The 47,257-nt window shown below is 71.2% G+C and carries 45 protein-coding genes, 1 tRNA gene and 1 pseudogene; 25 read left to right on the top strand and 22 right to left on the bottom strand.

Annotation, left to right across the window (positions count from 1 at the left end; translation table 11 throughout):
* Window positions 1-346 precede the first annotated feature (346 nt).
* Window positions 347-1,738, bottom strand: a complete 1,392-nt coding sequence (locus tag VFV89_RS09330) for an FAD-binding oxidoreductase (protein WP_329705655.1) — start codon at window positions 1,736-1,738, stop codon at window positions 347-349.
* 50 nt (window positions 1,739-1,788) lie between these two features.
* Between VFV89_RS09330 and VFV89_RS09335 the strand changes: the two genes are divergently transcribed.
* Both VFV89_RS09335 and VFV89_RS09340 read left to right on the top strand, forming a co-directional pair.
* Window positions 1,789-4,002, top strand: coding sequence for a malate synthase G (locus tag VFV89_RS09335; RefSeq protein ID WP_329705656.1), 2,214 nt, complete (start codon window positions 1,789-1,791; stop codon window positions 4,000-4,002).
* Window positions 3,999-4,424 carry a GlcG/HbpS family heme-binding protein gene (locus VFV89_RS09340; protein ID WP_329705657.1) on the top strand — a complete coding sequence of 142 codons (426 nt, stop codon included), beginning with the start codon at window positions 3,999-4,001 and terminating at the stop codon, window positions 4,422-4,424. Before VFV89_RS09335 ends, VFV89_RS09340 begins: the two co-directional genes overlap by 4 nt.
* A 124-nt stretch (window positions 4,425-4,548) precedes the next feature.
* On the opposite strand, the gene VFV89_RS09345 is transcribed toward VFV89_RS09340, so the two are convergent.
* A complete protein-coding gene (locus VFV89_RS09345; RefSeq protein ID WP_329705658.1) occupies window positions 4,549-5,145 on the bottom strand; it encodes a DNA-3-methyladenine glycosylase I in 597 nt (198 codons plus the stop codon).
* Window positions 5,146-5,205: 60 nt separating this feature from the next.
* Entirely contained in the window at window positions 5,206-6,171 is a 966-nt protein-coding gene (locus tag VFV89_RS09350) for a pirin family protein (protein WP_329705659.1), read from the bottom strand.
* A 173-nt stretch (window positions 6,172-6,344) separates the two neighbouring features.
* Here VFV89_RS09350 and VFV89_RS09355 point away from each other — a divergent pair, with 173 nt between their 5' ends.
* Window positions 6,345-7,025 carry an RDD family protein gene (locus VFV89_RS09355; RefSeq protein WP_329705660.1) on the top strand — a complete coding sequence of 227 codons (681 nt, stop codon included), beginning with the start codon at window positions 6,345-6,347 and terminating at the stop codon, window positions 7,023-7,025.
* 66 nt (window positions 7,026-7,091) lie between these two features.
* Here the strand turns inward: VFV89_RS09355 and VFV89_RS09360 are convergent, their stop codons facing one another.
* Complete coding sequence (locus VFV89_RS09360) at window positions 7,092-8,303, bottom strand: homogentisate 1,2-dioxygenase (protein WP_329705661.1); 1,212 nt, start codon at window positions 8,301-8,303, stop codon at window positions 7,092-7,094.
* 18 nt (window positions 8,304-8,321) lie between these two features.
* Between VFV89_RS09360 and VFV89_RS09365 the strand changes: the two genes are divergently transcribed.
* The 5 genes from VFV89_RS09365 (at window position 8,322) to VFV89_RS09385 (ending at window position 12,364) form a co-directional block, all read left to right on the top strand.
* On the top strand, window positions 8,322-9,143 hold the full coding sequence (locus VFV89_RS09365; protein ID WP_329705662.1) for a hypothetical protein: 822 nt from the start codon (window positions 8,322-8,324) through the stop codon (window positions 9,141-9,143).
* A 112-nt stretch (window positions 9,144-9,255) separates the two neighbouring features.
* Complete coding sequence (gene fahA / locus VFV89_RS09370; RefSeq protein WP_329705663.1) at window positions 9,256-10,401, top strand: fumarylacetoacetase; 1,146 nt, start codon at window positions 9,256-9,258, stop codon at window positions 10,399-10,401.
* 35 nt (window positions 10,402-10,436) lie between these two features.
* The gene (locus VFV89_RS09375; protein ID WP_329705664.1) at window positions 10,437-10,913 is read left to right on the top strand and encodes a nitroreductase family deazaflavin-dependent oxidoreductase; all 477 of its coding nucleotides are present in this window, start codon (window positions 10,437-10,439) and stop codon (window positions 10,911-10,913) included.
* Window positions 10,914-10,922: 9 nt separating this feature from the next.
* Window positions 10,923-11,864, top strand: coding sequence for a phosphodiesterase (locus tag VFV89_RS09380; protein WP_329705665.1), 942 nt, complete (start codon window positions 10,923-10,925; stop codon window positions 11,862-11,864).
* 26 nt (window positions 11,865-11,890) lie between these two features.
* Complete coding sequence (locus VFV89_RS09385; RefSeq protein ID WP_329705666.1) at window positions 11,891-12,364, top strand: GNAT family N-acetyltransferase; 474 nt, start codon at window positions 11,891-11,893, stop codon at window positions 12,362-12,364.
* Between the two features lie 167 nt (window positions 12,365-12,531).
* Here VFV89_RS09385 and VFV89_RS09390 read toward each other — a convergent pair whose 3' ends face one another.
* Window positions 12,532-12,978, bottom strand: coding sequence for a hypothetical protein (locus VFV89_RS09390; protein ID WP_329705667.1), 447 nt, complete (start codon window positions 12,976-12,978; stop codon window positions 12,532-12,534).
* A gap of 88 nt (window positions 12,979-13,066) precedes the next feature.
* Between VFV89_RS09390 and VFV89_RS09395 the strand changes: the two genes are divergently transcribed.
* The 5 genes from VFV89_RS09395 (at window position 13,067) to VFV89_RS09415 (ending at window position 15,433) form a co-directional block, all read left to right on the top strand.
* Entirely contained in the window at window positions 13,067-13,735 is a 669-nt protein-coding gene (locus VFV89_RS09395; protein WP_329705668.1) for a helix-turn-helix transcriptional regulator, read from the top strand.
* 79 nt (window positions 13,736-13,814) lie between these two features.
* Window positions 13,815-14,054 (top strand): hypothetical protein, encoded by a 240-nt coding sequence (locus VFV89_RS09400; protein WP_329705669.1) that lies wholly within the window; start codon window positions 13,815-13,817, stop codon window positions 14,052-14,054.
* Window positions 14,055-14,113: 59 nt separating this feature from the next.
* Window positions 14,114-14,719, top strand: coding sequence for a sigma-70 family RNA polymerase sigma factor (locus VFV89_RS09405; protein ID WP_329705670.1), 606 nt, complete (start codon window positions 14,114-14,116; stop codon window positions 14,717-14,719).
* Window positions 14,716-14,943, top strand: coding sequence for a hypothetical protein (locus VFV89_RS09410; RefSeq protein ID WP_329705671.1), 228 nt, complete (start codon window positions 14,716-14,718; stop codon window positions 14,941-14,943). The genes VFV89_RS09405 and VFV89_RS09410 overlap by 4 nt, the downstream gene beginning before the upstream one ends.
* Before the next feature lie 73 nt (window positions 14,944-15,016).
* Complete coding sequence (locus tag VFV89_RS09415; protein ID WP_329705672.1) at window positions 15,017-15,433, top strand: hypothetical protein; 417 nt, start codon at window positions 15,017-15,019, stop codon at window positions 15,431-15,433.
* On the opposite strand, the gene VFV89_RS09420 is transcribed toward VFV89_RS09415, so the two are convergent.
* A complete protein-coding gene (locus VFV89_RS09420) occupies window positions 15,421-16,587 on the bottom strand; it encodes an NAD(P)/FAD-dependent oxidoreductase (protein ID WP_329705673.1) in 1,167 nt (388 codons plus the stop codon). The two genes, VFV89_RS09415 and VFV89_RS09420, sit on opposite strands and share 13 nt — an antisense overlap.
* A 219-nt stretch (window positions 16,588-16,806) precedes the next feature.
* Here VFV89_RS09420 and VFV89_RS09425 point away from each other — a divergent pair, with 219 nt between their 5' ends.
* From VFV89_RS09425 to VFV89_RS09455, 7 genes are all read left to right on the top strand, one after another.
* Window positions 16,807-18,300, top strand: a complete 1,494-nt coding sequence (locus VFV89_RS09425; protein ID WP_329705674.1) for an MFS transporter — start codon at window positions 16,807-16,809, stop codon at window positions 18,298-18,300.
* 163 nt (window positions 18,301-18,463) lie between these two features.
* Complete coding sequence (locus tag VFV89_RS09430) at window positions 18,464-19,903, top strand: MFS transporter (protein WP_329705675.1); 1,440 nt, start codon at window positions 18,464-18,466, stop codon at window positions 19,901-19,903.
* A 140-nt stretch (window positions 19,904-20,043) separates the two neighbouring features.
* A complete protein-coding gene (locus tag VFV89_RS09435) occupies window positions 20,044-20,202 on the top strand; it encodes a hypothetical protein (protein WP_329705676.1) in 159 nt (52 codons plus the stop codon).
* Window positions 20,203-20,320: 118 nt separating this feature from the next.
* Complete coding sequence (locus VFV89_RS09440; protein ID WP_329705677.1) at window positions 20,321-20,554, top strand: hypothetical protein; 234 nt, start codon at window positions 20,321-20,323, stop codon at window positions 20,552-20,554.
* Window positions 20,555-20,631: 77 nt separating this feature from the next.
* On the top strand, window positions 20,632-23,355 hold the full coding sequence (locus VFV89_RS09445; protein ID WP_329705678.1) for an ATP-binding protein: 2,724 nt from the start codon (window positions 20,632-20,634) through the stop codon (window positions 23,353-23,355).
* 122 nt (window positions 23,356-23,477) lie between these two features.
* Entirely contained in the window at window positions 23,478-23,690 is a 213-nt protein-coding gene (locus VFV89_RS09450; protein ID WP_329705679.1) for a heavy metal-associated domain-containing protein, read from the top strand.
* A gap of 38 nt (window positions 23,691-23,728) precedes the next feature.
* A complete protein-coding gene (locus tag VFV89_RS09455; protein WP_329705680.1) occupies window positions 23,729-27,091 on the top strand; it encodes a heavy metal translocating P-type ATPase in 3,363 nt (1,120 codons plus the stop codon).
* Between the two features lie 47 nt (window positions 27,092-27,138).
* On the opposite strand, the pseudogene VFV89_RS09460 reads toward VFV89_RS09455, so the two are convergent.
* From VFV89_RS09460 to VFV89_RS09470, 3 genes and pseudogenes are all read right to left on the bottom strand, one after another.
* Window positions 27,139-27,337: pseudogene (locus VFV89_RS09460) on the bottom strand (MMPL family transporter); the annotation flags it as partial.
* A gap of 72 nt (window positions 27,338-27,409) precedes the next feature.
* Entirely contained in the window at window positions 27,410-28,285 is an 876-nt protein-coding gene (locus VFV89_RS09465; RefSeq protein ID WP_329705681.1) for an AraC family transcriptional regulator, read from the bottom strand.
* Window positions 28,286-28,425: 140 nt separating this feature from the next.
* Window positions 28,426-31,296, bottom strand: coding sequence for an ATP-binding protein (locus VFV89_RS09470; RefSeq protein ID WP_329705682.1), 2,871 nt, complete (start codon window positions 31,294-31,296; stop codon window positions 28,426-28,428).
* Window positions 31,297-31,734: 438 nt separating this feature from the next.
* Here VFV89_RS09470 and VFV89_RS09475 point away from each other — a divergent pair, with 438 nt between their 5' ends.
* Window positions 31,735-31,878: a hypothetical protein gene (locus VFV89_RS09475; RefSeq protein WP_329705683.1), complete on the top strand. Its 144-nt coding sequence runs from the start codon at window positions 31,735-31,737 to the stop codon at window positions 31,876-31,878.
* Window positions 31,875-32,168, top strand: a complete 294-nt coding sequence (locus VFV89_RS09480; protein ID WP_329705684.1) for a WhiB family transcriptional regulator — start codon at window positions 31,875-31,877, stop codon at window positions 32,166-32,168. Before VFV89_RS09475 ends, VFV89_RS09480 begins: the two co-directional genes overlap by 4 nt.
* 18 nt (window positions 32,169-32,186) lie before the next feature.
* Here the strand turns inward: VFV89_RS09480 and VFV89_RS09485 are convergent.
* Window positions 32,187-32,272 (bottom strand) — tRNA-Tyr (locus VFV89_RS09485).
* Window positions 32,273-32,391: 119 nt separating this feature from the next.
* Between VFV89_RS09485 and VFV89_RS09490 the strand changes: the two genes are divergently transcribed.
* Complete coding sequence (locus tag VFV89_RS09490) at window positions 32,392-32,883, top strand: YajQ family cyclic di-GMP-binding protein (protein ID WP_329705685.1); 492 nt, start codon at window positions 32,392-32,394, stop codon at window positions 32,881-32,883.
* A 69-nt stretch (window positions 32,884-32,952) separates the two neighbouring features.
* On the opposite strand, the gene VFV89_RS09495 is transcribed toward VFV89_RS09490, so the two are convergent.
* The 7 genes from VFV89_RS09495 to VFV89_RS09525 all read right to left on the bottom strand — a co-directional run bounded on the left by VFV89_RS09495 (window position 32,953) and on the right by VFV89_RS09525 (window position 39,294).
* A complete protein-coding gene (locus tag VFV89_RS09495; RefSeq protein WP_329705686.1) occupies window positions 32,953-33,594 on the bottom strand; it encodes a tyrosine-type recombinase/integrase in 642 nt (213 codons plus the stop codon).
* 930 nt (window positions 33,595-34,524) lie between these two features.
* Window positions 34,525-34,986, bottom strand: coding sequence for an SRPBCC family protein (locus VFV89_RS09500; protein ID WP_329705687.1), 462 nt, complete (start codon window positions 34,984-34,986; stop codon window positions 34,525-34,527).
* A 1,462-nt stretch (window positions 34,987-36,448) separates the two neighbouring features.
* Window positions 36,449-36,745: a DUF4193 family protein gene (locus VFV89_RS09505; protein ID WP_329705688.1), complete on the bottom strand. Its 297-nt coding sequence runs from the start codon at window positions 36,743-36,745 to the stop codon at window positions 36,449-36,451.
* 143 nt (window positions 36,746-36,888) lie between these two features.
* On the bottom strand, window positions 36,889-37,326 hold the full coding sequence (locus tag VFV89_RS09510) for a VOC family protein (RefSeq protein WP_329705689.1): 438 nt from the start codon (window positions 37,324-37,326) through the stop codon (window positions 36,889-36,891).
* A 383-nt stretch (window positions 37,327-37,709) separates the two neighbouring features.
* Entirely contained in the window at window positions 37,710-37,997 is a 288-nt protein-coding gene (locus VFV89_RS09515) for a hypothetical protein (protein WP_329705690.1), read from the bottom strand.
* Window positions 37,997-38,341 (bottom strand): winged helix-turn-helix domain-containing protein, encoded by a 345-nt coding sequence (locus VFV89_RS09520; protein WP_329705691.1) that lies wholly within the window; start codon window positions 38,339-38,341, stop codon window positions 37,997-37,999. The genes VFV89_RS09515 and VFV89_RS09520 overlap by 1 nt, the downstream gene beginning before the upstream one ends.
* A 398-nt stretch (window positions 38,342-38,739) precedes the next feature.
* Window positions 38,740-39,294: a TetR/AcrR family transcriptional regulator gene (locus VFV89_RS09525; protein WP_329705692.1), complete on the bottom strand. Its 555-nt coding sequence runs from the start codon at window positions 39,292-39,294 to the stop codon at window positions 38,740-38,742.
* A 62-nt stretch (window positions 39,295-39,356) separates the two neighbouring features.
* On the opposite strand from VFV89_RS09525, the gene VFV89_RS09530 reads away from it, so the two are divergent.
* Entirely contained in the window at window positions 39,357-40,265 is a 909-nt protein-coding gene (locus VFV89_RS09530) for an alpha/beta hydrolase (protein ID WP_329705693.1), read from the top strand.
* Between the two features lie 287 nt (window positions 40,266-40,552).
* Here the strand turns inward: VFV89_RS09530 and VFV89_RS09535 are convergent, their stop codons facing one another.
* The 4 genes from VFV89_RS09535 to VFV89_RS09550 all read right to left on the bottom strand — a co-directional run bounded on the left by VFV89_RS09535 (window position 40,553) and on the right by VFV89_RS09550 (window position 45,233).
* Entirely contained in the window at window positions 40,553-42,316 is a 1,764-nt protein-coding gene (locus VFV89_RS09535) for an amylo-alpha-1,6-glucosidase (protein WP_329705694.1), read from the bottom strand.
* Window positions 42,317-42,484: 168 nt separating this feature from the next.
* Window positions 42,485-43,153, bottom strand: a complete 669-nt coding sequence (locus tag VFV89_RS09540) for a response regulator transcription factor (RefSeq protein ID WP_329705695.1) — start codon at window positions 43,151-43,153, stop codon at window positions 42,485-42,487.
* A complete protein-coding gene (locus VFV89_RS09545; RefSeq protein ID WP_329705696.1) occupies window positions 43,144-44,874 on the bottom strand; it encodes a sensor histidine kinase in 1,731 nt (576 codons plus the stop codon). The genes VFV89_RS09540 and VFV89_RS09545 overlap by 10 nt, the downstream gene beginning before the upstream one ends.
* The gene (locus VFV89_RS09550; protein WP_329705697.1) at window positions 44,871-45,233 is read right to left on the bottom strand and encodes a response regulator; all 363 of its coding nucleotides are present in this window, start codon (window positions 45,231-45,233) and stop codon (window positions 44,871-44,873) included. Before VFV89_RS09550 ends, VFV89_RS09545 begins: the two co-directional genes overlap by 4 nt.
* 125 nt (window positions 45,234-45,358) lie before the next feature.
* Here VFV89_RS09550 and VFV89_RS09555 point away from each other — a divergent pair, with 125 nt between their 5' ends.
* On the top strand, window positions 45,359-46,075 hold the full coding sequence (locus VFV89_RS09555) for a hypothetical protein (RefSeq protein ID WP_329705698.1): 717 nt from the start codon (window positions 45,359-45,361) through the stop codon (window positions 46,073-46,075).
* A 49-nt stretch (window positions 46,076-46,124) separates the two neighbouring features.
* Here VFV89_RS09555 and VFV89_RS09560 read toward each other — a convergent pair whose 3' ends face one another.
* Entirely contained in the window at window positions 46,125-46,736 is a 612-nt protein-coding gene (locus VFV89_RS09560; RefSeq protein ID WP_329705699.1) for a hypothetical protein, read from the bottom strand.
* Window positions 46,737-47,257 lie beyond the last annotated feature (521 nt).

Consider the following 47,257-nt stretch of genomic DNA (forward strand, 5'->3'; position numbering starts at 1 on the left):
AGGTTCGACAGGCTCGATCAGCGGTGCGGGTCATGGTGGCTGAGGTGCAAGGCGCCCCAGCGCCGAGCCTTCACGGTGGCTGAGGTGCGAGGCGCCCCAGCGCCGAGCCTCGAAGCCAGGTGACCCGGGGCTGGGACTCACCGGTGTGTCCGGGGGCTGGGGAGGTCTCGACAGGCTCGACCAGCGGTGCGGTCACGGTGGCTGAGGTGCGAGGCGCCCCAGCGCCGAGCCTCGAAGCCTGGTGAGCCGGCGCTGGGACCTGCGCGGGTGCGTTCCCTGCGGAGGTCTCGACAGGCTCGACCGGCGGCGGGCCAGCAGGTGCCTTCCCTGCGAACGCCTTCGCACCTCAGCCACCGTGGGGCACGAACACCGATCCCGGGTTGAGGATGCCCTGCGGGTCCAGGGCGTCCTTGATCCGCTGGTTGAGGGCGAGGGCGTCGGGGCCGAGGTAGTCGGCGAGCCAAGGCCGCTTGAGCCGGCCCACGCCATGCTCGCCGGTGATCGTGCCCCCCAAGGAGATCGCGAGGTCCATCACCTCGCCGTAGGCGATGCGGGCCCGCTCGGCGAGCTCGGTGTCACTGGGGTCGAAGACGATCAGCGGGTGGGTGTTGCCGTCGCCGGCGTGGGCGATGACGGCGATGGTCACCTTGCGGTCTGCCGAGATCCTGGCAATGCCGTCGACGAGGGCGCCGAGCTGCGGCAGCGGCACGCCGACGTCCTCGAGCAGGAGCGTGCCGGTGCGCTCGACCGCGGGGATCGCGTTGCGGCGCGCGACCACGAACGCCTCCCCCTCCTCGGGGTCGTCGGTCGAGAACACCTCGGTCGCATGGTTCTCCTCGCACAGGGAGGCGATCAGCTCGCACTCGGCGGTGGCGTGGCCGGCGGGCTCGTCGGACTGGATGACCAGCATCGCGGCGGCCGAGCGGTCGAGCCCCATCTTCGTCAGGTCCTCGACCGCGTTGATCGTCGGCTGGTCCATGAACTCCAGCATCGACGGGCGCATCCGGCGGGTGATGGCGAGCACCGTGTTGGTCGCGTCGTCGAGCGTGGGGAAGGTCGCGACCAGCGTGGCCGGCGGGCGCTGCTTCGGGACCAGCCGCAGCACGATCTCGGTGATGATCCCCAGCGTCCCCTCCGAGCCGACGAACAACTTGGTCAGCGACAGCCCGGCGACGTCCTTGATCCTCGGACCGCCCAGCCGGACCGCGGTGCCGTCGGCGAGCACGACGGTCAGCCCGAGGACGTAGTCGGTGGTGACGCCGTACTTCACGCAGCACAGCCCGCCGGCGTTGGTGGCGATGTTGCCGCCGATCGAGCAGATCTCGTACGACGACGGGTCGGGCGGGTACCAGAGGTCGTGCTCGGCCGCCGCCGCCTTGACCTGGGCGTTCATCAGCCCGGGCTGCACCACGGCCGTGCGGGTGACCGGGTCGATGTCGATGGCGGTCATCCGCTCGGTGGACACGACCAGGCAGCCGTCGACCGCGGACGCGCCGCCGGAGAGCCCGCTGCCCGCTCCGCGAGGCACCACCGGGATGCCGTGCGCGGCCGCGAACCGCACCGCCGCCTGGACGTCCTCGGTCGACCCGGCCCGCACCACCGCGAGCGGCGTACCTGCATGCGGGTCGTTGGCCCGGTCCCGGCGGTACTTGTCCATCCGCTCCGCGTCGGTCACGACCACGTCGTCCCCGAGCTCGTCCAGCAGGGCCCCGAGGTCGACCTGTGCGTCCACAGTCATGTAGGCAAGACTGGCTCGCTAACGTCAGGACGCCAAGAAAGGGACACGACGTGGCTGACCGGGTGACCGTCGGAGGGCTCCAGATCGCGGAGGTGCTGCACGCGTTCGTCCGCGACGAGGCGCTGCCGGGCTCAGGGATCGACGAGGACAAGTTCTGGAGCGGCGTCGAGCAGATCTGCGCCGACTTCACGCCACGCAACCGCGAGCTGCTGGCCCGCCGCGAGGAGCTGCAGAAGCAGCTCGACGAGTGGCACACCGCGCACCCGGGGCCGGTCCGCGACCAGGAGGCCTACCTCCAACTGCTCCGCGACCTCGGCTACCTGGTCGAGGAGCCGGCCGACTTCGAGATCGAGACCAGCGACGTGGATGACGAGGTCGCGGTGCAGGCCGGACCGCAGCTCGTCGTACCCGTCCTCAACGCACGGTTCGCGGCCAACGCCGCCAACGCCCGGTGGGGTTCGCTCTACGACGCGCTCTACGGCACCGACGCGCTGCCGGAGGACGACGGCCACGAGCGTGGCTCGTCCTACAACCCCAAGCGCGGCGCAGCGGTCATCGCCACCGCGCGGGCCTTCCTCGACGACCACTTCCCGCTCGAGAGCGGCAGCCACGCCGATGCCACGGGCTACTCCACCGAGGGCGGCGCGCTGACGGTGCGGCTCGGCGAGGGGTCGAGCGGGCTCGCCGACCCGGCCCAGTACGTCGGGCATCGTGTCGGCCCGGGGGGCGACCCGGACGCGCCGGAGGGGGTGCTGCTGGTCCACAACGGGCTGCACGTCGAGATCCAGGTCGACCGGTCCCACCCGATCGGCAAGGACGACCCGGCCGGCGTGAAGGACCTGCTCATCGAGGCCGCGGTCACGACGATCATGGACCTCGAGGACTCCATCGCCGCGGTCGACCCGGAGGACAAGGTGGCGGCCTACCGCAACTGGCTGCTGCTCAACCGGGGCACGCTCTCGGCGGAGGTGACCAAGGGCGGGACCACGTTCACCCGCGAGCTGGAGCCGGACCGGCAGTACGACGGCCCCGCCGGTCAGGTGATCCTGCCCGGCCGCGCCCTGCTCTTCGTGCGCCAGGTCGGCCACCTGATGACCACCGACGCGGTCCTCGACTCCTCCGGGGCGGAGGTGCCCGAGGGGATCCTCGACGCGGTGATGTCCGCCCTGTGCAGCCTGGTCGACATCCAGGGTCGCGGCCAGCTGGCCAACTCCCGGACCGGCTCGATGTACGCCGTGAAGCCGAAGATGCACGGCCCCGACGAGGTGCGGTTCACCGACGACCTGTTCGCGGCCGTCGAGGACCTGTTCGGCCTGCGGCGGGGGACGATCAAGCTCGGCATCATGGACGAGGAGCGGCGTACCTCCGCCAACCTCAAGGCCTGCATCCACGCCGCCCGCGGCCGGGTGGCCTTCATCAACACCGGCTTCCTCGACCGCACCGGCGACGAGCTGCACACCTCGATGCTGGGCGGACCGATGATCCGCAAGGGCGAGATGAAGTCGACGCCGTGGATCAAGGCCTACGAGGACCGATCCGTCGACATCGGGCTGGCGTGCGGCTTCCGGGGCAAGGCCCAGATCGGCAAGGGCATGTGGGCGATGCCCGACGAGATGGCGGCGATGCTGAAGGAGAAGGTCGGCCACCCCCAGGCCGGCGCCTCGTGCGCGTGGGTGCCCTCCCCCACAGCCGCGACCCTGCACGCGCTGCACTACCACCAGGTCGACGTGGCGGCCCGGCAGCAGGAGCTGCTGGCGGCTCAGGAGAAGAGCGGGTGGCGTTCGACGATCGAGCAGCTGCTCACCGTCCCGCTGGCCGACCCGGCCCAACCATCGGGCCGGTGGAGCGAGGAGGACAAGACCGCCGAGATCGAGAACAACCTGCAGGGGATCCTCGGCTACGTGAAGCGCTGGGTCGACGACGGCATCGGCTGCTCCAAGGTGCCCGACATCCACGGCACCGCGCTGATGGAGGACCGCGCCACCTGCCGGATCTCCTCCCAGCACGTCGCCAACTGGCTGCGCCACGGCGTGGTGAGCGCTGACGAGGTCGAGGCGGCGTTCCGGCGGATGGCCGACGTCGTGGACCGGCAGCAGGGCTCCGACCCCGGCTACCGGCCGATGGGTCCGTCGTACGACGGCGAGGCGTTCCGCGCCGCCCACGACCTGGTCTTCGAGGGGCTCGGCCAGCCCTCGGGCTACACCGAGCCGATCCTGCACCGGCACCGGCGAGCGGTGAAGGCGGCACAGAGGGGTGAGGCATGACCCTCTCGCTGTCCCAGGCGCGGGCGATCATCCAGGGCACCCTCGCCGCTGGGAGCAACCTCTCGCTGCAACCGCTCACCGTCGTGGTCCTCGACGCCGGCGGCCACCTCATCGCCGCCGAGCGCGAGGACGGCGCGTCCAACAAGCGCTTCGAGGTCGCCTACGGCAAGGCGCACGGCGCGATGTCGCTCGGGATGGGCTCGCGGAAGCTGTACGAGCGTGCCCAGGAGCAGCCCTTCTTCGCGGCCGCCCTGGGCAGCGTCATCGGACCGCTGGTGCCGGTCCCGGGCGGTGTCCTCGTCAAGGCCGCCGACGGCACCGTGCTCGGCGCGGTCGGCGTGTCCGGCGACACCTCCGAGCACGACGAGGAGGCCGCGCTGGCCGGCATCGACTCGGCCGGGCTGGTGGCCCAGGCGGACTGATGCGCGTGGCGGTGGTCGAGGAGGGCGCTCTGCGCCCGTCTCGAAACCTCGTAACCCGGGGCTGAGGCGCACCAAGTCCCAGCGCGGGCTTCAGCGGTTTCGAGACGCTTGCTGCGCAGGCTCCTCAACCAGCGATGGTGCCACCGCGCCGGAAGCAGCCGACCAGGTGCGGGTCGAAGATCCCGATCGCCTCCATCAGCGCGAACATCGTGGTGGGCCCGACGAAGGCGAAGCCGCGCTTCTTCAGCGCCTTGGACAGCGCCACCGACTCCTTCGACGTCGTCTGCATCTCCTCGGTGGTCCGCGGCGCCGGAGGGTCGCCGGGGGCGAAGGAGAGCACGAGCGCCTCCAGACCCCCGTCGACGTCCGGGGCGTCGCGCAGGGCCACGGTGGCCCGGGCGTTGACGACGGCGGCCGAGATCTTGGCCCGGTTGCGGACGATCCGGGCGTCCTGCATCAGCCGGGCCTCGTCGGCCTCGTCGAAGGCCGCGACCCGGTCGGCGTCGAAGCCGTGGAAGACCTCGCGGAACGCCTCACGCTTGTTGAGGATCGTCGACCACGACAGGCCCGACTGGAACGCCTCGAGCGTCAGCCGTTCGAGGTACGCCGACTCGCCGTGGACCCGGTTGCCCCACTCGGTGTCGTGGTAGTCGCGCATCACCCCCGGCCCGGCGCCCCACGGGCAGCGCGCGACGCCGTCCTCGCCGACCGTCGGTCCCATGGGGCCATCCTTGCGGACCCTTCCGACACCAGGCGGGCCGCATGTGACTGAGGGCCGGGGTCAGTGACGCTCCCGCAGCCGGGCGTTGGGCAGGGCCGGTGCGGGAATGGGCGCCAGCTCGTTGCCGACCGGTACGCCGAACCGCCCGTCGGCGTACCCACCGCCGGCGAGCTGGGCCATCCACTCCTCGCGGAACGCGACCACCTCCTCGTGGCTGCGGCCGACGAAGTTCCACCACATCACGATGGCCTCGCCGAACGGCGGGCCGCCCAGCAGCAGCAGCCGCGCATCGGCAACCGCCTCGAGGGTGAGCCGTTGCGAGCCGGGCGGCAGGTAGGCGAGCTCGTGCTGCTTGGCCTCGACGTCGCCGATGGAGACCACGCCGGTGTCGACCAGGACGCCGTGCTCGAAGCCCGGGTCGACGTCGAGGTGCAGCTCGGTCCCGGCGCCGAGCAGCAGCTCGGCGCCGAGCAGCGGCGTGGCGGTGGACACCGGGGACGCGGTGCCGAGCAGGGAGCCGAGGAAGACCCGCGCCTCCCAGCCGTCACCCGTGACCGGCGACGGGGCGAAGTGCTCGAACCCGGGCGCGGCGTCGCGCGCCGAGGAGGGCAGGGCCACCCAGAGCTGGGCGCCGTGCAGCGTCGTGGTCGACGGCGTGGAGACCTCGGAGTGGCTGATGCCGTGGCCGGCGGTCATCAGGTTCAGCTCGCCCGGCCTGACCATGGCGTGGTGGCCGGCCGAGTCGCGGTGCTCGATCTCGCCGGTGAACAGCCACGACACCGTCTGCAGCCCGGTGTGCGGGTGCGGCGGCACGCTCATCCCGCCGGTGGCCTGCACCTCGTCGGGGCCGTAGTGGTCGAGGAAGCACCACGCGCCGATGAGGGAGCGCGCGCGCTGCGGGAGGGTACGCCGCACGCTCATGGCCCGCGGGCCACCCAGCGGCACCTCCCGGGGCGTCATCACCTCGATCCCCCCGCGGGCTGCTTCGCAGACGACCTCCGGTGGTTTGTCCTCGAGGTTGCTCACGGACCCCAGTCTGACGCGCGTTCCCCCGTCGTACGAGCCCTGCGACGCGCCCGGGCGAATGGCACGGCTGGGTCCTGTCCCCAGCACCTCGAAAGGACTATCTTCGCCCCGATCGCACCCGTCCGGCGCCATGTCGCGGGGCGGCGTCGCACCCAACAGAATGGAGCACCTGCATGAGCAGCACCGAGCCTCCGGCCGGTTCAACTCCCCCTCCCGGAGAGCCGGCGCCTCCGCCGCCCCCCGCACCTGACACGAGTGCGGCCCCGCCACCGCCCACCAACCCGGGCACCTACCCGCCCCCGCCCGCCGCGCCGCCGCCGCCGGCCGGGGCAGCCGCCCCGGCACCCGGCGCTCCGGCGGCCCAGTACGGCCCCGGCTTCCCCGGCAACCTGCTCGACCGGTTCCTCGCCCGGCTGATCGACGGCATCATCCTCGCCGTCGTCTTCGGGATCATCAGCGCGATCTTCAGCTCGATCATCTACTCCGGCACGCACTCGCTCGGCGAGATCTTCCTCTTCTACCTCATCACCGGCGTGATCGAGACCGCCCTCGCCCTGGGCTACTTCGGCTACATGGAGTCCAGCCGCGGGCAGACGATCGGCAAGATGGCGATGAAGCTGCAGACCTTCGGGCCGGACCACCAGAGCCACCCCACGATGGAGCAGGCGATCCGCCGCAACATCTACTACGCGTTCCCGCTGATCGCGATCATCCCCGTGGTCGGCTGGTTCCTCTACCCGCTCGCCGCCCTCGCCGCGCTGATCCTCATCCTGGTCGGCATCAACAGCGACCCGCAGCGCCAGCACTGGTTCGACAAGTTCGCCGGTGGCACCCAGGTCCTGAAGGTCGGCTGACGCTCACCGATCGACCCGGCACGACGCTGACCCGCCCGCACACAACGGGCGGGTCAGCGTCATTTCTCAGCTGTTTGAGAACACCGCCGCGTCGCCACCGGCGTCCGGGCCGCGGCCGGCCCAGGTCCAGGCGTACGCCGGGTCCTCGACCGCCAGCCCACCCTCGCCGAGGTCGAGCGGGGCGAAGGTGTCGACCATGACCGCGGACTCCTCGAAGTAGTCGACACCGAGCGAGGCCTCGATCGCCGACGGCTGGGGGCCGTGCGCATATCCGCCGGGGTGCAGCGAGATCGAGCCGAGGCCGATGCCCGACCCCTTGCGGGCCTCGTAGTCACCGCCGACGTAGAACATCACCTCGTCACTGTCGACGTTGGAGTGGTAGTAGGGAACCGGGATCGCCAGCTCGTGGTAGTCGACCTTGCGCGGCAGGAAGTTGCAGACCACGAAGTTGTGGCCCTCGAAGACCTGGTGCACCGGCGGCGGCTGGTGCACCTTGCCGGTGATCGGCATGTAGTCGTCGATGTTGAAGGTATAGGGATAGAGACACCCGTCCCAGCCGACCACGTCGAAGGGGTGGGTCGCGTAGGTCATCCGGGTGCCGACGATCCCGGCGCTGGTCCGGTGCTTGACCAGGACCTCGACGTCCTCGCCGTCCCGGACGAAGGTCTCGGTCGGGCCGTGCAGGTCGCGCTCGCAGTACGGCGCGTGCTCGAGGAACTGCCCGAAGCGGGACAGGTAGCGCTTGGGTGGCGCGATGTGGCTGTTGGCCTCGATCGCGTAGAGCTGGCTGGGCTCGCTGGGGACCCACCGGTGCGTCGTGGCGCGCGGGATCACGACGTAGTCGCCGGTCCGGTAGCTCAGCACACCGAGCACCGTCTCGACGGTCCCCGACCCGGCCTCGACGTAGACGCACTCGTCGCCGATCGCGTTGCGGTAGTAGGGCGACGGGTCGACGCCGGTGACGACGTAGCCGATGCGGACGTCGTTGTTGCCGAGCACCAGGCGCCGGCCGGTGACCGCGTCCTTGTCCGTGGCCAGGTCGTGGAGCTTGAGGTGGCGGGGCTTGAGCGGGTGGTTGGGCGTCCGGGTCTGGTCGGGCAGCTCCCACACCTCGCTGGCGACGATCGCCGAGGGCACGCCGCGGTGGTAGAGCAGCGAGGAGTCCGAGGAGAACCCCTCCTCGCCCATCAGCTCCTCGCGGTAGAGGTGACCGTCGGGGTCGCGGTGCTGGGTGTGTCGCTTCGACGGGACCTCACCCACTGCTCGGTAGTGCGCCATGGCCCCTAAGTTAGTCGGGTGCCACTCGACGATGCCTGGGCCCGTCTGGTCGACGACGCGGCGATCTTCCCGCCCGGCGACGCGCCGCTGCACGAGGCCACGGCGGCCTACGGCGCCCGCACCGACGAGGAGGGCCGCGAGCTGGTCGGCACCTTCGTCCTGAAGGACCAGGACCTCCCGCTGGTCCGCGGCTTCGGCGGCCCGCTGTCGGTGGTGGTGACCGGCGGAGCGGGGCAGCTGGCCGGCCCGGCGGCGCTCTGCCAGCGGCTCGGGCTCGACCTCGCCGGGCTCGAGATCGCCCTGCGCGACCCCGACGACCTGGCCGGCAACGTCCGGCGCGTGGTGGCGGCGCTCGGTGAGGTCGAGGCGGACGTCCCGGTGTACGTCGAGCTCCCGCACGTGGGCAACACGTCCTCGTGGCTCGCGGCCGCCGACGAGGTGGCCGCGGCCGAGCTGCGGCTGAAGTTCCGGACCGGTGGGCTGGAGGCCGCCGCGTTCCCGGCCGCGCACGCCGTGGCCCGCTGGATCGATGCGGCGCTCGACCGCGAGACGGCGTTCAAGTGCACGGCGGGACTGCACAACGCGGTGCGCCACACCGATCCGGAGACCGGCTTCGAGCACCACGGGTTCGTCAACGTGCTGGTGGCGACGCGGAGGCTGTTCGACGGCGCCCCGGTCGACGAGGCGGTGTCCGTCCTCGAGGAGCGCGACGGAGCCGCTGTGGTCGAGGCGGCCCGGGAGCTCGACCTCGCCGGCGCCCGCCGGTGGTTCACGTCGTTCGGCTCCTGCTCGGTGGCCGAGCCCTGGGCCGACCTGCGCGAGCTGGGGCTGGTCCCGTGAACGCAACCGCCGCCCATCGAGCTTGTCGAGATGACCGCAGGATCGGCTCCCAGCCCACGCTGCGGGGGTCTCGACAGGCTCGACCAGCGGTGGTCGGCCGAGGTGCCCTCGCATGAGTGACGGATTCGGGCTCGACCACCTGCCGTACGGCGTCTTCTCGGTCGCCGGAGGGCCGCGCCGGGTCGGGGTGCGGTACGGCGACGGCATCCTCGATCTGTACGCCGCGACCGGGCGGCCGGAGTTCGACCAACCGTCGCTGAACGCGTTCCTGGCGCTCGGCCCGGAGGTCTGGCGGCAGACCCGCGACCAGGTGCGGGGGCTGGTCGAGGACGCCGGGCTCGTCGCGATCGAGGACGCGGTGCTGCACCTGCCCGTCGAGGTGGCCGACTACGTCGACTTCTACGCCTCGCTCGACCACGCCTCCAACGTGGGCAGGATCTTCCGGCCCGACTCCGAGCCGCTCACCCCCAACTGGCGGCACCTGCCGATCGGCTACCACGGCCGGGCCGGGACCGTCGTGGTGTCGGGTACGCCGGTCACCCGCCCGTCGGGGCAGCGGAAGGCCCCGGGCGACGACGCGCCGACGTACGGCCCGAGCCGGCGACTCGACATCGAGGCCGAGCTCGGCTTCGTCGTGGGCGCCCCTTCCGAGCTGGGCGCGGCGGTGCCGTTCAGCGGGCTGGCCGACCACGTGTTCGGGGTGACCGGGCTCAACGACTGGTCGGCGCGCGACATCCAGGCGTGGGAGTACGTCCCGCTCGGGCCGTTCCTCGGGAAGTCGTTCGCGACGTCGATCTCACCGTGGGTGACCGCGCTGGCCGCCCTCGACGCCGCGTGGGTCGACCTGCCGGAGCAGGACCCGGAGCCGCTCCCCTACCTGGGACCGGGCGCCACCCGCGGCCTCGACATCGACGTCGAGATCGAGCTCAACGGCGAGGTGGTCAGCCGGCCGCCGTACCGCACGATGTATTGGTCGCCCGCCCAGATGCTCGCCCACATGACGGTCAACGGCGCTTCGCTGCGCACCGGGGACCTGTTCGCGTCGGGCACGATCAGCGGCCCGGAGCCGGACCAGCGGGGCTCCTTCCTCGAGCTGTCCTGGAGTGGCAAGGAGCCGTTCACCACCTCCGACGGGACCAGCCACAGCTTCCTGGAGGACGGTGACGAGGTCGTGCTCCGCTACTCCGCCCCCGGCATCGACGGCGGCCGGATCACCCTCGGCGAGGTGGCAGGGCGGATCGAGCCGGCGCGGACCTGACACCGATCCGGCCCGGCGCTCCCTACCCTCTCCGCATGGGCCTGCTGACTCCCGTCGCCGTCCGGATGGGGGCGATCCCGTGGCTGCCGCGGTTCCTGCCGCAGATCGTCCGGCTCGACAAGACGCTCCACCGGGTCAGCCGCGGGCGACTCACCCTGCTCGACCTCGCCGGCCTGCCGAACCTCTACCTGACGGTCCCGGGCCGGAGGTCCGGGATCGAGCGGACCACTCCCCTGCTGTGCGTGCCCGACGGCGACACGATCCTCATCGCCGGCTCCTACTTCGGCGGCCCCAGGATGCCGGAGTGGGTGGGCAACCTCCGCGCCGCCGACGGCGCCGTGACGATCGAGTACGGCCGGGCGAGGATCCCGGTCACGGCGACCGAGCTGACCGGCGAGGAGCGGGCGGACGCCTGGCGGACGATGCTCGCGACCTGGCCCAACTATGCGAAGTACGAGGAGCGCACCGACCGGACCATCCCGGTGTTCCGGCTCCAGCCCGGTGACCACTAGCGTCTCCGCGTGCAGTACGGCCAGTACCCCCCTCCCGGGATCACGATCGCCCACCTGAGCGATGTCCACCTGCTCGCCCGCGGTGTGAAGCAGTACGGCGTGGTCGAGCCGGAGGACGGGCTGCGGATGGCCCTCGAACGGCTGCGTCGGCTGGACCCGGTCCCGCAGGCGCTGGTGTTCACCGGCGACCTCGCGGACCGGTCCGAGCCGGAGGCGTACGCGCGACTGCGCGAGCTCGTGGAGCCGTTCGCCGCCGGCATCGGGGCGCAGGTCGTGTGGGTCATGGGCAACCACGACGCGCGGGCGCCGTACGCGAAGGGGTTGTTCGACTCCGACGACGACGGTCCGCAGGACCGCGTCCACGACGTCTCCGGACTGCGGATCGTGGCCCTGGACACCAGCGTGCCGGACTACCACCACGGCGAGCTGACCGACGATCAGCTCGACTGGCTCCGTGACGTGCTGAGCAGCCCGGCCGAGCACGGCACCGTCCTGGCCATGCACCACCCGCCGATCCCGGTGCCGACGCTCGAGCCGGCGGCGATCATCGAGCTGCTCGACCAGGACCGGCTGGCCGAGGTCGTCCGGGGCACCGACGTGCGGCAGATCCTCGGCGGGCACTTCCACTACTCCTCGCACAGCACCTTCGCCGGCATCCCGGTGAGCGTGGCCTCGGCCAGCTGCTACACGACCGACCCGGCGCCGCTCGACCGGCTGATCTCTGGCGTGGCCGGCCAGCAGGCGTTCAACACCGTGCACGTCTACGACGACCGGATCGTGCACACGGTGATCCCGATCTTCGAGGCCCCCGAGATCACCGGCCAGCCCGAGGAGATGCGGGCGGTGCTCGATGCGCTCTCACCCGAGGAGCGGCGAGAGATCATCAGCCGCAAGGACTCCGACTTCAACAACCGGTTCGAATCCCACGAGAACCCGCTCACCGAGCTCTGACCCGACGGCCGTGGCAGGCTGGCGCCGTGCCCCTCGTCGTACGCCCCGTCGCGGAGCCCGACCGGGACCACTGGGCCGAGCTCTACCGCGGGTACGCCGCGTTCTACGACGTCCCGGCACCCGACCTCGACCACCTCTGGCGACGGATCACCGAGCTCGGTGAGGTCGAGTGCCTCGTGGCCGAGCTGGACGGTGACGTGGTCGGGCTGGCCCACGTCCGCGCCTTCGCCCGGCCGCTCGAGGGCGACTGGGCCGGCTTCCTCGACGACCTGTTCGTCGACCCGGGACGCCGCGGCAGCGGGGCAGGCGAGGCTCTGCTCGAGCACCTGCGCGCGCTCGCCCGCGAGCGCGGCTGGGGCGTGGTCAGCTGGATCACCGGCGCGGACAACGCCGTGGCCCGGCGGCTCTACGACCGGGTGGCCGAGGCGCAGTTGTGGGTCACCTATGACATGGATCCGGGCGACTCGGACAAGCCGGCGACCCGACCAGTCCAGGATTGACCGATTGAAGACTTGTTCAAGTATGGTGTCCCCCGGGAACTTGCGGGGAGCAACGCACATGGACAGGTTCATCACGGTCGCAGGACTGGCCATCAGCGCCGTCTGGCTGGTTGTGCTCGCGGTCCTCACCGCGCTGCAGCGGTTCTGAGCGGTCGCCGGCGCGCGGGTCAGTCGCCCTGGTCGCCGGTCGCGGGAGTCCGGCTCGGGGTCGCGAGCAGGCTCAGGGACACCGCGGCGACCAGGAGGCCGAAGTCGCGCAGCGCGACGTCGTAGTAGTCGCCCAGCGTGAGCAGGTCGACGATGATGCCCGCCAGCCACGCGGCCACGAGCAGGCCACCGAACCTCGGCGTGACGGCGACGACGAGGCCGGCGACGATCTCGATCACGCCGACGATGTACATCGCCTGGTCGGCGTTCCCGGGGACGATGTGGTCGATCCACGGCGCGAGGTACTGCGACCAGTCGGTCATCACGTTGAAGAACTTGTCGAGGCCGAAGGCGATCGGCGCGATCGTGAACACCGTGCGCAGCAGCTTGAACGCTCGCTGCGCGTTGGCCTCGGACCCGAGCTGGTGACCCAGGACGGGTCGCGCATGGGGAGTGGAGATGGCCATGATGGGACTCCTTTCTAAAAAAACAGATACTGTTATTTAGAACTGAACCACCTCTTGTGTCAAGACTCTTCTGTTTTAGACTCTCGCCATGGAGCTGGGTCAGCGCGCCGCCGGGATCGGCGCGCTCGCGGACGACACCCGGCGCGCGCTCTACGGCTACGTCGCGACCCAGCCCGCGCCGGTCGGCCGCGAGCAGGCGGCCACCGCCCTCGAGCTCGCCCTGCACACCGCGAGCTTCCACCTCGACCGGCTGGTCGCCGAGGGCCTGCTCGAGGTGGAGTACCGCCGCCTCACCGGGCGGACCGGCCCGGGCGCCGGCCGGCCGAGCAAGCTCTACCGGCGCGCAGCCCGCGAGTTCACGGTCTCGCTGCCACCCCGGCGCTACGACCTGGTCGGCGACATCCTGGCCACGGCGGTCGACCGGGCCGCCACCGGCATCCCGCTGGAGGAGGCGCTCGCGACGACGGCGCACGACGAGGGCAGCAGCCTCGGTCGCGCGTCCGGCACCACCGGCACGCTGGATGCGCTGGCCGCCGTCCTGGCGGACCAGGGCTACGAGCCGACGCTCTCCGAGGACACCCTCGAGCTGGCCAACTGCCCCTTCGACTCGCTCGCCCGCAAGCACACCGAGCTGGTGTGCAGCCTGAACCGGTCCTACGTGCAAGGGGTCGCTGACGGGCTCGGTTGCACCGGGGTGGCGGCCCGGCTCGAGCCCGAGCCCGGCCACTGCTGCGTCAAGGCCCGGGTCGAGAGCTGACGAGCGAGAGCTGGCTCCGGCAGTCGTGGAAATCGCCCGGCGAGGTATGACGAGCCCAGGTCCGGCACACCAACTGGACATGACCATGCACGAGGTGTCGCGGCTGTCGCGTCACTGCGGCAGCGGGCCGCCGCTGGACGTGGCGGCCTGGCGACGGTGCCGGCTGCTGGAGGCCGGCTTCCCCGCGGGTCTTGCCGACTCGGTCGCGGCCGACCGCGGCTTCGACCTGCACCTCCTGCTCGAGCTCGTCGACCGCGGCTGCCCCCCGGAGCTCGCGGTCCGGATCCTGTCACCGCTGCCACGTGCCGAGGCGCCGTGACCACAGCGCCGAGGACCACCCCCGCGGGCGTCGTGCCACCCGGACCCACCGACTCCTGGGTGACGGACCTCTCTGTCGACAGCCCGGTCCGGCAGGCCGCGCTGCAGCAGCTGCACGTGCTCCTGCTGCGGGCGAGCCGGCACCAGGTGAGGCGGATGCGCCACCTGCTGCCCGGCATCGGTGCCCGCGACCTGGACGACCTGGCCCACCAGGCAGCCGACGAGGCGCTGGTGGCCGTGCTGCGCCGGCTGGGCTCGTTCGAGGGACGCAGCCGGTTCACGACCTGGGCCTACAAGTTCGCCATCCTGCAGGCCAGCGTCGAGGTACGCCGGCAGGCCTGGCGCAACCGCGAGGTGACGCTGCCCGACACCGTCGTCCTCGTCGACCCGGACGCCTCCCCCGCCGAGCTGACCGAGGCCGCCCACCTCGCCGCTGCGGTCCAGGAGGCGATGACGACGGCCCTGACGCCGCACCAGCGCCGGGTCGCCCTCGCCCTGCTCGTCGAGGCGGTCCCGATCGACGTGCTGGCCGACCGGCTCGGCACCAACCGCAACGCCCTCTACAAGACGTTGCACGACGCCCGGTCGCGACTGCGCGCCGCGCTCGTCGCCTCCGGGCACCTCGATCCCAGCGAAGACCGGCGCCACGACCGGAGCAGCTCATGACCATCCGCACACCCGACGCCGTCGTGGCCAGCCTCACCGCCGACACCAGCCCCTACCTGTCCTGCGATGAGTGCTTCGAGCGGGTCGACCAGTACGTCGACGCCCTGCTCCTCGACCCGCAGCACGCCGATCCGGCGATGCACGCCCACCTGCGCGGCTGCGCGGCGTGCCGGGAGGAGGCCGAAGCGCTGCTCGAGCTCGTCGCCGCGGACGCAGTGAGGTAGGAGCGGCGAGGTAAGGGCTCGGCACCCCGGCGACACCAACCAGGGGTAGAGACCCTCGACCTCGGGAGACCCCATGGCCCACGCACGTCTCGTCCAGCTCGCGATCGCCGTACCCGCCGCGATCGGGGCCGCCCTCGCGGCGGGTGCGCCGGCACTCGCGTACGGCGGTGACACCACCCCGCCCACCGCGCCCTTCCTCGCCTACGCCCAGGGCTACTACTGCGGCGTCCTCATCGTCGGCATGAACCGGGCCACCGACAACGTCACCCCGCAGTCGCAGCTGACGTACGAGGTCTTCATCGACGGCGCGCCGTTCGGCCCCGCGGTGGACCAGGGCAGCGAGTCCGGCGTGTGGGCGTGGTTCCAGCCGTCCACGGGAGGACCCACCCTGACGCCCGGTCAGCACACGGCCACCGTCAAGGCCCGGGACGCGGCGGGCAACTGGTCAGCACCCAGCCGGAGCTGGCCGGTGACCGGCTACCGCTGCTGATCCACGCCAGCTGAACTGGCCGCTGCGGACGCAGCGGCGCGGTTCGGTTGCGCGGCGTGCGCGGCGACCTCGTCGCTGAGCCAGGCCGCGTCGTCGCCGACGAACCCGAGCAGGGCCGAGCCGCGGCTGTGCTGCCAGGGCAGACCGATGAACCACAGCCCCGGCACCCGGGTGCGGCCACGGACGTGGTGCACCTCGGCGCCGTCCCAGACCCCGGGTACGTCGAGCCACGGATAGGCCGGCCGGTAGCCGGTGGCCCAGACGACGGCAGCCACGTCGTCGATCCGCGACCCGTCGGCGAAGGTCGCAGATCGCCCGGCGGCGCCCGTCAGCCGTGGGTGGACGGCGATCCCGGCGGCCTCGACGTCCGACCACGTCGTGCCGATGACCAGGTCCCCGCCGCGCTTGCGGAACCACGCGGCGATCGGGGAGGTGGCCGGCCGGGTGATCAGCCCGGTCCTGGTCAGCCACCAGAACAGGTCGCGCCCGAGTGGCCGCTGGGGGACGGCCTTCTGGCGCGTGCCGACCGCGAGGTGGACCTCGCGGCTGCGGCTGAGCTCGAGCGCGATCTGGAGACCGGAGTTGCCCGCGCCGACGACCAGCGTGCGGCCGGGCGGGAGCTGGTCGGGGTTCCGGTACGCCGAGCTGTGCACCTGGCTGACCGGGGCCGCGAAGCCGGCGTCCACCGCGGGGACCCGGGGCTGCTGGAACGGGCCGGTCGCGACCACCACCTGCCGAGCGAGCAGGGTGCCTCGGCTGGTGTCGACCCGGAAGAGCCCATCCGGCTCGCCGGCGACCTCCTCCACGTGCTCGACGCGGGTGCCGAGCGCGACCGACAGGTCGAACCGGGTCGCGTACGCCGCGAGATAGTCGGCGACCTGGTCCTTGCCCGGGTAGGTGCCGGCCGCCGCGGGGAACGGCATGCCGGGGAGCGCGTCGTACTCGGCGGGAGTGAACAGGCGCAGTGAGTCCCAGCGGCTCCGCCAGGTGTGGCCGAGCTCGGGCCCGGCGTCCACCAGTAGGAAGCGCAGCCCGCGCCGTGCCAGGTGGTGACCGACGGCCAGGCCGGCCTGGCCGGCGCCGATCACCAGCACGTCGATGGGCTCGCGGGAGTCGAGGCGCGAGTCGAAGGCGGTGGGTTCCGGGATGTGCATGGGAGTCGCTCCTGGGTCGTCCGGACAGTTCGGCGCCGACGCTAGGGACCGGCACGCCCCCTCCGCGCCGGTGAAACCGCCGGGTTCCGGGCCTGCTCTCCCAGCGGGCTCCGACCCGCGAGATCCCGGCCGTTCCACCGGCGCGACCGCGTCCCCGCGGGCACGAGGCTCGAGTCAGCCGGTCACCTCCGGCGTCGAACCCGACTCGAGGAGCCCACGATGTCCCACCACACCGCAACGAGCGAGCACCCCAGCACCGATCACCACCCACCGACAGCCGGCTCCGCCGGCCATGACGTGCCGGCCGGCGACTCCGCGCGCCAGCCGTGGACCGTCCTGGCGCTGATGCTGATGGCCCAGCTGATGGTCATCCTCGACATCTCGGTGGTCAACGTGGCCCTCCCGTCGATCGGCGAGGCGCTGTCGTTCTCCAGCGGCGACTACCAGTGGGTGGTCAGCGCCTACGTCCTGCTCTCCGGCGGGCTGCTGATGCTCGGCGGCCGGCTCGCCGACCTCTTCGGGCGCCGCCGGATGTTCCTGACCGGGCTCGGGCTGTTCACGGCCGCGTCCCTGACCTCCGGTCTCGCGTCGTCCGCCGCCACCCTGATCGTGGCGCGAGGCGCGCAGGGGGCGGGCGCGGCGATGCTGACCCCCGCGGCCCTGTCGATCATCGTCACCACCTACGCGGGCCGGCAGCGCGCGACGGCGTTGGCCATCTGGGGCACCGTCGGCAGCATGGGCATCGCCGCCGGTGTCCTCCTGGGCGGGCTGCTGACGTCGTCCGTCGGCTGGCGGGGCATCTTCTTCATCAACGTCCCGATCGGCATCGTCGCCGCCGCCGCGACCCTGCGCTCGGTGGCCGGCAGCCGTCGGGCCGGGGAGCTGCGGGGCCTCGACGTCCCCGGGGCGGCCGCCCTCGTCACCGGGCTGCTCGCGCTGGTCTACGCGATCGAGAACGCCGGCACCCACGGGTGGGCCTCGGGCCGCGCGCTGGTCGGCTTCGCCGCCTCGGCGGCGCTGCTCTGCGCGTTTGCGCTCGTCGAGCGGCGGGTCCCGGCGCCGCTGGTCCCGCCGGCGACGTGGCGGATCCGCTCCCTGGTCTCGGCGTCGACCGTGATGGCCGCGATCACTGGAGCCATCGTCGGGGCGATCTTCTTCAGCTCCCTGTTCCTCCAGCAGGTGATCGGCTCGTCCGCCGTCGTCACCGGCCTGCAGCTCCTCCCGCTCGCTGCCGCCATCACGTTCGGCGCGGCCGCGGCGTCGAAGGTCATCGGCCACGTCGGCCCCAAGCCGCTGATGGTGGCCGGACTCCTGGTGGTGGCCGCCGGCGCGGCGTACCTCGCTGCGATGGATGCCGACCCGGGCTACTGGACCGACGTCCTCCCCGGCTTCCTGGTCATCGGGATCGGCACCGGGCCGATGTTCGTGGCCGTCTCGATCGCCGCGATGGGTGGCATCGGGCACGAGCAGTCAGGGCTCGCGTCCGGGGTGATGATGACCGGGCATGAGGTGGGCGCCGCCCTCGGCGTGGCCAGCCTGAGCGCGGTCGCCGGCGAGCTGACCACCCGGGCCGGCCTGCTCGACGCCTTCCCCCGCGTCTTCACCGCCGTTGCCGTGGCCATGGTGGTGCTCTCAGCGTTCACCGCGCTGGCGGTGCCGCACGTCAAGGCCACCGGCCACGGGCCCGGCCATGGGCATGGCCACGGCCACTGACGGACCGAGCCCGGCCGCGGTCCGGACCGGGAGGCTGACCCCTCCCGGACCGGGCCGCCATGTGGGTGCCGGTCCGATCCCGGCGGTTCGACCGGCGCGAGAGCCCTGCCTCCGGGGCCAGCGTGTCCCCGTCCAGCCACACCGACCACCTGAGCAGGCCACCATGACCCTCACCAGCACCGAGACCCGCCCGGCTTACGCCCCCGCGCGTCCGTCCGACGATCCCGACACCGGCCTCGCGGCGCGGCGCCGCGCGGCCGTGGCCCTGGGCCTGCTGGTCTCGGCCCAGTTCCTGGTGATGCTCGACACCTCCATCGTCAACGTCGCTCTGCCCTCGATCCAGGCCGACCTCGGACTCGGCCCTGCCGGGGTCGCGTGGATCATCAACGCCTACGTCCTCGCCTTCGGCGGGCTGCTGGTGCTGGCCGGGCGGGTCGCCGACCTGTTCGGCCGCCGCCGGGTGTTCGTGCTCGGCTCGCTCCTCTTCACCGCCGGGACGCTGCTCGCGGCCGCTGCCTCGAGCCCGTGGCTGCTCGTCGCGGGCCGGATCGTCCAGGGCGCGGGAGCCGCAGCACTCAGCCCGGCGGCCATGTCGCTGCTGCTGCTGACCTTCCCCGGTCCGGGTCGCGCCCGGGCGATGAGCCTGTGGGGTGCCGCGTCCGCGGTCGGCGGGGCCTCCGGTGTGTTCGCGGGTGGGCTGCTGACGGGCGCCGTGGGGTGGCAGGCGGTGTTCCTGGTGACCGTGCCGGTCTCGGCAGCCGCCGCGGTGCTGGCCCCGCGGGTGCTGCAGGAGAGCCCGCGCGGGTCGAGCCACCGGTTCGACACGCTCGGAGCGGTCACGATCACCGGCGCGGTCCTCGCGCTGGTCCACGCGGTCCTCGGCATCGCGGGCGGCGGGTGGACGGCGTCGTCGGTCGCCGGGCTGGCGGTCGCGGCGCTGCTGGCCGGCGCCTTCGTGGTGGTCGAGCGGCGCAGCGCCGAGCCCCTGGTGCCGTTGGCGCTCTTCGGCTCCAGGATCGTGAGCACCGGGGTCGGACTGGCCGTCCTGGGCGGTGCCGCCCGCGCGTCCACGTTCGTCCTCGTCGCGCTCTTCCTCCAGCAGGCCTTGCGGATGGATCCGCAGCACGCGGGCCTGGCGATGGTCCCCACCTCGATGACCGGGTTCGTGGTCTCGCTGGCGCTCCTGCCCCGGGTCCTGCGTCGCCTGGGCCCGCGGCGCACGCTCGTGGCGGGACTCGTCGTGCTGGCCGCCGGGCACCTGTGGCTGGCGCATGCGCCCGCCGGCGCCGGCTACGCGCTCGCGGTGCTTCCGGGGCTGCTGCTGGCCGCGACCGGCGTCGCGCTCAGCTTCACGCCGACCACGATGGTGGTTGCGTCCGCGGTGCCCGAGACGCACGCCGGGCTGGCCTCGGGGTTGGCCGGGTCGGCGACCCAGGTCGGATCGGCGCTCGGCACGTCGGTGTTCACGGCCGTCGGCCTGGCTGTCGGAGGAACGGCGGCCGGCGCCCTCGACGCCTCGGGGTTCACCGCGGCGTTCACCGCAGCCGCGGTGGTCTCACTCGTCACCGCCGCCCTCGGCTGCACCATCGTCCGCGCCGAATGAGCCTCTGTCCGGCTGGCCCCGCCCGACGTCCTCAGCCGGTGATCCCGGTGGTTTCACCGGCGCGACCGGCGCTGCCGGACGGCGACGCTGGTGACCCAACAGCAGTCCCGGCCTCGGCCGCCTCACCTCATGGAGCAGAGATGAACCACACCTTGATGCACGAGATCGTCACCGCCCGGCAGAGCGACCTGCTGCGCGACTCGGCCCGGCGCCGGCTGGCCGGCCAGGCCAAGCGGGCCTCTGGTCGCACGCCCGGCTGGACCCGGACCCGCACCCGGGTCTCGCTCTGGTCCCGGTGACCTCCAGACGACAGCCACGACGTACGGGCATCGCCCGCCGGTGCCGAGGCGCCGGCGGGCGACGTCTGGTCGGACGTCCTCACCGACCGTCCCCTCAAGCGCAGCAGGAGCACTCACGATGATGCGAGCGACGCCACGGATGTTCGTCGGCCCCGTCGCGATCGAGCTGGTCGGCCAGATCTGCACCCACCTGGGTGCGGCGCTCGGCGACGAGCTCCGCGCCATGCCGGGGATCGGTCGGTGCGAGCTGGACCGCGACGCGCGCCTCCTGCTGATCACCGCCCGGCAGCCGGTGGACCGGACGAGCGTCCTCGACGCTCTCGAAGCGCTGGGGATCGCGGTCCGGACCTGAGTCCGGCCCTTCACCTCGAGGGGTGACGGTCGCGTCGGCAGCGGCCACGTTCCGCGGGCCGTGTATATGGTGCCGCCGTGCTGAGGGGCAGGGAGCGGGAGCAGGCAGCACTGCGCGGGGTCGTCGACCGCGCTGCCTCCGGGCAGGGTGCGGCGCTCGTCCTGCGCGGCCAGCCCGGCGCCGGCAAGTCGGCCCTGCTTGAGGACGTCGTCGCCACGGAGACCGGGACGACCGTCCTGCGGACGCGCGGTGTCGAGTCCGAGGCACCGCTGCCGTTCGCTGCGCTGCACCGGCTGCTCCGGCCGGTGCTCGCCCACCTCGACGCGATCCCCTCGCCACAAGCGACCGCTCTGCGCGCCGCGTTCGGCGAGTCGGACGAACCGGCCGGTGACCGCCACCTGGTCTTCCTGGGCACCTTGAACCTGCTCTCGGAGGTGGCGACCGAGCGACCCGTGCTCGCGGTCGTCGACGACGCACACTGGCTGGACGATGCCTCGTCGGCCGCCCTCCTCTTCGCGGCCCGCCGCCTCGACACCGAGGCGGTGGCCCTGCTGTTCGCCGTGCGTGAGGACGAGCGCGGTGCCTTCGACACCCCCGACCTGGCCGAGCTCGCGATCAGCGGCATCGACAGTGACGCCGCCGGGTCCCTCATCGACGACCACGCCGCCGGACCCGTTGCAGCCGAGGTCCGGGCCGAGCTGGTGCGGATCACCGAGGGCAACCCGCTGGGTCTCCTCGAGCTGACCCGCGCGCTCCATGCCGACCAGCTGGCCGGGCGCGTGCGGCTCCCGGCCCGGCTGCCCCTCACCGAGGGCGTGGAGCGGGCGTTCCTGACCCGCTACCGACAGCTGCCTGCGCACGCACAGACCCTCATGCTGGTGGCGGCCACTGACGACTCCGGACGGATCTCCCCGATCACGCGGGCGGCGACGACCCTGGGCGCAGGCCCGGACGCCCTCGACCTCGCCGAGGAGTCCGGCCTGCTGCGGGAGGACGACGGCGTCCTGGTGCTGTGCCACCCGCTGGTCCGCTCCGCCGTCTACGGCGCCGCCACGAGCTCCCGTCGCCGGCAGGCGCACCGGGCGCTGGCCGACGCCCTGGTCGGTACGCCGGAGGAGGACCGCCGGGCATGGCACCTGGCGGCCTCCGTCGACGGTCCGGACGAGGAGGTCGTCGCGGCCCTCGACGAGGCGGCGGCGCGGGCCCGGCGCCGCGGCGGCCACGAGGCGGCAGCAGCGGCATCGACCCGGGCCGCCGAGCTGACCACGGACCCTCACGACCGGGCCACCCGGCTGCTGGCCGCCGCCGCCTCGAGCCTGGCGGCCGGCCGCCCGTCGCAGACGAGCCAGCTCGTCCGGGCAGCGCTGCTCGACGCGACCGACCCGCTGCTCCGCGTCGAGCTCATGCAGCTCCAGGGCCAGGTGGAGTGGAACACCCGCTCTCTCGATGACGGATACCGGATCGTCTGCCGGGCCGCCGAGACCGCAGCGCCCCACGACCCGGCTCGCGCGCGCGTCCTCGCGATGCTCGCCGCGTCGCTGGCGTCGTTCGGGGCCCGCGCCGGCGACGCCCCCGACCCGGCCACCATCGCACCTCCACCGGCCCCCGGGGCGCCGCCGGTCGAGCAGGTCGCGGCCCACCTGCTCGACGGGTTCTCCGCGGTCAGCCGGGGCGACTGGGCGACCGCCTCGGCCCAGCTGCGCCGCGCCTGGGACACCCCGGTGGGCGTCGACGCTCCGCCGCTGCTGCACTCCAACCTGGCCATCGCGACCATGCACCTCGGCGACGACGAACGCGCGATCGGGCTGCACGACCAGCAGCTCCGGCAGGCGCGCGAGGCGGGCGCCGTCAACATGGTTGAGCACGCCCTGACCCGCGGCGCAGTGTTCCGGATCGCCACCGGAGCGTGGGCCGAGGCCGACTCGATGGCCCACGAGGCTCTCCTGCTCGACCGCAACCTCGGGCTCGACGAGCTCGTGGCCCTGCCCCTCGCAGAGATCGCCGTCGTCGCAGCCCTGCGCGGCGCCCCCCACGCTGCGGAGCGACTCCACGAGCTCGAGACCGCGCTGGAGCAGCACCCCCCACGCGGCGTGGTCGCGGGGCTGGTCACCGAGCTCACCCACTGGGCCGCCGCGCGCCAGGCCGACGTGGCGCCGCTGACCGCGCTCCACCACCTCGAGCAGCTCCGGCTACCGGTGGTGCGGTGGCTCACCGCCATCGACCGTGTCGAGACCGCCGTACGAGCCGATCGCAGCGACCTGGCTGCCGCGTGGCTCGAGGAGCTCGGTGACTTCGCCGACGGGGCCGCCATGCCGTGGGCCCGGGCGGCGTTCCACCACTGCCGGGCGGCCCGGGGTGGTCCAGACGTCGAGGGCGAGCTCCGCACCGCCCTGGAGTGGCACGCGTCCTCGCCGCGGGTGCCGGCCCGCGCCCGCACGCAGCTGGCCCTGGGCGAGCACCTGCGACGAAGCCGCCGGCGTACCGATGCGCGGGTCCCGCTCCGCGAGGCGCTGGACACCTTCGAGAGCCTGGGTGCGACGTTCTGGGCCGAACGGGCGCGACAGGAGCTCCGGGCCTCCGGCGAGACGGCACGCCGCGGAGCCGAGGTCGTCGCCAGCGCGCTCACCGCCCAGGAGGTCCAGGTCGCCGCCCTCGTGCGGCAGGGCCTGTCCAACAAGGACGCGGCCGCCCGCCTCTTCATCAGCCCGCGCACGGTCGACTTCCACTTGCGCAACGTCTACACCAAGCTCGGGATCTCCTCTCGCACCGAGCTGGTCGCCCTGGCTGAAGACCCCACCTGACCCGACCCGGACAGCTGCTCGGCGGGCCTCCTGGGAGAGAACCCGGCGATTTCGCCGGCGCGACCCGGTGACCTCCCCACCGAGGCTGAAGCCACCACGACAGCCAACCCGAGGAGGACCCGATGTCCACGTTCCAGCAGACCTTCCAGGTCACCGGCATGACCTGCGCCCACTGCGTGGCCGCCGTCAAGGAGGAGGTCGGCGCCATCGCCGGCGTCACCGACGTCGTCGTCGACCTGGCCAGCGGTCGCGTCACGGTCGGCGGCGGCCGCGAGGTCACCGCCGCCGAGATGGCGGCCGCCGTCGACGAGGCCGGCTACGAGCTGGCCTCCTGACCACCACGACATAGCACTGACGGGTCCGAGGAGCCGAGATGACCGCGACCACCACCCCCGCACCCGGCGCCACGCAGGCGACCGAGTGCGTCGAGACCAGCCTCGACATCGGAGGCATGACCTGTGCGTCCTGCGTGCGGCGGGTCGAGAAGACGCTCACCCGCGTCGAGGGCGTGGTTGCGGCCTCGGTCAACCTCGCCAACGAGGCCGCGACGGTCTCCTACGACCCGACCTTCACCTCCCTGGAGTCACTGACCGCGGCGGTCAACAAGTCTGGTTACACCGCCACCCCGCGCACCCCGACCCCGCAGACGCCCGCCGGACGAGCTGGGCGGCCGGCGGCCGGCCCCACCCCCGAGCCGGCCGTCGGCACGGATCCGGTCGACGAGCTGGACGCGCGCCGCGACCGGGAGATCGCACACCTGAAGCGTCGCTGGCAGGTTGCCCTGACCACCGGCCTGGCGCTGATGGGCGTCATGTACCTGCCGCTCCACATCGACACCATGGACTGGCTGATGCCGCTCATCCTGGTGGTCGCGACCGGGGTCCAGCTCTGGGCCGGGGCCGACATCTACTGGCAGGCCTGGGCGGCGGCCAGGCACCGGGCCACCACCATGGACACCCTGGTCGCGCTGGGCACCGGGGTCGCCTTCGCCTACAGCGCCTTCGTCACCCTGTGGCCCGCCCAGTCGCAGAAATGGGGTCTTCCGCTCCACCTCTACTTCGAGACCGCGCTCATCGTGGTCGCGCTGGTCCTGATGGGCCGCTGGCTCGAGCTCAAGGCCAAGAAGCGGACTGCCGCCTCCATCAAGAGCCTGGTCGGTCTCGCGCCCACCACCGCCCGCGTGCTCCGCGACGGCACCGAGGTCGACGTTCCGGTGGAACAGGTGTCGGTCGGTGACCTGGTCCGCGTCCGGCCCGGCCAGAACGTGCCCGTCGACGGCACCGTCGTGGACGGCTCGTCCGCCGTCGACGAGTCGATGCTCACCGGTGAGTCGGTCCCGGTCGACAAGCGGGCCGGCGACCGGGTCATCGGGGCCACCGCGAACGGCGCCGGCACCCTGGTGGTCCGCGCCGACGCGGTCGGCGCCGACAGCACCCTGGCCCAGATCGTCCGGCTGGTCGAGGAGGCCCAGGGCTCGCAGGCCCCGATGCAGCGGCTGGCCGACCGGGTGTCCGCCTGGTTCGTCCCCGCCGTGCTGCTCGCCGCGCTGGCGACGTTCGTCGGCTGGATGGCCTTCGGCCCCGGCAGCGACCGGCTGGTCCTGGCCATCGGCACCACCGTGGCCGTCCTCATCATCGCCTGCCCGTGCGCCCTGGGGTTGGCCACCCCGACCGCCGTCATGGTGGGCACCGGCAAGGCCGCCGAGCTCGGCATCCTGATCAGCGACGGACAGGCCCTCGAGACCGCGCGTCGGCTCACCGCCGTCGTCCTCGACAAGACCGGCACCATCACCCACGGCCGGCCCACCCTGGAGCACGTCCAGGCGCTGCCGGGTGGTCGCGACGCCGACGAGCTGCTGGCGCTGGTGGCCTCCGTCGAGGTCGGCAGCGAGCACCCGGTCGGCGAGGCCGTCGTGGCCGGCGCACGCGGTCGCGGCCTGGCCCTGCAGCCCGTGACGGACTTCGCCGCCCAACCCGGACGCGGCATCAGCGCCACCGTCGCCTCGACCAGGGTCGCAGTCGGCAACCAGGCGCTGATGACCGGCCTCGACGTCGACACCACCCCGCTCGCGGCCGACGCGGAGCGGGCGGCGGCCGCCGGCGGCACCCCGATGTACATCGCCGTCGACGGCGCCCTGGCCGGGCTGGTCACCGTCGCCGACACCGTCAAGCCGGACGCCGCGGAGGCGGTCGCGCAGCTGAAGGCCCTCGGCCTGGAGGTGTGGATGGTGACCGGGGACAACGCCGCCACCGCGGCCACCGTCGCCCGCCAGGTCGGCATCGAGCACGTCATCGCCGAGGTCCTGCCCTCCGACAAGGCCGCCCGGGTCGCCGGCCTCCAGGCCGACGGCCACGTGGTCGCCATGGTCGGCGACGGCATCAACGACGCCCCCGCCCTGGCCACCGCCGACCTCGGCATCGCCATCGGCTCCGGGACCGACGTCGCCATCGCCGCCTCCGACATCACCCTGGTCGGCGGCAGCCTGCGCGGCATCGTCTCCGCCGTCGCCCTGTCTCGGCGTACCGTCACGACGATCAAGCAGGGCCTGGCCTGGGCGTTCGCCTACAACGTCCTGCTCATCCCGGTCGCCGCCGGCGCGCTCTACTCGTGGCACCACCTGCTGCTCGACCCCGTGCTCGCCTCCGCGGCGATGGCCATGAGCTCGGTCAGCGTGGTCACCAACGCCCTGCGGCTGCGCCGGTTCGCCGCACCGACGACCGCCCGTGACATCACCCACCGCCCGGTGCGGGCCCGGGTCGCGGACTCCGCCTACCTGGTGGCCGTCGCCCTCGTCGCGCTGGCGCTGGGGTCGGTGTTCACCTGGGCGAGCCGCACCGACCAGGCCGAGCGCGGCATGAACGGCGTGCTGTCGTGGTCCGAGGGCATGGGCATGCCGATGCGGCCCGCGATGAGCGTGATGGAGGAGGCCGACATCGCGCCGGTCACCCCCGCCGAGGCCGGGCTGAGCGTGCGGCTCGTCGCACCGGACGCCATCGAGCCCGGCCGGCCCACCCGGCTGACCGTCGAGGTCCGCGACGCCGACTCCGGCGAGCTCGTCGGCGACCTGGTCCGCACCCACCAGGTGTGGATGCACATGATCGTGACCCGCACCGACCTGGGCACCTTCGCCCACCTCCACCCCGAGCCGACCGGAACGCCGGGCGTCTACACGGTCCGGGCGAGCCTCCCGACCTCCGGCGACTACCTGGTGCACACCGAGTTCCGACGCAACGGCGACATGGGCGACGTCCTCGACGCGCACACCGTCACCGTCGCCGGCCGTCAGCCGGCCCCGGTTGCCGTGCCCGCCACGGAGGTCCGCTCGTGGACCGGCGACGGGGTACGCATCCGCCTCGAGGGCGACGCCACGGTGGGTGCCACCAGCGACCTCACGCTGACCTTCGCGAAGGTCGACACCGCCGGGCGGGTGACCGGTCCAGTCACCGACCTGCAGCCCTACCTTGGCGCGGCGGGCCATGTGGTCGTGATGCGCGCCGACGACTCGACGTTCGCGCATCGGCACGCGGAGACGTTCGACAGCCGGGGCCGGCCGGTCCTGGCCCTCCCGGGCACGCGGTTCGGCCCCGACCTGGAGCTGCACCTGCGGCTCGACCGGCCCGGCACCTACCGGCTGTGGGCACAGTTCGAGCTCAGCGACGGCACCGTCGTCACCGCGCCGTTCGTCCTCCACACCCGGACCCCCGCCGGCCCCCCGCCGGCAGACACCAGCAGTTGACCGGCGGGGGGCCGCGCCCGTGGTGCCCGGGCTCACGAGACGGGCGCGACCGCCGGCACGATCGCCATGCGGACCAGGAAGGCGTCGGCCAGGACTCCGATCATGATGACCGCGGCGGCGACCACGACCCGGCCGCTGTGGGCGAACCCCTCCACGATCGCCCGACGCGCCCGGGGAGCCGTGCACGTGCGCCTCACGCATCCGGCTGACGAGGAAGACCTCGTAGTCCATGGCCAGGCCGCGCAGGTACGCCGCGCTCGTCGCCCACGCGCTCCGTGCCTCGTGAGGGCTCTCGAGGTCGCCGGCGCCCGTGGGCGCCTACTGCGGCTCCACGGGCAGCCAGAGCTCGCAGGTGGCGGTGCCGGCTTCCGCGTCGTAGGCCTGCACCGCCACGATCTCGGGTCCCGGGCGCAGCCGCCACGGCTGGGACGGGAACCACGACGTGGCCGTGGCCGCCCAGGCCGTCTGGAGCGCCTCGGGGTGCGGGCCCACGGTGCGGAACACCGCCCAGGTGCCGGCCTGCACCTCGATGACGTCCATCCCATCGGGTGCGGCCGACGTGGTGGCCACGCCGTGCAGGTAGGTGAGCTCGCTGCCCTCGGCCCGGTCCGGGTCGAGGTCGTCACTGACGGCCAGCACGCCCAGCGGCTCGACGTCGTTGAGCTCCTTGAGCCGGGCCGTGTCCGCGGCCGGGATCGCGGCGACGTGCTCGGCGATGTGGGGGTTCACCCCTTCGTGGACCAGCGGCACGCGGGCGGCGTTGCCGACCAGGCGGAGTGCGGGCAGATCGGTGATGCGGGTGTCCATGGGGACGCTCCCTTCGACGGTCAGGTGGAACCTGATCCGCGGTTGTGTGCGTAGCGGACCCCCGCTGCGGCGTACGTCACCCGGGCCGACACCGTGCACGGCGCGGAACGCCCGGCCGAACGCCTCGGTCGAGCCGTAGCCGTAGCGCACGGCGACGCTCAGCAGGTCGGCACCGTCGGTGAGCAGGTCGGCCGCGGCCAGCGACATCCGGCGCCGGCGCACGTAGTCCGAGAGCGGCATCCCCGCCAACGACGAGAACATCCGGCGCAGGTGGTAGTCGGTGGTGCCCAGCCCGACGGCCACGGCCGTCGTGTCCACGGGCGCCGACGGGTCGCGCTCGAGCTGCGCCTCGACGGCGTCGACAGCGAGATTGAGTGCGGCAACCACGGCAGGGTCCTCCCTTTCGGCTTCCAGCCTGCGGGGCCGCGACCGCCCCGCACCCGATGATCGCGGTCGGATCCGATCAGCCGGCCGAGGCCGGCCCCCGAGGTCACCCCGGCTGGGCCGTCGTCACGACGTAGCCAGTCTCACGTTGCCAGTCTCGTGGCGCGATGCTCGGTGACGATCGCGGCAAGCTGCGCGCGGGAGGCGATGTCGAGCTTGGTGAAGATGTGCGCCACGTGCGTCTGCACGGTGCGCCGAGAGACGAACAGCCGCTCCGCGATCTGGGGGTTGGACAGGCCTTCGGCGACCAGGTGGGCGACCGTGCCCTCGGTGGGCGTCAGGCTGTCCCATCCCTGCTGAGGTCGCTGGCGAACGCCGTGCCGGCCGCGACGTACGCCGAGGGCGCGGAGGGCCGAGTCGACCCGCATGACACCTCGGCTCGCGTCGAGCCGGTTGAAGATGCCGCCCGCCTTCTCCATCAGCGTGCGAGCCAGGTCCTTGTCCTGCCGGCGGGCCGCGAGGCCGGCTGCTTCCTCGCAGGTCTGTGCCTCCTCCAGCAGCCGATGCCCCTGGGCGTAGGCGTCGACTGCCCGGACCGCGGCATCGAGGTCGTCGGCCAACAGCCCGCGGCAGCGCAGCGCAGCGCCGGTGATGGAGGGCACCTGGTTGCGCGCGGCGACCTCGTCGACCGCAGCAGCGACCTCCACGGCAAGGTCCATGTCGCCGGCTGCCCGCGCCAGGCGCACCAGATCGGGCCCGACGGCCGGGTAGTCGATGGCCATGCCGACCGAGCGGCACAGCCGCCACCGGTCGGCCAGCGCCGTGTAGGCCTGCGAGGTCCCGCCGTCGGCTTCGAGCAGGAGGGCCTGGGCCAGCAGCACCCGGTAGTCGAACAGTCGAGATCCCCGGTCGGCAACCGCCTCGGCGGCCTCGACCGCACGGCGGGCGCCGGGCAGGTCGTTTCGGTACAGCCGGATCATCGCCTGAGCGCTGAGGCTGGGCTTCACCGCGTAGGTGACCCCGGTCTCCTCCGCGAGCGCGATCCCCGCCTCCAGCTCGGCGACCGCGTCGTCCCACTGCCCGACGACGAAGCGTTCGACGGCCAGGTAGGCCTGGTACGTCGCCAGCGGCCAGCGCACGCCGAGCTCCTCGCAGATCTGTCGGCCGGTGCTGAGCGCCCGACGGGCTGCTTCGTGCTCGTCCCGTTCCATCTGGATCCACCCCCGGGTGGCGTACACCGGGAAGGCGTGGCCCACGCGAGCGGGGCTGTCATCGGCCAGTGCGACTGCCTCGTCGCTGAGCTTGATCGCCTCGGAGAGATGCCCACGCATGCAGGCAACGACCGACCGAGTGGCCATCGCCCCCGTTGAGGCGCGATGGTTGCCGCACCGACCGGCCACCGACAGGGCTAGCTCGGCCGCTCGCTCCGCCTCGTCGAAGTCCCCCAGCCAGAGGCTGGCGAAGCTGGCCTCCGAGAGGCCCAGGGCCTGGATCTCCTCGGTGCCGATCTCCGAGCGCGTGACCGGGTCCAACGCGCGCAGCGCCTCTGCCGGCCTGCCATTGACCATGAGTGCGGCGCCGAGCCGGAGGCGAGCCGGTGCATCGGCCTCGCGCCGATGACCCCGTGCGAGGAGCGACTCGCAGGAGGCGACGGCCTCGGTCACCCGACCGGCCAGCATGAGGGTGTCTGCTCGCTCGACCACCAACACGTCCCGGCGGGGGTCGCTCGGCTCCATCAGCCGGACAGCACGCTGCAGCAGCTCCGCGGTGGTCTCCGGGGACGTCGACTCCGCCTCCCTCGCCGCTCGGGTCAGCCAGTCGATCGCCTCGGGGTCGCCGCGTGTCGCACCGCGGGCGAACTGGTCAGCCACTCGCGTGGTCGGCGAGCCCACGCCGGCCAGGCGGGTGGCCGCCTCACGGTGCAGCGCGAGCCGCAGGCTCGACGGCATGTCCGCATAGACCGCCTCACGGATCAGGTCGTGGCGGAACTGCAGCAGCACGCCCTGCTCGTCGAGTACGCCGGAGGCGATGACCGCCTCGACAGCCGGCATGAGCTCGGAGACCGACCGATCCAGGATCGTCGCCAGCTCGGTGATCGAGAACATCGATCCCAGCAGCGACCCGGCTCGGAGCACCTGGATCGCCTCCTCCGGAAGCGACCGGAGCCGACCCAGGATGGTCAGGTGCAAGGACGGGGGCAGGTCCGACCCGTTCACCTCGGCGTGCCCGTCCGTCGTCCGGAGGCTGCCGTCCTGCCTGATCGCGTTCAGCAGCTCGGTGACGAACAGCGGGTTGCCGGCGGCGCCGGCGACGACCGCGAGGAGGCCTGGACCGGGCGTGGCGCCGACGAGCTCGGTGACCACGTCCCGCACGTCGCGGTCAGCGAGCTGTCCCACCTCGATCCGCTGCAGCTCCGCATGCTGCAGCGACTCCATCAGCCGAAGCATCGCGGGCGACCGTGGGAAGGGTCGACAGCACCCGATCAGGGCGACCGGCAGGCCCAGCCCGGTCCGGGCCAGCGCGCTCAGGGTCACCAGACTGGACGGGTCGGCCCACTGCAGGTCGTCGAGCCCGAGGACCAGGGGCCGGTCGATCGCCAGCGACTCGACCAGGTCACAGAGCGCATCCACCACCCGGAACTGCAGCCCGGGGTCACTGCTCACCGTCGGTCCTGCTAGATCAGGGCCGTCGTGGGCAGAGATGAGGCCCCCGATCCGGGCGCGGCGCCCATCCTCGGCACCCGGCACGCAACCCAAGGCGGCCGCGATGACGCCGAACGGCCGACTCTGCTCCATCTCCTCGGCCTTGGCCGAGCCCACCTGGCAGTCGCGGTCGCGCGCAGCCCCCAGCGCGTGCGCCAACAGGCGTGTCTTGCCGATCCCGGCCTCTCCCTCGATCATGACCACGGACAGACGACCGGCCACGGCGCGGTCGAGGGCCGCCCCGAGCCGGTCGACCTCGTCGTCGCGACCCCGGAGGGTGGCCGCCGGCGAGGTCCCGGACACGCCGGACATGCCGGCCATGCTACGTCGGTCAAGGGGGCCGCCCGTCGCGGCCCTACGACCCGGACCCGCCATCGTTCGGGGAGCCGATGGCATCGGAGAGCGCGCGCAGCAGACCGAGCCATCCCGTGAACGGGACCGAGGACTCCGTCCGTCCCGGCTCCTGCGGCCCACTGGTCACCGTGAGTCTGCCGATGGGCGGTTCTGACTGGTCGAGTGAGATGCGCACCTCCATGTCTGCACTCAACCCGGCCGATCCGACCACGACATCGGCCAACTGGCGGATGCCCCGTTGCTTCCCGTAGGCCCATGCTCGGTGCTGCAGGGCGCACTCGTGGTCGGCCAGACCTGGAAGACACCACTCCACAGCCGTGATACCCGCCAGCGTGCCGATGTTCTCGGCCCCGGATCGGCGAAGGCTTGGAGGCGATCTGACAGGAGGACATCCCCATGCATCCCGACCTCTTCACGATGGCGGCACTCGCCCGCATCGATCAGCGTCTGCGCGAAGCCGCGCAGGCACGTCTGGCCGCCCAGGTCCCGACCGGACGCCGCCACCGTCGACCCCATCACAGACTGGTGGCGGACACATGACGCCGCCGAACGACCTGGACGCCCGCCTGATCGGGGTCGGCCCCGGCCTGGGTCCTTACCCGTGGCCCTGTCGCGAGGACCCCGACCTGTGGTTCTCGATCCGCCCGGAGGAGGTCGAACGCGCAAAGCGCATCTGCCTCAGCTGCCCGGCGATCGACCAGTGCCTGGCGGCCGCGGTCGCCCGGGGCGAGAGCTGGGGCGTGTGGGGCGGACAGCTGCTCGAGAACGGAGTGGTCATCCCACGCAAGCGCGGGCCGGGCCGACCCCGCAAGGAGGAGAAGGCTGCATGAAAGCCCCGGTCTTGAACCTGGTGGCAGGTGCAGGATTCGAACCTGCGTAGGTGTACACCGACGGATTTACAGTCCGCTCCCATTGGCCGCTCGGGCAACCTGCCGCGGTGTCATCGGACCCGGTTTGGCCGGTCGACAACGGAGCGAAACAATAGCGCAGCGCGGAGCGCACGCCCGAATCGCAGGCAGGATCGCAGGCAGCATCGTTGGGAGAGCTGAGAGCATGGCTGACTCGTCGTTCGACATCGTGAGCAAGATCGACCGGCAGGAGGTCGACAACGCCTTGGGACAGGCGGCGCGCGAGATCGCCACCCGGTTCGACTTCAAGGGCACGGGGGCCACCATCGCGTGGCAGGGCGAGCACGCTATCGAGATCAGCGCCTCGGCAGACGACCGCGCCAACGCCGTGCTCGACGTGTTCAAGCAGAAGCTGGTCAAGCGCAACGTCAGCCTGAAGGTGCTCGACGCCTCCGAGCCCCGCCAGTCCGGGCAGGTCAGCAAGATCGCGATCACCCTCAAGGAGGGGATCACGTCCGAGGACGCCAAGAAGATCTCCAAGCTGATCCGCGACGAGGGCCCCAAGGGCGTCAAGGCACAGATCCAGGGCGACGAGCTCCGGGTCTCGTCCAAGAAGCGCGACGACCTGCAGGCCGTCCAGCAGCTGGTGCGGGCGCAGGACTACGACTTCGCGGTGCAGTTCACCAACTACCGGTGAATGGGCGCGCGTTTTCGCAGGTCAGCCGCTCACCGGTCACCACAAGTCCGCACTGAGTCCGCGACCGGCTCAGCCGGTGGCGATGGGCGCGCTCGCATAGGAGTGGCGTGGGTCGCGGAGGCTGAACTCCTCCATACCGATCCCCTCGCGGATCTGGCGCCACTGGTGTCCGGCGCCGTTGCGGGTGAGCAGATGACTGCCTGACTTGAACAGCCACCGCTCGTCGTCGAAGGTGCCGACCTCGTTGATGTGTCGCGTCACGAGGTCGGCCAGCATCTCGGGAATGGCGATGTCCCTCTCCGAGCCGACTTTCGGCAATCCGACCTCGAGGTGGGCGCGCGTCTGTCCCTGGACCTGACGGCGGATACAGAGGCGCTGCTTCGCGAAGTCGACGTCGCCGACCTGGGCGGCAGCCTCACCGAGCCGCAGCCCAGCGAAGGCGCAGAGCGCGACGAACAACCTGAAGTGCTCCGGCGCCGAGTCCATGGCCAGCCGGACCTGAGATGTGGTGGGGATGTTCATGGTGACGTCGCGCCGTCGTGACCGCGGCAGCGAGACGCCGGTCGCCGGGTTCGCCGCGATCAGTCGATCCCGGACGGCGGCCGCCAACCCCATGTGCACGTAGTTGAAGCGGGTCCTGATGGCCGACGATGCCAATCCCTGATCTCGTGAGACGGCCGGCGGCGTCATCGCCTTGACCCACTCCTCCACGTGGGCCCGCTTCAGGCGACCCAGCTGCAGGTTCCAGAACGTCGTGGACCGTGCGGACAGCTCCGCCGTGACCATCGTCGAGTTCGTCCAGGTCTGGCGCGCCGACCAACGGTGCCAGTAGTCGCCGAAGGTCACCTTGCCGGCGGCCGGATCGATGTACACGCCTGTGATGAGGGACGTGGTCACCTCGTCGAGCCAGCGCTGGGCGTGCACCTTCCGGGTGAAGTGCGGAGCGTGCCCCTGCCCACCGGGTCGCGATAGCGCGCCCGCCAGGTCCCGTTGGGCCGCTTGCTGATACTGGCCACACTCAGGTTGGGCTGGCCGGGCGGTCGGCCTCGGAAGTGGTGCTCACAGCGGTGCCGACGTGCGGCCTACGAAGAGCGGCGCGTGGCCGCCGCTGGCGCGATCGCCGTCCGGGAGTTGGTGCGCGAGGTCATCCGAGTCCAGGACCGAGATCAGGACATCTCGACCTGTGCTCGACGCGTCGCCGAGTCGCCCGCCGCGTGGCGCTCGGTCGTCCGGTCGCTCGACAAGCTGGTGCCGGCCAAAGCGACCCGCAGTGGAGCTCGGTACGAGGAGAACTGCTCAAGCTCGCGAAACGCGTCCAGACCGAAGACCTCAAGCAGACCCGCTGGAAACGCTGGTAGCACCTCGTCGACCTCAGCACCCGATCCGAACGACAACTCGAAACCGAGCGGCGCGCATGCTACGGAGGACCGTGAATCGTCCGTACGTTTGGTGACGGGTCAGGTCATAGCCGGACGGTGCCTCCGCGTGGGTCACGCGGCCACCGGATTTCGGATCCAAAGCGGTCCGGAAGCTGGGCACGGCCGAACCGCGGATCAGGCAATTGGTTGACCGGCATAAGGAGAGTGCACGTGGTCGGGCTCGCCCGGGCTGCGGCATCAGCGTGCGTTCCGAAGGACACCGTCAGCGCTCGCCACCGTTCGCGAGGGCGGCCTCCTCGGTGGCGGCCAGCATGTCGGTGAAGGTCGCCCTGAGCATCCTGTCGATCAAGGGGCCGGTGAATCGGCCGATTGGGCCGCCCCTGGGCAGATATCGGTAGTCGAACGTGACCAACGTCCCGTCGCCGTCAGGCTCGAGCGTGAGCGTGGACTCGGCTCGTTTGAACGGCACCGCCACGCTCGCACGATTCTCTGTGTCGATCCTGCGACCCTCCTCCCAGGTGGTGACGGATTCATCCATGCTGCCGATCGGCTTCAGTTCGACGTGGCGGCGAGCACCCACGCCGCTGGTCTGGTTGCCGACGGCCCTCGTTGCCCGTAGGCCGCTCCAATGGCTCGCGAGATTCGGAAAGTCGGCGAACAGCGCCCATACGGAACCCGTGGGCGCAGCCATACGACGTTGCACCGAGAGTTGACGTTCAGGCATGCAAATCACTCCAAACGTCCGGCTTGCCGTAGGGCTGTGCGCCGAGCACATCCATGATCGCGCCGGCGGATCCAGCCGCGCAATCAGGTTCGACCGCGCGGGGTTTGGTGGCCCCCGTCGCCTGGCAGGTGCGTCACAGCTAGGAGATCTGGCACCAGTTCGCTCGGACGTCGGCTGCGACACGCTCTCTCCGCGGCTGATCGGGCGCTCACCATGCGAGCAGTCAGGACCCGATCACCGGCGGACATCTGCCGCTGTCTCACGTCCAAGCTCCACACAGGGCTTCGCGAGCTTCTTCTTGTAAACCGCAAGAGGCAGCCCCGACCGGCCGGAGTGGCGGATCTGCACGCTAGCCAAGCAGCGCGACCTAGGGGTCCCAATTGGCTCTCGCACACAAGTGACCGCCTTCACGTGATGAGCTCCGAGTCGACAACTCCGCGCCCGACTTGCGGTCAGACGCGCGTTCCACCATCTGGATCGCGGGCAGAGCCGGGCGAGCGTCGCCGGCCTCAACCCCGGTCTGAGCGCCTTCGCTTATATCCGTGTCATCTTGTGGAAAGGGCTCAGGATGCGAACCGTCTGGGGCCGGAAGTCGACTGTCACTGCGGTCGCTTCCACGTGAATGACACGGCCCATCCCGTAGGAGTCGTGGGACACCAGGTCGTTGATCGCGTACTGCTCGATGGTCGGCTCGGGATCGGGCCGGAAGGGGCTCGTGGCCAAGTGACGTGGTCGCCTTGCTGAAGTGGTCATCTTCTCCATCATCCCTGATCGCCGGTCCTCGATCCCGGGATCGGCGGGTCCGTTGCGGAAACGTGGCCCGCTCATCCCGGCATGGCCGGGCGGATCGAGCTGGTGGCGGCGCCCTTTCGGTGGTTCACAGGTCTGCGGCGCGGGACCTGACCTATGTGGATCCTGACCAGGTCGACGAGGACGCGCTCGTCAATCAGGTCATCGAGTTGCTGAGCGCCGACCGCGGCGTTCGCGGTGCCGCCACGGCGAGCGGCTGGTCGCGCTTTACGCCCCTGGGTGGCATGCATCGAGGTCTCACCGCGAGGTGTGATCCTCTAGGAGGTGCGGCTGAGCGGCGCTCGCCGAGGACTTGTCCCGGGCGATGGAGCTCTTGCGGTGGTGGCTTCAGTGATGCTTGCCCGGCGGGACGATCTGACTCTTGTTCTTGGCGTCTGCCTTCAGGTGCTTCTCGGCGCGCTTCTCCTTGAGGGACTTGCCTGCCTTCTTGGACATGTGTTGCCGAGGGGATTTGTCGGCCATGACTGCTCCTTTGCGAGGAAGCCTGGACCGGCTTCCCTGTCCACGCTACGCCGGTTGCGGACTACCCGTATCGGCACAGGTGCTCGATCAGTCGTACACAGGAGCACTTGGCGGTCACACTCGTGCTGAGTCCGCTCACGACCGGAGGAGCGCGGCCGCCTTTCGCGGCGGAATGCACTCTCCTACGTACTCACGCGCAGTCGATACACAGATCGACGTCCGATGAGGTCCGCCGAGATTCGTGCTGCACGAGGAAACATCCTGTGCAGGTGAACTCGTCGGCCTGCCGCGGCGTCACCTCGATGTCGAGGCTTTCGTGAGAAAGATCCGCGCCAGGAAGCTCGTACGACTCGGCCAGTTCGGTCTCATCCTCGTCCACCTTCCCCGAGGTCTTGTCGTGCGCGCCCGAGGTGAGGCGCCGCGCCTCCAGGCTTTCCTCCTTCTGTTCCTCTTCCGTCTTGCGGGATGCGTCGTAGTCGGTGGCCATATGAAGGTTCCTCTCCGCGCAGGGTGCGAAGGCTAGCCTCGGCCGGCGCCGTGGCCCTCATTCAAGGCTCCTCCGAGTACGGAGCGCCGCGGAGTAGCCCCTTCACGTAGCCTCCTTCGCGGCGGAGTGACACGGTCCGGCAGTCAGGCGCTGTCGAACATCGCCGCGAGCTGCGCCTCGATCTCCTCCACCGGAATCTCCCGCAAACGCTGGTCGAATGCCCATCGGTGTCCCGAGGGGTCCAGGACCTCCCCTGTCCGCACCCCCCAGAACGCATCCTGCACCGGCGAATGCACGATCGCGCCCGCCGAGACCGCTCGGTCCATCGCGGCATCAGCGTTCGGGACGCTGAACCGGTAGGCGGCCACCGATGTCCCCGTCGAGCGTGGTGTTGCCAGCGATGTCCCTGGCACAGGCGCGGCCAGCGCTACCGCCAACCCCTCAACAGCCAGCTCGGCAGTCGCGATGGATCCGTCCGGCAGGTGCAGCATGCGAGTCACCTGCGCCCCAAACGCCCGCTCATAGAAGGCCACCGCGGCCGGGACGTCCTCGACGACGAGGTGGAGCGCGAAGTCAGTCATGATCGGGACCGTCCGCAAGCGGCGTGGCGCCTGGAGAGGTCCACCGCCACGTCGACCACCTGGCCCGAGGACCGCCCCGGTCGCTCGAAACCATCGACGAGGACGCCGACCACGTCGACAAGCCCAACACGTTGCGCATGCTCATGACGTCACCGTTCTTCCGGGTCTTGCTGCAGCCTGACATCTCAAGCGAACTTGAAGTCAAGGACGCCGACGGGACCCCCGCTTCACGTGATCGGAAGGGCTTGGCCTACTCGGCACGCCAACGACTCCCCCTGACGCCCGCGCTCCCGAACGAGCGCACCTGCGATCAGCAGAAGCCACTTCCTGCGCGCCGACAGGCGGCGAATGGACACGGTTGCATACGGCGCGCCGCGGTCGCATCACTCCACGGTGCGCAGGATCTGCTCGATCGACGCGGTCCGCGACCTCATCTCTGAGATGTCGGATGCCGCGCGCTGCTGGGCGTCCACGGTGCTCTCGGCCAGGTGCTGGTAGCGGCGGACCAGCTGGCGCAGGTCGTCTTCCTGGCCAGCCTTGATCTTGGCTGTCCGTATGCGGACGAAGCCCAGGACGCCGAAGGCCACGATGCCCACGACCGCCATTGCCAGTGCTGCGAATCCGGCGGCGTCCGCCCAGCTGAACGCCTGCATTGCCACCATCGGATACATCACGAGTCCTCCTTGGCGGACACCTGGGGGTCCGCGCTGGTCAGGGTGCGAACGGCCGCCGCTACGGTCGCGGCGGTCAGGTGTAGGTCGAACCGTTCGACGTCGTAGAACTTCAGGGCCTTGCCGTCCTCGGAGAGCTCGAGCCTGCCGGTCACCAGGCCGACTGCCTCAAGCCGTTGCAGGTGCATGTGGACAAGAGGACGGCTGACACCGATCTCCCGCGCCAGATGGCTGACGTAGTCACGTCCGCCAGCCAGCTGCGCGAGGATCCGTAGCCGGATGGGGTTGGCCAGCGCGGCCAGCATCTCCAGCAACTCGTCGCCACCCAGGAAGTTCGGCGTCAATGCGTATTCCCCTGACACATGTAAGAGAATGCTGACGCCTGTCGGTAGAGGCTGTCAAGAAGCCTCGCGACGGCTTGCGGCGTGGTCTACCACCGACGCGATCGCGCGCATCACAGTGGGCGCAGTTGACGCAGGAGTTCGCGGTCCCGGAAGACTCCGAAGCTCAGTGCCCACGACTCCGGGCGCCAGTTGCCCCTTCCCCTTCAGTAGTCCTGATGCAGGCCTACCCCGCGGGTCCGTGCCGGATCCAGGCCGGGGTACGTCGTGGAGAAGGGTCCTGCCCAGCGTCGTCGGGAGTATGGCGGCGAGCCGCCCGAGATCGTCTTCGGTGAGATGCCTCAACTGGAGATCCGGCGTGGTGGGCGTCGGACTTGCTCGAGTGGGTCGGCTTGACTTGATCAAGCCTGTGCCAGGGCGGTCACTGCCCGTTCGATGGCGCCGCGCATGTCGAGGCCGGGGTCGAGGATGAGGCGGTGCAGCATTAGTCCGTCCATGAGGGCCATGAGTGCGCGGCTCGTCGTCACCGGGTCGGCGATGCCGGCGGTGGTCACGGTCTGCTCGGTCCACTGCTGGAACTCGCGGTGTTGGGCCCTCAGTCGCTGCCCCAGCTCGGGGTCGCCAGCAAGTTCGAGGAACAGTGCGTACCGGGCGCGGGTGCGGGCGGCGAACGGCTCGATCTGCAGTTCCGCCACCGCGCACAGGCCCTCGATCAGCCCTGCATGTCCCTGTGACGTCCGAGTCGCGACCGGCGCCAGGTCTTCGAGCTCGCGTTCGGAGATCCAGTCGAGCACACCACTGAGCAGTGCTCGCCGGGTACGGAACCAGTTCGAGGTCGAGCCGCGGGGCAGGCCTGCGCGTTCGTCGACCCGTGCGTGAGTCAACGCACGGACCCCTTCGGCGCCGACCAGGTCGACAGCAGCCTCGACCGCGCGGTCCCTGGTGGCCGGAGCCATGGACGCCCTCCCTTTCGCGCGTCTACTATGAACATAGTATTCCGTGCTGGGAGGGGATCGCCATGGACACGCCCGATGCCCGCCGTTCCGAGCCCAGCAACACCGTGGCATGGTCGCCGGGTCTGCCCGAGGCACCCGGCTTCGACCACCTCGTGGTCGAGACTCCCGGTCTACGAACCCACCTCGCCACCATCGGCACGGGCGACGCGGTGGTGCTGTTGCACGGGTTTCCCCAGCACTGGTGGCAGTGGCACGCCGTAGCGCCGGTCATCGCTGCACACGGCTACCGCGTCTTCTGTCCCGACCTGCGTGGGGCCGGCTGGACCGAGGCCGACAGTCCGCGCATCAACCGCGAGACCCGGCTGCGCGACCTGCTCGCCCTCCTGGATGCGCTCCGGATCGAGCGCGCTCACTTCGTCTCCCACGACATGGGCGCGATCACTGCAGTCCAGTTGACCTACGAGCACCCGGAGCGGGTGCGTACCGCAGTGCAGCTGTCCGTACCGCCGTTCTTCATGGGATTCAGCCCGAGGTCCCTCCCGGGCTTCCGCCACCTGCCTGCCTTCATCTGGCACCGCCCCGGTGCCTCGCTGCGCAACACCTTCTCCGATGGCTACGTGGCCCACCCGTTGTCGGAGGAGACCATCGACGCTCACCTTGCTCCGATGAGTCGAGTCGAGGTCGACGGTGCGGTGCGCCCCCTCACCCGCGGCATGATCCTGCCGGAGGCGTCCCGCATGGCACGCGGTGTCTACCGACGCCGGCGGCTCACGGTGCCCACCCTGATCGTTCTGGGCCGCCGCGATCGACCCTGGACGGAGGAGCTCATGGGACGCGTCTGTTCCAACCCGGAGCGGTACGCCGACCGGCTCGAGTTCACCTACGTCGACGACGCAGCGCACTTCATCACAGACGACGCCCCCGCCTCCGTCGCCCACCACTCGCTTGACTGGTTCGAACGAGCGGGATGACGAACGCGTTCTGACTCGTTCCGCCGCGCTGAACCGTTCCAACACGGAGTGATGGGAGACCACACCCCTGTAGAGGCCCTGTGCGGAACCTGCGCACGCACATTGGCAGATCAGTGCGTCCGACTCGCGGCGGTATGACGCGGGTCGATGACGCATCGCTCACACGCAGAGAACGCCGCAGCGGGGAAGCTCGTCGTCGCCGATGCGACGCTGCGGGCGACCGAAGACCTGATTCCGCTCGGTCCTGCATTCGCCTGACGCGCGATCGCATGGCACGACCAGCGCCATCAGGCCAGATCGCCTCCCGCCGCCCCGACGGCTGCCGCACTGAGGGTCAGGTAGACGGCGGCGGTCCACGTATAGGCCCGGTCACGCAGGCCGGCGCCGGTGAGCGCACCGAAGTTCTCCGCGAACCCGGAGCGTTCACACAGAGCACGGAAGCGGCGGCTGACCTCGTCGGCGAGCTCGTCATAGCCCGAGCGTCGGAGCCCCGCTTCGATCAGGGCGGTGGATGGGGCCCAGACCGGACCCCGCCAGTAGCCGTCCTCCTCGTACTGGGGTGAGCTGGGCAGCTCCGTGGCCAGACCGTGGTCGGTCAGGTGCTCCCGGACCTTGTCGGCCATCACCCTGCGTACGTCGGCCGGGAGCCGATCACCGAGGAGCAGGGGCAGCAGCGTGAGCAGGCTGGTCGTTCCGCTTCTCCGACCAGACGAGGCACCGACGGCGACGAAGCCCTCCGGGGTCCAGAGCTGGTCGAGGAGGGCGGCGACCAACGCCTCGCTCTCGCGCTCCCACCGCTCCGTGCGGTGGCCGAGCTCTCGTGCGAGCCCGGCCAGCACGTCGAGCTGGACAGCCAGGAACGCCGCGAGATCGGGCGCCTCGACGACCCGGTCGAGGTCGAAGGTGGTGGCGTTGTCCCAGCCGCTGTCGTTGCCGTGCTGGTAGTAGGGAAGAACGTGGCCGGGCACCCTGCGGCAGGTGAGCCAGTAGTCGCTCCAGCGGGACAGCCGGTCGTGGACCAGCTCGAGCTCTGGTCGGCTCAGGGCCCTGGGCGAAGCCTGGCGCAGCCGGGCGAACGCCCACCCGTGGATGGGTGGCTTGACGTAGTTGTACAGCGCTTCGGAGTGGGTGATCGAGTCCGGCAGTGCCCCCCACTCGTCCTGGTGGTCGAACGGCGCCAGGAACTGGTCGAGGGCCAGGTCCGGGAGCCCCGGGGCCAGCGCCAGGGCGTTGAAGCAGTTGTCCCAGGACCAGAGCTTGTCCATCCAGTGCTTCGACATCAGCACCGACTCGCGCCCGAGCATCCCCTCGGGGGCAACCGTGGCGGACCACAGGGTGTACGTCGCACGCCCGGTGGTCGCAGGATCCTCGCTGCGCCACGGCGCCACCATCGCGGCGTACGTCGCGAACGCTTCGGCGCCCGCCTCGACGAGCTCCTCGAAGGTGCGGCGCGGTCCGACGCGACGGACGCCGGTGGTCGCCTCGACGAGCTCGGCCTCCCAGTCACCTGTTCGGTCGCCGAGCAGCACCGAACGCTCTGAGCGGCCGAGTGCCTCGGTGCCGGTGCCGCTCAGCTCTCCCCGGAGCATTCGGACGCAGTAGCGCCGGCCGGTCTCGTAGGAGGTGAGCACCATGCTCTGGTCGACGGGGTCGAGGAACAGGTAGCCGCCGGTGAACGGCGTCAGCTCGCCCGCCGCCTCGGTCAGCCGCAGCTGGGCGCCCCGACCGCGCAGGCGCAGGGTGCGAGGCCCGTCGAAGGCGGCCGCGACCACAGCGTCGGGAGTGCGCCACTCGTGATGACTCGGGCAGGTCCACCACTGCGCCTCCAATGGCGCACCGTCGCGCTCGAGACCGAGTCGGAAGACCGGGTGCATGCCGTTGACGTGGGAGACCAGGTGGACCTGGTCCGCCGTCGTGTGGAGGCCGACGATCGGCGACAGGTTGATCCACGAGCCCCGCGTGGAGAACGGGATCTCCCGGATGTCGAAGGTGAGCGGCTCGGCGGCTTCGCCGGACGACATAGGGGCCTGGCGGTCGAGAGGTGCGGTCACGGTCAGTCCTTCACGGCGCCAGCGGTCAGGCCGGCGGAGACGTAGCGTTGGGCCAGGACGATGAGCAGAGCAGTGGGGATCGAGGCCAGGACCGCGGCCGCGATCGACCACGCGGTCGTCCAGAAGGCGGTGGGTCAGCGCCGCGAACTCTGTTGCCGGCGACCAGGATCAGCGGCGCTCCTCCCATCCTCGTTGCGCCTGGAGGAAGGCGAGTACGGCGTGTACCCGGCGGTTCTCTGCTGCGTCGACAGGGAGGTCAAGCTTACCGAGGATGTTGCGGAGGTGTGCCTCGATGGTCTTGCGACTCACCACCAGTGCCTTGGCGATGCCGGTGTCGGTCTTGCCCTGTGCGACCAGCGAGAGCACCTCCCGCTCGCGCCGTGTGAGACGTGACATCGGGTCCCGGGCCGCGGGAGCGGTGAGCAGCTCTTCGACCAGGGACGGCTCGACCACCGTTTCGCCGGCGGCGACGCGGTGCAGGGCGGCGACGAAATCGGTGATGTCCGCGACGCGGTCCTTGAGCAGATAACCGATGCGTTCGGAGGTCCCGGTGACGAGGTTGAGTGCGTACTCGACCTCGACGTAGTGCGAGAGCACCACGACACCGACATCGGGGTGCGTGGCTCGGATCTGGCGGGCGGCGCGCAGCCCCTCGTCGGTGTAGGTGGGCGGCATCCGGATGTCGACCACTGCCACGTCGAGCGGCTCTGTGTCGACAGCGCGGACCAGGTCGTCGCCGGTGCCGACCTGGGCGACCACGTCCACACCGTGGTCCGCCAAGAGGCGGGCAAGTCCCTCGCGGACCACCACGGCGTCGTCGGCGAGGGCTACGCGCATGGGATGGCCGCGGTGATCCGCGTGCCGCCCGAGGCGGCTGTTTCGATGCGGAGAGTGCCGTCGAGGGCTTCGACGCGATCGCGGAGGCCGCGGAGCCCTGGGCCAGAGGGGTCGGCGCCGCCGGCGCCGTTGTCGGCGACGACGACCGCGACACGCCCGTTGTTGCGGGTGATCTCGATCGACGCGCGGGTGGCGTGGGCGTGTTTGGTGAGGTTGGTGAGGGCTTCCGCGGCGACGAAATAGCCGGTGGCCTCCACAGTGGCGGGCATCCGGCCGGGACAGCAGCTGACCTCGACGGGGACCGGGGAGCGTCGGGCGAGCGCATGTACGGCGGCGCTGAGTCCTTCCTCGGTGAGGATTGCGGGGTGGATGCCCCTGGCGAGCGCGCGGAGCTCGGCGAGCGCACCGACCACCTCGCTGTCGGCCTCGGTGAGCAGCTGGTCGACGGCGTGGCCGTCGCCGTTGAGTCGGCCGCGGGCGAGCTGGAGGGCGAGCCGGACGCCGAGGAGTCGCTGTTGGGCGCCGTCGTGGAGGTCGCGTTCGAGGCGGCGGCGTTCGGCGTCACCGGCGGCGACGATCCGGGCCCGGGAGCCGCGGACCTCGGCGAGCTGGGCGCGCAGCTCTGCCTGGAGCCGGGAGTTCTCCAGGGCCAGGCTGGCCGCGGCGCCCACCGCCGCGATGAGGTCGGGGTCGTCGTCGAGGGTGGGATCGTGGACCAGGGCGGCCACCCGACGGCCATCGTGGTCGAGCATGGTCACCGCCCGCCCACATTGCGGACCCACCTCGACCGCCACTCCGTCGGCGTCGACGAACCGCTGCTGGTCGGGCAGCCAGAACGCCAGCACCAGGGAGGGGTCATCCAACGCCCGGCCGATCGCCTCCCGAAGCTGCGTCGGATCGGTCGCCCTACCCAGCCGAACGACCAAGTCTGCCACCGCGGCGCGATGCCATTGCATGCGGAGCAGGCCGACCAGGAACGCGATCGGCACGGCGGCATAGGCCACGTCTGCCAGCCACAGCGCCACGGTCCCTTCGGTCATCGCGCCGGCCGCGTCCATCACCACCACAACGCCGAGCAGAACCACCGACACGGCTGCGGCGATGAGCACCGGGCCGAACGGGCGTCGTGCCGGCGCGCTGGCGCGACGTACCCGCCGGACCACCAGCACCACGGTGGTCAGCAGGATGCCGACGAGCAGGACGTCGCCGACGCGGCTGACGATGTCCCAGACTCGCGCGTCGTCGTTGACCAGCAGCAGGTTCCGCGGGCAGTCGGGGCAGTCGGTGCCCTGCGGGTCCCAGAACAGCTGCGAGATCGGCGAGAAAACCAGGACCGCGACAGCCGTCGACGCGACGAACGCCCGTTGGAACCGGGTGCGCAGAAAGCCTTGCGGGAACGCAAGGAACAGGTAGACCGAGATCGGAATGGTGAAGAACGACACGAGCTCGGCAATCGTGAATGGCAGCGCAGCGTCCCAGTAGAAGAAGTGCGCGAGCTCGCCGAAGCCGAGCACGACCATCACCGGTCCCACCCGGTTCTCCGGGCGCCGCTGCCAGGCGACCAGGCCGGCGAGGATCCAGACCCCGGCCGTCGCCACCTGGGCGACCTTTTCCGCGGGCCGATACGGCTCGAAGCCGTGGGCGAACAGCACCAGCAGCGTCGCCGTGGCAGTGGCGACGGTTCCGGCCACGGCCAACAGCACGAGCGTGCGTCGACTCATGGGCCCTCACCGACCAGGCCCGCGAGAGCCGGACCGGACAAGTCGTCCTTGTGGAGGAACCCGGTCGCGGGGCTGCTTTCGAGCCGTCTTCCGTAGTCGGCCGCCTCGCGGCTCGAGGTGAGCACCACCGCTGGCCCGCGGCCGCGATCGGCCAACCGCTCGGCGACCGCGAACCCGTCGATGTCTGGCAGCAGCACGTCGAGCAGCACCAGCTCGGGCCGCAGGGCCTCCGCCGCGGCGAGAGCCCCAGCGCCGTCGGCCGCCTCCCCGACGACGACGAACCCACCGGCCTCGAGCATCCGCCGCGCCAGGCGGCGGAAGCCTGCGTGGTCGTCGACGATCAGCACCGTCCACGACATACCCGAATCGTCCCACCGGACAGCCGGCCCGAGGACAGGGAAATCCCTGATCTTTCGACTCTTGAGCCTCACTTCAGGGATGTCATCGACGCACCCCAGTCGCTCCGGCTGGCACGGTCTCTGCCGTGAACACAGCCCTACCGCTCCGTCTCGGCGCAGCTGCCGCGATCGCCGGCGCGGCCGCACAACTCGCCGCGAGCATGTTCGAGCCCGACTGGGGCGGCGACCCCCGCGACGCCGTCCGTGTCGTCACCGCCAGCCGGATCTGGGACGCCGATCGACTGGTCGACCTGATCGGCGTACTCCTCACCCTGGGAGCCCTGACGATTGCAGGACGGATGTTCGCCGGCGCCGGACGCGAATGGGCCCGAATCGGGCAGCCATTCCTGGTGCTCATGGCCGCTACCGGAGCCGGCGCGGTGATCGCCAACGCGGTGATGAAGGACCTGGCGAACAGCTGGCAACGCGCACCGACCGATCTGAGAGCCCCGTACCTCGCCGTGTTCGACTCCGCGCAGAACCTCGCCGAGGACATGTTCTTCGTGGCGTTCCTCGCTCTCGCGCTGTACCTGGCCGGACTCGCCGCAGCCATCCTGACCGAGCCGGTCTTCCCACCCTGGATCGGATGGGCCGCCCTCGTCGACGCCGGCCTCATCGGACTCGGCGACCTGCTGTCCATCGTGGCCGACGCCGCGTTCTTCGCCGTACTGGCGGGCTTCGCCCTCTTCCTGGTCATCCTCGTCGCCCTGGGGGCGGTCATGTGGCGCACTGCGGCACGAGCCTCGACCCCAGGCCGCAACACGCTCATCGGCTATGAGAGTGCGTCCGGCAGGCGGCGGTAGGACGCACCCATCGCGGCCCTTGTTTCTTACCGTGGGGAGAGTGGTTTCCTCACCCGGAGGTGGCGCTCAGGAAGTCGTTGCAGAAGTCAGTTGTTGTCGTCAGGCCTGCTGTGAACGGATCACCCAGTGGGGTCAGCACGTCGTCGTTCGGGTCGGGGGTGCCCAGGGTGTCGACCAGGAAGGTTTCTCGGGTCAGGCCGTTCTGTCGGCCCAGGAGGTCCCCATCTGGACCGTAGGCAAAGAGTGAGCCGCTGTTCAGGCCGGTCAGGGTCAAAGTGCCGTCGCCGTTGTCGACGATCCTCAGGTCCTTGCTCTGCCGGACCCGTACGACGGTATAGGTCAGCTGGCTCTGTGGGTTGGTGTAGACCAAGGTCGAGCGGAACCGGTCCGCGAAGTACGGTGCCGGCGCGTTAGGACCGTGGTTCTTGATGGAGAAGTAGCCCTCGATTTCGACGTGGAGCGGGACATTGGTGAGCCCGTCGCAGAAGGAGCCCGTCGGGTCGGCTGGGTCCGGGAGCAGAGTGTCGTAAGCGTCGCTGTAATGCACCTGGACCTCCGGCGGCCCGGAGCCAGCGGACGCCGGAGCGGCACTGGCTGGGGTCGCGGCCAGCGCGGCAGTGCAAACGACGAGCGTGGAGGCGGTGCGGAACGAGGGACGCATGGTGGCCTCCTCAGGTCAGTTCACAACCACCTAAACCGTCCCGAGGCGCTCTGGCGTCAGTGCACAGCAATGTCCCACCCCGACCCCGTTGGTGCAATAGGGGCCTTCTGCCTTGTTGGGGTTCACGCGCCTTGAGCAGATTCCCCATCGCGAGTCCCCAGACACATCCGCAGGCAGATCCGCACGTCTTCTTGCGTCGAGGGGCGCGTCCAAATGGGCGAAAGGTGGCATCGAAACGTGTCCGGCAAGGCGAGCTTTCTTTGAGCTTGGCTCACCACACGGCTCACCAGTTGTCGCCGGAGCTTCGGCGGCGATCGGGGACGTCTTCAGCAGTCCGCAACCAGTTCGCAAGAGGTCCGAAAGGACCCGCATCTGTCGTCCTGGACCGGTGCTCAGACGCTGTGATTCAGGCTCAGCCCGCGCTCGGCGAGGACCTTCTTCGCCGTGAACGTCGCGTTGAGCGCCCGCGGGAACCCGCAGTAGACCGCCGAGTGCAGCAACGCCTCGATGATCTGTTCGGG

Origin of the sequence: Nocardioides sp., from assembly GCF_036274455.1 — a bacterium.
Classification (GTDB): Bacteria; Actinomycetota; Actinomycetes; order Propionibacteriales; family Nocardioidaceae; genus Nocardioides.

Bases quoted from the DNA above. Each gene is read 5' to 3' on its own strand.
- VFV89_RS09395 (WP_329705668.1), top strand. From the start codon at position 13,067: ATGGAGCTGGGTCAGCGCGCCGCCGGGATCGGCGCGCTCGCGGACGAC.
- VFV89_RS09510 (WP_329705689.1), bottom strand. From the start codon at position 37,326: ATGACTGACTTCGCGCTCCACCTCGTCGTCGAGGACGTCCCGGCCGCG.
- VFV89_RS09455 (WP_329705680.1), top strand. From the start codon at position 23,729: ATGACCGCGACCACCACCCCCGCACCCGGCGCCACGCAGGCGACCGAG.
- VFV89_RS09420 (WP_329705673.1), bottom strand. From the start codon at position 16,587: ATGCACATCCCGGAACCCACCGCCTTCGACTCGCGCCTCGACTCCCGC.
- VFV89_RS09450 (WP_329705679.1), top strand. From the start codon at position 23,478: ATGTCCACGTTCCAGCAGACCTTCCAGGTCACCGGCATGACCTGCGCC.
- VFV89_RS09400 (WP_329705669.1), top strand. From the start codon at position 13,815: ATGACCATGCACGAGGTGTCGCGGCTGTCGCGTCACTGCGGCAGCGGG.
- VFV89_RS09475 (WP_329705683.1), top strand. From the start codon at position 31,735: ATGCATCCCGACCTCTTCACGATGGCGGCACTCGCCCGCATCGATCAG.
- VFV89_RS09345 (WP_329705658.1), bottom strand. From the start codon at position 5,145: ATGGGACCGACGGTCGGCGAGGACGGCGTCGCGCGCTGCCCGTGGGGC.
- VFV89_RS09540 (WP_329705695.1), bottom strand. From the start codon at position 43,153: ATGCGCGTAGCCCTCGCCGACGACGCCGTGGTGGTCCGCGAGGGACTT.
- VFV89_RS09545 (WP_329705696.1), bottom strand. From the start codon at position 44,874: ATGAGTCGACGCACGCTCGTGCTGTTGGCCGTGGCCGGAACCGTCGCC.
- VFV89_RS09415 (WP_329705672.1), top strand. From the start codon at position 15,017: ATGGCCCACGCACGTCTCGTCCAGCTCGCGATCGCCGTACCCGCCGCG.
- VFV89_RS09375 (WP_329705664.1), top strand. From the start codon at position 10,437: ATGGGCCTGCTGACTCCCGTCGCCGTCCGGATGGGGGCGATCCCGTGG.
- VFV89_RS09430 (WP_329705675.1), top strand. From the start codon at position 18,464: ATGACCCTCACCAGCACCGAGACCCGCCCGGCTTACGCCCCCGCGCGT.
- VFV89_RS09390 (WP_329705667.1), bottom strand. From the start codon at position 12,978: ATGGCCATCTCCACTCCCCATGCGCGACCCGTCCTGGGTCACCAGCTC.
- VFV89_RS09340 (WP_329705657.1), top strand. From the start codon at position 3,999: ATGACCCTCTCGCTGTCCCAGGCGCGGGCGATCATCCAGGGCACCCTC.
- VFV89_RS09530 (WP_329705693.1), top strand. From the start codon at position 39,357: ATGGACACGCCCGATGCCCGCCGTTCCGAGCCCAGCAACACCGTGGCA.
- VFV89_RS09505 (WP_329705688.1), bottom strand. From the start codon at position 36,745: ATGGCCACCGACTACGACGCATCCCGCAAGACGGAAGAGGAACAGAAG.
- VFV89_RS09425 (WP_329705674.1), top strand. From the start codon at position 16,807: ATGTCCCACCACACCGCAACGAGCGAGCACCCCAGCACCGATCACCAC.
- VFV89_RS09360 (WP_329705661.1), bottom strand. From the start codon at position 8,303: ATGGCGCACTACCGAGCAGTGGGTGAGGTCCCGTCGAAGCGACACACC.
- VFV89_RS09515 (WP_329705690.1), bottom strand. From the start codon at position 37,997: ATGTATCCGATGGTGGCAATGCAGGCGTTCAGCTGGGCGGACGCCGCC.
- VFV89_RS09480 (WP_329705684.1), top strand. From the start codon at position 31,875: ATGACGCCGCCGAACGACCTGGACGCCCGCCTGATCGGGGTCGGCCCC.
- VFV89_RS09440 (WP_329705677.1), top strand. From the start codon at position 20,321: ATGATGCGAGCGACGCCACGGATGTTCGTCGGCCCCGTCGCGATCGAG.
- VFV89_RS09355 (WP_329705660.1), top strand. From the start codon at position 6,345: ATGAGCAGCACCGAGCCTCCGGCCGGTTCAACTCCCCCTCCCGGAGAG.
- VFV89_RS09470 (WP_329705682.1), bottom strand. From the start codon at position 31,296: ATGTCCGGCGTGTCCGGGACCTCGCCGGCGGCCACCCTCCGGGGTCGC.
- VFV89_RS09410 (WP_329705671.1), top strand. From the start codon at position 14,716: ATGACCATCCGCACACCCGACGCCGTCGTGGCCAGCCTCACCGCCGAC.
- VFV89_RS09500 (WP_329705687.1), bottom strand. From the start codon at position 34,986: ATGCCTGAACGTCAACTCTCGGTGCAACGTCGTATGGCTGCGCCCACG.
- VFV89_RS09560 (WP_329705699.1), bottom strand. From the start codon at position 46,736: ATGCGTCCCTCGTTCCGCACCGCCTCCACGCTCGTCGTTTGCACTGCC.
- fahA (WP_329705663.1), top strand. From the start codon at position 9,256: ATGAGTGACGGATTCGGGCTCGACCACCTGCCGTACGGCGTCTTCTCG.
- VFV89_RS09330 (WP_329705655.1), bottom strand. From the start codon at position 1,738: ATGACTGTGGACGCACAGGTCGACCTCGGGGCCCTGCTGGACGAGCTC.
- VFV89_RS09435 (WP_329705676.1), top strand. From the start codon at position 20,044: ATGAACCACACCTTGATGCACGAGATCGTCACCGCCCGGCAGAGCGAC.
- VFV89_RS09490 (WP_329705685.1), top strand. From the start codon at position 32,392: ATGGCTGACTCGTCGTTCGACATCGTGAGCAAGATCGACCGGCAGGAG.
- VFV89_RS09525 (WP_329705692.1), bottom strand. From the start codon at position 39,294: ATGGCTCCGGCCACCAGGGACCGCGCGGTCGAGGCTGCTGTCGACCTG.
- VFV89_RS09550 (WP_329705697.1), bottom strand. From the start codon at position 45,233: ATGTCGTGGACGGTGCTGATCGTCGACGACCACGCAGGCTTCCGCCGC.